Annotated in this window: 57 protein-coding genes and 1 other RNA gene (1 of these 58 running past the window's edge); 55 read left to right on the top strand and 3 right to left on the bottom strand. The window is 47.9% G+C overall.

Annotation, left to right across the window (positions count from 1 at the left end; all coding sequences use genetic code 11):
• The 4 genes in view from aroA to CHK_RS05340 are tightly spaced (each overlapping or abutting the next) and all read left to right on the top strand, a layout consistent with a single transcriptional unit that may run on beyond the window.
• On the top strand, positions 1–704 hold the 3' portion of the coding sequence (gene aroA, locus CHK_RS05355; RefSeq protein ID WP_046443005.1) for a 3-phosphoshikimate 1-carboxyvinyltransferase. It extends 541 nt beyond the left edge of the window; only the last 704 of its 1,245 coding nucleotides appear in the window; the start codon falls outside the window, past its left edge; its stop codon occupies positions 702–704.
• Entirely contained in the window at positions 701–1,783 is a 1,083-nt protein-coding gene (gene aroC / locus CHK_RS05350; protein ID WP_046443004.1) for a chorismate synthase, read from the top strand. Before aroA ends, aroC begins: the two co-directional genes overlap by 4 nt.
• On the top strand, positions 1,776–2,894 hold the full coding sequence (gene pheA / locus CHK_RS05345) for a prephenate dehydratase (protein ID WP_046443003.1): 1,119 nt from the start codon (positions 1,776–1,778) through the stop codon (positions 2,892–2,894). The genes aroC and pheA overlap by 8 nt, the downstream gene beginning before the upstream one ends.
• Positions 2,884–3,396, top strand: coding sequence for a shikimate kinase (locus CHK_RS05340; protein ID WP_046443002.1), 513 nt, complete (start codon positions 2,884–2,886; stop codon positions 3,394–3,396). Before pheA ends, CHK_RS05340 begins: the two co-directional genes overlap by 11 nt.
• Here the strand turns inward: CHK_RS05340 and aroE are convergent.
• Complete coding sequence (gene aroE / locus CHK_RS05335) at positions 3,382–4,197, bottom strand: shikimate dehydrogenase (RefSeq protein ID WP_046443001.1); 816 nt, start codon at positions 4,195–4,197, stop codon at positions 3,382–3,384. The two genes, CHK_RS05340 and aroE, sit on opposite strands and share 15 nt — an antisense overlap.
• A 232-nt stretch (positions 4,198–4,429) precedes the next feature.
• On the opposite strand from aroE, the gene aroQ reads away from it, so the two are divergent.
• The 9 genes from aroQ (at position 4,430) to CHK_RS05290 (ending at position 11,327) form a co-directional block, all read left to right on the top strand.
• A complete protein-coding gene (gene aroQ, locus CHK_RS05330) occupies positions 4,430–4,873 on the top strand; it encodes a type II 3-dehydroquinate dehydratase (RefSeq protein ID WP_046443000.1) in 444 nt (147 codons plus the stop codon).
• A 190-nt stretch (positions 4,874–5,063) separates the two neighbouring features.
• Positions 5,064–6,026, top strand: a complete 963-nt coding sequence (locus tag CHK_RS05325) for a transglutaminase-like domain-containing protein (protein WP_046442999.1) — start codon at positions 5,064–5,066, stop codon at positions 6,024–6,026.
• Positions 6,027–6,042: 16 nt separating this feature from the next.
• A complete protein-coding gene (locus tag CHK_RS05320) occupies positions 6,043–7,086 on the top strand; it encodes a type II secretion system F family protein (RefSeq protein ID WP_046442998.1) in 1,044 nt (347 codons plus the stop codon).
• A gap of 13 nt (positions 7,087–7,099) precedes the next feature.
• Positions 7,100–7,432 carry a hypothetical protein gene (locus CHK_RS05315; protein ID WP_046442997.1) on the top strand — a complete coding sequence of 111 codons (333 nt, stop codon included), beginning with the start codon at positions 7,100–7,102 and terminating at the stop codon, positions 7,430–7,432.
• Between the two features lie 17 nt (positions 7,433–7,449).
• The gene (locus CHK_RS05310; RefSeq protein WP_052740368.1) at positions 7,450–7,941 is read left to right on the top strand and encodes a DUF4860 domain-containing protein; all 492 of its coding nucleotides are present in this window, start codon (positions 7,450–7,452) and stop codon (positions 7,939–7,941) included.
• An 11-nt stretch (positions 7,942–7,952) separates the two neighbouring features.
• Positions 7,953–8,375 carry a hypothetical protein gene (locus CHK_RS15610; protein ID WP_160295598.1) on the top strand — a complete coding sequence of 141 codons (423 nt, stop codon included), beginning with the start codon at positions 7,953–7,955 and terminating at the stop codon, positions 8,373–8,375.
• A 148-nt stretch (positions 8,376–8,523) separates the two neighbouring features.
• Positions 8,524–8,994 carry a hypothetical protein gene (locus tag CHK_RS15605; RefSeq protein WP_052740363.1) on the top strand — a complete coding sequence of 157 codons (471 nt, stop codon included), beginning with the start codon at positions 8,524–8,526 and terminating at the stop codon, positions 8,992–8,994.
• Between the two features lie 15 nt (positions 8,995–9,009).
• A complete protein-coding gene (locus CHK_RS05295) occupies positions 9,010–10,068 on the top strand; it encodes a type IV pilus twitching motility protein PilT (protein ID WP_046442996.1) in 1,059 nt (352 codons plus the stop codon).
• Between the two features lie 47 nt (positions 10,069–10,115).
• Positions 10,116–11,327 carry an AfsR/SARP family transcriptional regulator gene (locus CHK_RS05290; protein ID WP_160295597.1) on the top strand — a complete coding sequence of 404 codons (1,212 nt, stop codon included), beginning with the start codon at positions 10,116–10,118 and terminating at the stop codon, positions 11,325–11,327.
• Positions 11,328–11,447: 120 nt separating this feature from the next.
• Here CHK_RS05290 and groL read toward each other — a convergent pair whose 3' ends face one another.
• A complete protein-coding gene (gene groL / locus CHK_RS05285) occupies positions 11,448–13,079 on the bottom strand; it encodes a chaperonin GroEL (RefSeq protein WP_046442994.1) in 1,632 nt (543 codons plus the stop codon).
• A gap of 17 nt (positions 13,080–13,096) precedes the next feature.
• Positions 13,097–13,381, bottom strand: coding sequence for a co-chaperone GroES (groES, locus tag CHK_RS05280; protein WP_046442993.1), 285 nt, complete (start codon positions 13,379–13,381; stop codon positions 13,097–13,099).
• A gap of 314 nt (positions 13,382–13,695) precedes the next feature.
• Between groES and CHK_RS05275 the strand changes: the two genes are divergently transcribed.
• From CHK_RS05275 to tnpA, 42 genes are all read left to right on the top strand, one after another.
• Complete coding sequence (locus CHK_RS05275; protein WP_046442992.1) at positions 13,696–14,142, top strand: deoxycytidylate deaminase; 447 nt, start codon at positions 13,696–13,698, stop codon at positions 14,140–14,142.
• Positions 14,143–14,167: 25 nt separating this feature from the next.
• Positions 14,168–14,521 (top strand): DRTGG domain-containing protein, encoded by a 354-nt coding sequence (locus tag CHK_RS05270; RefSeq protein ID WP_046442991.1) that lies wholly within the window; start codon positions 14,168–14,170, stop codon positions 14,519–14,521.
• 4 nt (positions 14,522–14,525) lie between these two features.
• Entirely contained in the window at positions 14,526–14,945 is a 420-nt protein-coding gene (locus CHK_RS05265; protein ID WP_046442990.1) for an ATP-binding protein, read from the top strand.
• A gap of 23 nt (positions 14,946–14,968) precedes the next feature.
• Complete coding sequence (locus CHK_RS05260) at positions 14,969–16,294, top strand: [Fe-Fe] hydrogenase large subunit C-terminal domain-containing protein (protein WP_046442989.1); 1,326 nt, start codon at positions 14,969–14,971, stop codon at positions 16,292–16,294.
• Entirely contained in the window at positions 16,294–16,632 is a 339-nt protein-coding gene (locus CHK_RS05255; protein WP_046442988.1) for a hypothetical protein, read from the top strand. Before CHK_RS05260 ends, CHK_RS05255 begins: the two co-directional genes overlap by 1 nt.
• Positions 16,589–17,326: a PHP domain-containing protein gene (locus CHK_RS05250; protein ID WP_082103414.1), complete on the top strand. Its 738-nt coding sequence runs from the start codon at positions 16,589–16,591 to the stop codon at positions 17,324–17,326. The genes CHK_RS05255 and CHK_RS05250 overlap by 44 nt, the downstream gene beginning before the upstream one ends.
• Before the next feature lie 109 nt (positions 17,327–17,435).
• Positions 17,436–17,921 (top strand): NADH-quinone oxidoreductase subunit NuoE, encoded by a 486-nt coding sequence (gene nuoE / locus CHK_RS05245; RefSeq protein WP_046442986.1) that lies wholly within the window; start codon positions 17,436–17,438, stop codon positions 17,919–17,921.
• Between the two features lie 13 nt (positions 17,922–17,934).
• On the top strand, positions 17,935–18,486 hold the full coding sequence (locus CHK_RS05240) for an ATP-binding protein (protein WP_046442985.1): 552 nt from the start codon (positions 17,935–17,937) through the stop codon (positions 18,484–18,486).
• Positions 18,487–18,620: 134 nt separating this feature from the next.
• Entirely contained in the window at positions 18,621–18,998 is a 378-nt protein-coding gene (locus tag CHK_RS05235) for a (2Fe-2S) ferredoxin domain-containing protein (RefSeq protein ID WP_046443133.1), read from the top strand.
• A gap of 30 nt (positions 18,999–19,028) precedes the next feature.
• Positions 19,029–20,819, top strand: coding sequence for an NADH-quinone oxidoreductase subunit NuoF (gene nuoF, locus CHK_RS05230; protein WP_046442984.1), 1,791 nt, complete (start codon positions 19,029–19,031; stop codon positions 20,817–20,819).
• Between the two features lie 18 nt (positions 20,820–20,837).
• Positions 20,838–22,580, top strand: coding sequence for an NADH-dependent [FeFe] hydrogenase, group A6 (locus CHK_RS05225; protein ID WP_046442983.1), 1,743 nt, complete (start codon positions 20,838–20,840; stop codon positions 22,578–22,580).
• A 175-nt stretch (positions 22,581–22,755) separates the two neighbouring features.
• Entirely contained in the window at positions 22,756–24,528 is a 1,773-nt protein-coding gene (gene dnaG, locus CHK_RS15600; RefSeq protein ID WP_052740360.1) for a DNA primase, read from the top strand.
• A 23-nt stretch (positions 24,529–24,551) separates the two neighbouring features.
• Entirely contained in the window at positions 24,552–25,736 is a 1,185-nt protein-coding gene (gene rpoD, locus CHK_RS05215; RefSeq protein WP_330379189.1) for an RNA polymerase sigma factor RpoD, read from the top strand.
• Between the two features lie 64 nt (positions 25,737–25,800).
• The gene (locus CHK_RS05210; protein ID WP_082103413.1) at positions 25,801–26,484 is read left to right on the top strand and encodes a tRNA (adenine(22)-N(1))-methyltransferase; all 684 of its coding nucleotides are present in this window, start codon (positions 25,801–25,803) and stop codon (positions 26,482–26,484) included.
• Positions 26,475–27,587: a Nif3-like dinuclear metal center hexameric protein gene (locus CHK_RS05205; RefSeq protein WP_052740357.1), complete on the top strand. Its 1,113-nt coding sequence runs from the start codon at positions 26,475–26,477 to the stop codon at positions 27,585–27,587. The genes CHK_RS05210 and CHK_RS05205 overlap by 10 nt, the downstream gene beginning before the upstream one ends.
• Positions 27,588–27,599: 12 nt before the next feature.
• Complete coding sequence (locus CHK_RS05200; RefSeq protein WP_046442982.1) at positions 27,600–28,328, top strand: zinc ribbon domain-containing protein; 729 nt, start codon at positions 27,600–27,602, stop codon at positions 28,326–28,328.
• A 12-nt stretch (positions 28,329–28,340) separates the two neighbouring features.
• Positions 28,341–28,674: RNase P RNA component class A (gene rnpB, locus CHK_RS15630), an RNA gene on the top strand.
• Positions 28,675–28,748: 74 nt separating this feature from the next.
• Positions 28,749–30,512, top strand: a complete 1,764-nt coding sequence (locus tag CHK_RS05195; RefSeq protein ID WP_052740355.1) for a YgiQ family radical SAM protein — start codon at positions 28,749–28,751, stop codon at positions 30,510–30,512.
• A 106-nt stretch (positions 30,513–30,618) separates the two neighbouring features.
• Positions 30,619–32,091: a trigger factor gene (gene tig, locus CHK_RS05190; RefSeq protein ID WP_046442981.1), complete on the top strand. Its 1,473-nt coding sequence runs from the start codon at positions 30,619–30,621 to the stop codon at positions 32,089–32,091.
• A 55-nt stretch (positions 32,092–32,146) separates the two neighbouring features.
• Positions 32,147–32,731, top strand: coding sequence for an ATP-dependent Clp endopeptidase proteolytic subunit ClpP (clpP, locus tag CHK_RS05185; protein WP_046442980.1), 585 nt, complete (start codon positions 32,147–32,149; stop codon positions 32,729–32,731).
• Positions 32,732–32,753: 22 nt separating this feature from the next.
• Positions 32,754–34,031, top strand: coding sequence for an ATP-dependent Clp protease ATP-binding subunit ClpX (gene clpX, locus CHK_RS05180; RefSeq protein WP_046442979.1), 1,278 nt, complete (start codon positions 32,754–32,756; stop codon positions 34,029–34,031).
• A gap of 113 nt (positions 34,032–34,144) precedes the next feature.
• Positions 34,145–36,118, top strand: coding sequence for a DNA gyrase/topoisomerase IV subunit B (locus tag CHK_RS05175; RefSeq protein ID WP_046442978.1), 1,974 nt, complete (start codon positions 34,145–34,147; stop codon positions 36,116–36,118).
• The gene (gyrA, locus tag CHK_RS05170) at positions 36,099–38,540 is read left to right on the top strand and encodes a DNA gyrase subunit A (RefSeq protein WP_160295596.1); all 2,442 of its coding nucleotides are present in this window, start codon (positions 36,099–36,101) and stop codon (positions 38,538–38,540) included. Before CHK_RS05175 ends, gyrA begins: the two co-directional genes overlap by 20 nt.
• Before the next feature lie 134 nt (positions 38,541–38,674).
• Positions 38,675–38,962, top strand: coding sequence for a YerC/YecD family TrpR-related protein (locus tag CHK_RS05165; RefSeq protein ID WP_242844867.1), 288 nt, complete (start codon positions 38,675–38,677; stop codon positions 38,960–38,962).
• A gap of 2 nt (positions 38,963–38,964) precedes the next feature.
• Positions 38,965–41,142, top strand: a complete 2,178-nt coding sequence (locus tag CHK_RS05160; RefSeq protein ID WP_160295595.1) for an ATP-dependent helicase — start codon at positions 38,965–38,967, stop codon at positions 41,140–41,142.
• 12 nt (positions 41,143–41,154) lie between these two features.
• A complete protein-coding gene (gene ligA, locus CHK_RS05155; protein ID WP_046442975.1) occupies positions 41,155–43,119 on the top strand; it encodes an NAD-dependent DNA ligase LigA in 1,965 nt (654 codons plus the stop codon).
• Between the two features lie 25 nt (positions 43,120–43,144).
• Positions 43,145–43,537, top strand: coding sequence for a C-GCAxxG-C-C family (seleno)protein (locus CHK_RS05150; protein WP_046442974.1), 393 nt, complete (start codon positions 43,145–43,147; stop codon positions 43,535–43,537).
• 114 nt (positions 43,538–43,651) lie between these two features.
• Positions 43,652–43,939 carry an Asp-tRNA(Asn)/Glu-tRNA(Gln) amidotransferase subunit GatC gene (gene gatC, locus CHK_RS05145; protein WP_046442973.1) on the top strand — a complete coding sequence of 96 codons (288 nt, stop codon included), beginning with the start codon at positions 43,652–43,654 and terminating at the stop codon, positions 43,937–43,939.
• 8 nt (positions 43,940–43,947) lie between these two features.
• Complete coding sequence (gene gatA, locus CHK_RS05140; protein ID WP_046442972.1) at positions 43,948–45,402, top strand: Asp-tRNA(Asn)/Glu-tRNA(Gln) amidotransferase subunit GatA; 1,455 nt, start codon at positions 43,948–43,950, stop codon at positions 45,400–45,402.
• 13 nt (positions 45,403–45,415) lie between these two features.
• Entirely contained in the window at positions 45,416–46,843 is a 1,428-nt protein-coding gene (gene gatB / locus CHK_RS05135) for an Asp-tRNA(Asn)/Glu-tRNA(Gln) amidotransferase subunit GatB (protein WP_046442971.1), read from the top strand.
• Positions 46,840–47,838, top strand: a complete 999-nt coding sequence (locus tag CHK_RS05130) for an AIR synthase family protein (RefSeq protein WP_046442970.1) — start codon at positions 46,840–46,842, stop codon at positions 47,836–47,838. The genes gatB and CHK_RS05130 overlap by 4 nt, the downstream gene beginning before the upstream one ends.
• A gap of 67 nt (positions 47,839–47,905) precedes the next feature.
• Positions 47,906–48,772, top strand: coding sequence for a YicC/YloC family endoribonuclease (locus tag CHK_RS05125; RefSeq protein ID WP_160295594.1), 867 nt, complete (start codon positions 47,906–47,908; stop codon positions 48,770–48,772).
• 13 nt (positions 48,773–48,785) lie between these two features.
• Positions 48,786–49,049: an extracellular matrix/biofilm regulator RemA gene (gene remA / locus CHK_RS05120; RefSeq protein WP_046442968.1), complete on the top strand. Its 264-nt coding sequence runs from the start codon at positions 48,786–48,788 to the stop codon at positions 49,047–49,049.
• Positions 49,050–49,062: 13 nt separating this feature from the next.
• A complete protein-coding gene (gene gmk, locus CHK_RS05115) occupies positions 49,063–49,623 on the top strand; it encodes a guanylate kinase (RefSeq protein WP_046442967.1) in 561 nt (186 codons plus the stop codon).
• Between the two features lie 27 nt (positions 49,624–49,650).
• Positions 49,651–49,857 carry a DNA-directed RNA polymerase subunit omega gene (gene rpoZ, locus CHK_RS16335; RefSeq protein WP_046442966.1) on the top strand — a complete coding sequence of 69 codons (207 nt, stop codon included), beginning with the start codon at positions 49,651–49,653 and terminating at the stop codon, positions 49,855–49,857.
• A 2-nt stretch (positions 49,858–49,859) separates the two neighbouring features.
• Positions 49,860–51,050, top strand: coding sequence for a bifunctional phosphopantothenoylcysteine decarboxylase/phosphopantothenate--cysteine ligase CoaBC (gene coaBC, locus CHK_RS05105; protein ID WP_046442965.1), 1,191 nt, complete (start codon positions 49,860–49,862; stop codon positions 51,048–51,050).
• A 69-nt stretch (positions 51,051–51,119) separates the two neighbouring features.
• On the top strand, positions 51,120–53,327 hold the full coding sequence (gene priA, locus CHK_RS05100) for a replication restart helicase PriA (RefSeq protein WP_046442964.1): 2,208 nt from the start codon (positions 51,120–51,122) through the stop codon (positions 53,325–53,327).
• Between the two features lie 11 nt (positions 53,328–53,338).
• The gene (gene def, locus CHK_RS05095; protein ID WP_046442963.1) at positions 53,339–53,824 is read left to right on the top strand and encodes a peptide deformylase; all 486 of its coding nucleotides are present in this window, start codon (positions 53,339–53,341) and stop codon (positions 53,822–53,824) included.
• Positions 53,808–54,767 (top strand): methionyl-tRNA formyltransferase, encoded by a 960-nt coding sequence (gene fmt, locus CHK_RS05090; RefSeq protein ID WP_235811553.1) that lies wholly within the window; start codon positions 53,808–53,810, stop codon positions 54,765–54,767. The genes def and fmt overlap by 17 nt, the downstream gene beginning before the upstream one ends.
• Before the next feature lie 6 nt (positions 54,768–54,773).
• Entirely contained in the window at positions 54,774–56,072 is a 1,299-nt protein-coding gene (gene rsmB, locus CHK_RS05085) for a 16S rRNA (cytosine(967)-C(5))-methyltransferase RsmB (RefSeq protein ID WP_046442961.1), read from the top strand.
• Positions 56,069–57,106 carry a dual-specificity RNA methyltransferase RlmN gene (gene rlmN / locus CHK_RS05080; protein ID WP_046442960.1) on the top strand — a complete coding sequence of 346 codons (1,038 nt, stop codon included), beginning with the start codon at positions 56,069–56,071 and terminating at the stop codon, positions 57,104–57,106. The genes rsmB and rlmN overlap by 4 nt, the downstream gene beginning before the upstream one ends.
• Before the next feature lie 220 nt (positions 57,107–57,326).
• Positions 57,327–57,671: IS200/IS605 family transposase (gene tnpA / locus CHK_RS05075; RefSeq protein WP_046442959.1), on the top strand; the 345-nt coding region annotated here is incomplete at its 3' end.

Below are 57,671 nucleotides of genomic sequence, written 5' to 3'. Positions count from 1 at the left end.
CGGAAATTGAATCGAAGCCTTATATCGAGCTGACGCGCGAAGTGCAGGAGCTGTTTGGCGTACACAGCGCGTGGCGTGGGAATATTATCGATGTTTTCGGACGGCAGGGATATTCGCCGCGCATTATGGAAATTGAAGGGGATTATTCACACGCCGCCTTTTTTGCCGCTGCCGCGGCGTTATCGGGAGAGGTGGAGCTGAAAGGGCTTCGTCAGGATTCAAGACAGGGTGATAAAGAGATACTTGGCGTGCTGAAATGTATGGGCGCGGAGGTTGAATATGGCGAAGATTCTATTGTGGTGAAAAAAGCGGAATTGAAACCGATTGAAGTGGATGTTGGGCAAATTCCGGACCTTGTTCCGGTTTTGGCGGTTTTGGGCTGCGCCGTTAAGGGAAAGATGAGGATTTATAATGCAGGGAGGCTGCGGCTGAAGGAAAGCGACAGGCTCAACGCCATGGCAAGCGAGCTTGAGAAGCTGGGCGCTGACATCATAGAATATGAGGACAGCCTTGTGATCAACGGGAAAGGGATGCTGCACGGAGGCGAAGTGGACAGCCACGGTGATCACAGGATTGCAATGGCTCTTGCGGTGGCCTCCTGTATCGCGCGCGAGGATATCATTATCCATAACCATGGAGTGGTTGCAAAATCCGCGCCGCTGTTTTATGAGGAATTTTCCAGCTTGGGAGGAACGGTAAATTGAGCGCTACCTTTGGTAAAAATTTGAAGATGACGATTTTCGGTGAATCGCATTCCGCGGGAATTGGAGTGGTGATCGACGGTATTCCGGCGGGAATGCAGATCGATGAACAAGGAATTGAAAGCGCAATGAAACGGCGTGCGCCAAATGCGTCTGCCGCGTCTACCAAGCGCAGGGAGCCGGACAAGGCAGAATTTTTGAGCGGCTATTTTAACGGCAGGGCGACAGGAACGCCGCTTTGCGCTTTAATCCGTAATCAGGATACGCGTTCGCAGGATTATGAACGGACAGCGCAGTTATTGAGGCCGGGCCATGCGGATTATACCGGCATCATAAAATACCGCAGTGCGAACGACTACCGCGGCGGCGGCCACTTTTCCGGCCGGCTGACGGCGCCGCTTGTCTTTGCGGGCAGTATTGCGCGGCAGCTGCTCGATCAGCAGGGGATCGAGATTGGCGCGCACATCAGCAGTATTGCCGGTATTGATGACAGCGTATGCAGTGAATATGACAAAGAAGCGCTTCTGCAGGCAGAGCAAAAGGGACTTGCCGTTATTAATGGCGAAGCCATGAGGAAAATGCAGGTACGCATCGCGCAGGCGCAAAAGGAAGGCGATTCTGTGGGAGGCGTGATTGAATGCGCCATATACGGTCTCCCGGCAGGGCTTGGAGAGCCGTTCTTTGACAGTGTGGAAAGCAGGCTCGCACACATGATGTTTTCAATTCCTGCGGTCAAGGGGATTGAGTTTGGGGCAGGGTTTTCGATCACAGAGATGAAGGGCAGCGAAGCCAACGATTCGCCGGTGATCGAGAATGGGAAGATAACCTTTGAAAAGAATAACAACGGCGGGATCAACGGCGGGATCACGAATGGGATGCCTGTGGTTTTTCGTGTTGCAATCAAGCCAACTGCTTCAATTTTCAAAGAACAACGAACTGTAAATATCAAAACGATGCAAGAGGAAACGCTGCAAATTCACGGAAGGCATGACTCCTGTATTGTGCCCCGCGCGGTTGAGGTTGTGAAAAGTGCGGCAGCGTTCGTAATGGCGGATTTATGGCTGGAGGAGCATCATGGCTGAATTGGATGATCTGCGCAGGCAGATAGACGAAGTGGATGAGGAAATCGTAAGGGCGTTTGAAAAACGCATCAAAATTGCAGAAGAGGTTGCACGCTGTAAAATTGAAAAGGGGCTTCCGGTGCTCGACAGGTCCAGGGAGGCGGCTTTGCTGAAAAGCAGGGAGCAAATGCTAAGCGACCGGCAGCTAAAGCGCGACATTGACCGTGTGTACGAGCTCTTGATGAGTATCAGCAGGGCTCACCAACAGAAACTGATGAAAGCGGAAAAAAAGCCAGCGGGTGCGGCGCAGGCCGTCAAGGTTGCTTATGCGGGCGTTCAGGGGGCATACGCCGATATGGCGCGTTACGAATACTTCGGTGAAAGCAGCAAAGGGGCATTGAGCTTTGACACATTTGAAGGGGTTTTTGACGCGGTACAGACGGGTGACGCTCAGTATGGTATAGTCCCCATTGAAAATTCCTATGCGGGAAGCGTAGAGGAGGTTTATGACCTCTTAAACCAGTACGATGTTTATATTGTTGGAGAACAGCTGATCCATATCGAGCATGAGCTGCTCGGGATACCGGGAGCAGATATTGGGCAGATTGAGGAAGTGTATTCGCACGACCAGGGACTTTTGCAATGCGCCGGTTTTTTAGACGGCTATCCGCAATGGAAGCAAATTCCCTATTATAATACTGCAATCAGCGCAAAATTTGTCGCGGAGAGCGGCGATGTGCGAAAAGCTGCGATTGCAAGCGAATATGCCGCGGAAGTTTATGGGTTGGAGATTTTAAGGCGGGCGATCAACTCAAGCGGAGAAAACACCACCAGGTTTATTGTGATTTCAGATGAATATGCAAAAAACAACAAGGCGAATAAAGCGAGCCTGAGCTTTGTGCTCGAACATAAACCCGGCGCGCTTGCCCATGTGCTGGACGTATTTGCAAAGCAGTCGCTCAACATGGTCAAAATAGAATCGCGGCCGTTGCGGCATAGAAATTTTGAATATCGGTTTTATGTTGACTTTGCCGGGGAAGGACTTGCGGACCTTATTGAACCGGCGGTGCAGGAAATTAAGGCCTATTGCTCACAGATGAAGCTTCTGGGCATCTACGAAAATGGATATTGAGATGGAGAAAATTTACCTGACGGGAATGATGGGCTGTGGGAAATCCGCGATTGGCCGGAAGCTTGCATCAAAATTGGAAAGAAAATTTGTTGATCTGGATGCGCTGATTGAGCAGCGTGAGGGAAAACGGATTACTGATATTTTTGAAGAAGGCGGCGAAGCACTTTTCCGTAGGATCGAAACGGAGGTATTGACCGAAGTTTCGAGGCGGAAGGAAGCTCTGGTTGTTTCGTGCGGAGGCGGGATTGTCCTGAAGGACGAGAACGTGGACATTATGAGAAGAACGGGGCGAGTTGTCCTGATCCGGCGCAGCGTGGAAAATATTATTGGGACTTTGGATACGAAAAAACGTCCGCTGCTGAAAAATGATGCAGAGAACGTTGAGAAGATATATGGGCAGCGCAAAGAACGCTATGAAGTGACAAGCCATGTGCAGATCAGCAACAATGCAGGCATGGAAGAAGCTGTGGAAAAAATCATAAGAGCGCTAGAGACGATTTAGTACGGTCTGGTAATCTTTTTCTGTCGGCAGGATACCGAACCATTTTTCAAACGCAAAGAACGCCTGCCAAATGAGCATTCCAAGGCCGTTCATTGTTTTAAGCCCGCGTGCGTCCGCATGGGACAGAAGTTCCGTAAGCGGGGGAGAATAAATAAGGTCGCATACGCAGGCATTCTCCGGAAGCAGGCTGATAAAATTGAAATTGGGAAAATTTTCTGTTGTGCCGGACATTCCAAGCGGCGTGGTGTTAATCAGCAAAGTGCAGCGGTCCATATAATGTTCGATATTAGAAAAGGAATCAAAGCCGGCGTGACACTCCATCGCTATTTTTTTTGCCTTTTCGATTGTCCGGTTTAGAAGAACGATGCTTTCAGCTCCTTTTTTCACCGCATCATCACACAATAGCTTCGTAACCGCACCCGCGCCGATCATGACGATATCCGCGCCCTTGTAATCTGCGCCGATTTGCTGCAGCGAAGCGTGAAAACCCTGCGCGTCTGTTGAATAACCATATAGCTTGTCATCTTTTACGACAACGGTATTTACCCCGTCCGTCGCCTCGGGAGAAAGAAAGGACAGATGCGGAATAATTTCCTGTTTAAGCGGCATTGTGATATTAAAGCCATTGATATTTTCCTGCGAAAGGGATTGCAGGAATGAAGAAAGTGTCGTGGGTGTGACCTGGCGTTTGTCATATAAACAATCCAGGCCATAAATTTCATAAAGGGTATTATGAATCGCCGGGGACAGGCTGTGGCTGATAGGCGATCCGATGACGCAATATTTTTTCCGCGTAACCATATGTAAAACTCCTTTTGTCTATGATACAATAATGCCGTAAGGATTCCAGAACTTAGTATATCATATCTTACAGCATGGTAACAAATCACGGTGTGCGTATAAAAATGTATGCTGTATAAGGGAAGTTGATATGGGGACGGGAGAGCGCCCTTGGGGGGATGGCGGTTTCGTGCAAATGCTTTTTCGTAACGCTTTGAGAAACTGCAATTAAGAATATAATGGAGAAACTGATATGAAAAAAATACTGGTAATGAACGGCCCGAACCTGAATATGCTGGGAATCAGGGAAAAGGGCGTATATGGGACAAAAACGCTGGGAGATATCAATGCTTTTATTACAGAGAAGGCAAAAGACTGGGATGTAGAGTTGGAATTTTACCAATCCAACCACGAAGGAGCAATGATAGACAAGCTGCACGAAGCATTTGGGAAAAAAGACGGAATTATCCTGAACGCGGGAGCGTATACGCATTACAGCTACGCGTTGCGCGACGCAATTTCTTCGATCAGTATTCCATGTGTGGAGGTACATCTGTCTGATATTCATGCGCGGGAGGAATTCAGGCATGTTTCTGTGATCAAAGAAGTCTGCATCGCGCAGATTTGCGGCCGTGGCGAGCAGGGATATGTTGATGCGCTCGCGTTGTTGATGGAGGATAAATTTGAGGATCAATAGAGTGAAAAGTGTTTGGAGGAAACAAATCCGGTTTTGCTTGCGCAAGCCGGTTTTTTTGTCGTTAAACCTGACTGGTCGGGTTTAATGAATCCGCGCTATGAAAGGAAATTTATTTGAATACATAGCTTTACAAGTATGATTAAGAAGGATATACTAGGATGATATACATAATAAGAGGCAGAAACGATACATGAGAGAAGGCAGGTCTCCAATCAGAATAACGGCATTGACGATTTGTTTCGTTCTGTTTTTTTGTGTTTTTTTAAACGGATGTGGAAACGGCAGCACTTCGGATACGCAAGTTAATAGCGTAAGCAGTGCGGGAAGGTCGGAGCCGGCGGTTTTGGTGCCTGAATCCCCGGGAACATCTGTAATTGGAAACGAAATGGCGACAATCGATATTTCAAATGTTTCTGAAGGTTATGTCCATGTGCAATACCTGGGCGATATCAGCAAGGTGAAATTGCAGATATCACATGACGGAGGAGATCCGTACACCTATAATCTGGAACAGGGGGTAAAGGATGTTTTCCCGCTGAACCAGGGTGACGGTACTTATAAGTTGACTGTTTACGAGCACAAAGAGGGCGGAGGAGACGATGAATACAGCCAGGCGTTCAGCGGTCAGGTGGAAGTGACGCTGCGCGATGAATTCTTGCCGTTTTTGTATCCGAACCAATATATAGAGTTCACGCCGGAAAGCGCTGCGGTAAAGATGGGCGCTGAATTGGCTGCAACTGCAAATGATGATCTTGAGGCAGTAGCAAATATTTACAACTATGTGATCCAGAATATTACCTATGATTATGACAAAGCAAAGCAGATCGAGGACGGAACCATTTCAAGCGGATATCTTCCCAATGTGGATGAAACGCTTCAGGAAAAAACGGGAATATGCTTTGATTATGCTGCGCTGATGACTGCCATGCTCCGTACGCAGGGAATCCCGACACGGCTTGTGATCGGCTATGCAGGGGAGCTTTATCATGCGTGGATCAGCGTTTATATCAAGGACGTGGGATGGATTGACAATATCATCTATTTTGACGGAAAAGAATGGTCGCGGATGGATCCTACGCTTGCGGCCGCGGGCGACAGCGCCAAGGAATTTGTAGGGGATGGCAGCAACTATCACGATCTTTACATTTATTGATCTGGGGGAAAATAGAATGGCAAAAAAACAGAAAAGGCTTTCAGACAGTGAAATCGCCGGATTTTGCGAGCAGCTTGCATACATTATAAAGGCGGGAATATCTTTGCAGGAAGGCCTTATGCTGATGAGCGAGGACGCAAAAAATGATGCGGAAGCAAAAATAACGCAAGGCCTGCTGGAGTCTGTGGAAAGTGGCAGCTCGCTTGCGTATGCGCTGGGGCTTTCAGAAGAATTTCCAAAATATATGGTTAATATGGTGGAGATTGGTGAAAACTCGGGCCGCCTTGAAGAGGTGCTTGAATCCCTCTGCACCTACTATGAGAGGAACGAAGCGGTTTCAAGAAACATCAGGAGTTCGGTCACATATCCGGTTGTCATGATTGCGATTATGGTTGCTGTAATCCTTGTCATTATTATTGAAGTGCTTCCTGTATTCCAGGAGGTATTCCTGCAGTTGGGGAGCGAGGTATCTCCCTTTGTGCAGGGGATCATGAATTTTGGAGCAGGGGTGCAGGAATATGCCTGGCTTATTATAGGGATTATTGCGGCGATCATTATTATTGCCCTGATCCTGCGGAATACAGCTGCGGGCAGGCGCGGCCTTTCTGCCATTTCCGAGCGCCTCTTCAGGAGAATGTCCGCAACAATTTCTTCCGGCAGGTTTGCCTCCGCAATGGCGCTGATGCTCAGCAGTGGTATGGATGTGGACGAATCGCTTACAATGGCCGCAGAACTTATGGAAAGTGATACAGCGCGTAAAAAGATACAGCAGATCAAAGAAAAAATGAATAACGGGATCGGCTTTGCGGAGGCGATTGTTGAGACCGGAATGTTTGGCGGCCTTTATGGAAAGATGATCACCGTGGGATTTAAAACAGGAACTCTTGATGGCGTGATGAAGAAAGTTGCACAGCACTATGAGGAAGAAATCGACAGGAAACTTTCCGGCATCATAGCGGCGCTTGAACCTACGCTGGTAGCAATCCTTTCTGTGATTGTGGGAATGATCCTGCTTTCCGTTATGCTGCCGCTTATGGGCGTTATGTCTGCAATCGGCTAAGGAGTAACGTTTTATGAACAAAGCGTTTGTGAAAAAAAAGAAACAGTTGCCCCATGTTGTCAAAGTTCTGATACCAGTTGCTTTTTTTATAGCGATTGTGCTTTTTGTAGTACTTGGCGTACAGAATGTATCGGCATCGGCACAGTCCGAGAGACTGAAAACGATGGAACAGGCTGTAAGGCGCGCAGCCGTACAGTGTTACGCGATTGAAGGCAGGTATCCAAGGGATATTGCTTATTTGGCTGATAATTACGGACTGATTCTGGACAAGGAAAAATATGTATATCACTACCAGGTGTTTGGTACAAACCTGATGCCTGATATTTCTGTCTTTGAAGCAAAATAAATTGCCTGGAGAAATGTATGGAACAAAAGAAACAGCATATCGTTGATATCGTATTTGTATTATGCTTGTTTTGTGTATTTGCTATATTGTCGCTTTTTATCGTGGTTATGGGCGCCAGCGTTTACAAAGGCATATCAAAGGATATGACTGCGAATTATAACGCCAGGAGCTCGCTTACCTACCTGACGGAAAAGATACGGCAAAATGACTCGGCAAGCAGCGTGGAAATTGGCACGCTGAGTGGGGAGACTGCTCTTATATTGACAGAGAATGCGCAGGGCAGGGAATATGAGACGTGGATTTATGTCGCGGATGGAGCGCTTTATGAAGTTGCGGTCACAGCGGGGACGCAGGTCTCCCTGGGAGACGGGCAGATGATCACTGAGCTTGCGGAGTTTGAGCTGGAGCGTCTGGATGATCGTTTATTGAAAATCAGGGCGATTGATTTGGATGGTAATACGTTTGAGACGATGCTGCACACCAAGAGCGCTGTAATAGGGATGAAATAAACATGGGTAATATGCGGACATCGAAAACAAAGCTGTTTTTACTGGAAATGGTCATCATTTTACTGTTCTTTGCATTTGCAGGCGCCGTTTGCATGAATTTATTTGTGAAGGCAAAGCTTTTGAGCCAGCAAAGCACTGATTTAACCCAGGCTACACTGCAGGCACAGGCTGCCGCGGAAACAATCAAGAGCACCGGGAAGGATGCGGACGAGCTTTTTGCTATGATCGGAGCCATACCATCACAGGATGGGCTTTGTGTTTACTACGATCAGGAATGGAATGAAGTTTCGGTTGAGCAGGATGCGACGTATGAAATGAAGATTGTATTTCTTGAGGAAAACAGGGAGTTAACTTCAAATATTACCGTTGAAAAGGAGGACGACATAATCTACAGCCTTACAACGACGCAATTTGACGGGGGTTTCAACAAGTAATTAAATGTGCCGCATAGCGCAGATAGAATCATGTAAGTTGTACGGGGGGGATTTGCCGGAAAGGGCAGGAGGATCGCCTGTTGGTTAGCAGTCCTGACAAATGCTGCTTGCGTAATATTTGAAAAACTGCAATAAAGGGAAACTGATTATGGATAAAAAGCAGGGCCAAAATACATTAAATACTGGAATTGGAGTCGGAGGGACCTCTATATTGGCAATTTTTGTGGTGTTGTGCCTGGTGACGCTTGCATCCCTTTCCCTTGTTTCCGCACAGGCCGATTATGGCCTCGCAAAGAAAACGGCTGAAGCAGCGCAGGAATATTACGCTGCAGACGCACAGGCGGAGCGGCAGCTTGCTGTATTGACGTCGGCGGTTGAAGCGGGCGGAGATATTGACGCAGTTGCTGGAAACGGTATTGAAATAAAAGAGATCAAAGACAAAAGCGCAATTTTGAGTTATACTATACAGATAAATCAACACAAGAATTTATACGTGGAAATTGAGCTCGGTTTGGACGCAGTAGGGAAGCTGAATGGTGAATGGGCGCGTCGTTGCTGGGAAACGCAACTCGTGGAAAGCGACGATGATGGAACGGAAACACTCAATTTACTACAGTAAATGGAGGGCTTCAGGATGGATGCAGAAGAAATTTTAAGAATCGCGGCAGAAAGGCAGGCTTCCGATATTTTTATTGTGGCAGGCTTACCGTTGTCGTTGAAAATCAGCAATCAGATACACAGGCACGGCGATGAAAAGCTGATGCCGGAGGATACAGAACGTATCATCCGTGAAATCTATCAGCTTGGCCAGCGCAATCAGGAAAAGATGCTGACAGAAGGTGACGACGATTTTTCGTTTTCCATGACAGGGATTTCGCGTTACCGCGTCAGCGTATACCGCCAGCGCAGTTCAATCGCTGCTGTGGTACGTGTGATCGCATTTAGCCTGCCGGACGCCAGACAGCTTGGGATACCGGATACGGTTCTGGATCTTGGAAGAAAGCCAAAAGGACTTGTGCTTGTGACAGGGCCGGCCGGAAGCGGGAAATCAACAACGCTGGCGTGCATTATTGACGTGATTAATGAAAACCGCAATAGCCATGTTGTGACTCTGGAGGATCCGATTGAATACCTGCATCGCCACAAAAAGAGTATCATAAGCCAAAGAGAGATTTCCACGGATACAAAAAGCTATTCGGTGGCATTGCGCGCCGCGCTAAGGCAGGCGCCGGATGTCATCCTTCTTGGGGAGATGCGCGACTATGAGACAATCAGTATCGCAATGACTGCGGCAGAGACAGGGCATCTTGTAATATCGACACTTCATACGATGGGAGCCGTAAATACGATTGACAGGATCATTGACGCGTTCCCGCCGAACCAGCAGGGGCAGATTCGCGTACAGCTTTCGATGGTGCTGCAGGCTGTTGTGTCCCAGCAACTTGTGACAAATGTAGAAGGAAACGTTAGTCCGGTTTTCGAAATTATGCTTTGTAATGCGGCAATCAGGAATATGATCCGCGAATCGAAAACACATCAGATCGATACGGCTATTTTTTCATCAGCGGCCGAAGGAATGGTGGGCATGGATACAAGCCTGCAAAAAATGTATGAAAAGGGAATGATTACCGAAGAGGAAGCTCTGATGCACAGTGTTTCACCTGATTTGTTGCGCAGGAAGTTGCATAGGTAAAGGAAAGGACAAACGCATCATTGGAAGGAAAAACGTTATATATTGAAATGTTCGGCGGATTTCAGGTGTTTTTGGATGCCGAGCCAATTATTACAAAGGAAAGCAGAAACAGCAAGGTATTGCAGCTTATGCAGTACTTGGTGTGTAATCATGGGCGCATGGTTTCGCAGGACGAGCTGATTGGCGTTATAATTGGCAACGAAGAATGTGAGAACCCTGTAGGAACCCTTAAAAATCTCGTATACAGATTGCGTAAGCTATTGGAATCTTCCGGAGTATCCGGAGAACTCATCCAGTATAAAAAAGGAGCGTACGGATTTTGCAATACCATATCCTGCATAATTGACGAAGAGGAGTTTACGGCGCTTGTTAAACGGATACGTTCCGGAGAAGGCACAGAGGAAGAGACGTTTGAACTTTGCCTGAACGCTGTAGACTTATATAAAGGCGCCTTTTTGCCAAAGACATCAGGTGAACCCTGGGTGATGGGGCATTCCGTACAATTTCAGGAAATGTACAGCGAGTGTTTCCGGACGGCGTATGAAATTGCCGAAAAAACAGGAAAGCAGGATAATCTCGTTTCGCGGTTGCAAAAGGCGGCGTCTTTGTATCCGTATGAAGAAGATTTATCGCTGATGTATATCTATTGCCTTTACGAAACCAAACGTGTTAAAGAAGCAATGGAGGTTTACGAATCAACGATTACAATGCTTTTTAACGATCTTGGAATAGGACCGTCTGAGCGGATGCAAAAACTTTATCAGAAAATGACAGGGGGAATGCAGGAGGTAGCGATTTCGGTTGCGGATGTACGCAGCAAAATAGGAGAGAACGAATATGAGAAGGGTGCATATTTTTGCAATTTAGAGGTCTTTTCAAATATTTACCGGTTTGTTGTGCGTCACATGGAACGCAGCGGGCAATCGGTGTTTTTGATGCTGTGCACCATTACTGAACTGGATGGGGCGCCGCCGGAAAGCGGCGATAGAACGCAAAAGATCATAGAACATTTCCATGATTCTGTGAAAGCGTCGCTCAGAAGAGGGGATGCGTATACAAGGTACAGCCCTTCCCAGTTCCTTTTGATGTTGATGGAAATAAAACTGGAAAATTGTGACGTTGTTTCTGAACGGCTGCGGCGTAATTTTTATAAGCATCCGAAAATGAACCAGATGCGGCTTGCATGCAAAAGCATTTCGGCAGCTGATATGGATTTTATGATGAGCAATCATATTCCTGGAGAGGAACTCAAATGGTAGCAGGATATTGTATGCGATAAGGCATGGCCGGCAGAAAAATAGAAATGCAGTCGGGTAACATAAAACCCCCGGTACTTTGTACCGGGGGTTTGTTTTGCTGTTTTCTGATCACGTGGGAGATCAGTACATTCCGGGCATTCCACCAGGAGCAGCCGGCATAGCGGGAGCTTCCGGAGCAGGAAGATCCGTTACGACGCTTTCCGTTGTGAGCAGCATAGCCGCAACGGAGCATGCGTTCTGGATTGCGCTGCGCGTAACCTTTGTCGGATCGATGATGCCTTCCTTGATCATATCCACATATTCGTTTTTAGCAGCATCGTAGCCAAATGTTTTGGAGTTGTCCGCAAGGATTTTTTCCACGATGATGCTGCCTTCAAGACCTGCGTTTGCAGCGATCTGCCTTACTGGCTCTTCCAGTGCGCGCAGAACAATTTTTGCGCCTGTCTTTTCATCGCCGGAAAGCTTTTCGATCAGTGCCTTAATATCCTCGGAAGCTTTGAGGGGAGCGGTACCGCCGCCAGGAACAATACCTTCCTCAACAGCAGCGCGCGTTGCTGCGAGTGCGTCCTCGATCCGCAGCTTTGCTTCCTTCATTTCCGTTTCAGTTGCTGCGCCTACGCGGATAACGGCAACGCCGCCAGCCAGCTTGGCAAGTCTTTCCTGAAGTTTTTCCTTATCATAATCGGAAGTCGTTTCTTCGATCTGTGCTTTGATCGATTTGATCCTAGCCTGAATGTCTTCCTTTTTGCCCATGCCTTCCACGATGACAGTGTTTTCTTTATCGACCTTAACCTGTTTTGCATGGCCGAGCATATCCATCGTAGCATCCTTGAGCTCGATGCCAACTTCCTCTGAAATTACGGTACCGCCTGTAAGGACGGCGATATCCTGCAACATTGCTTTTCTTCTGTCGCCAAAGCCCGGAGCCTTAACCGCAACGCAGTTGAACGTCCCGCGCAGTTTGTTGACAACCAGTGTCGCAAGCGCTTCGCCTTCAACATCCTCAGCGATGATAAGAAGCTTTTTACCCTGCTGAACGATCTGCTCAAGAATGGGGAGAAGGTCCTGGATATTGGTGATCTTTTTATCAGTAATCAAAATGAGCGCATCGTCGAGCACCGCTTCCATTTTGTCGGTATCCGTTACCATGTATGCCGAAGCATAACCACGGTCAAACTGCATACCTTCTACAACGTCGAGCTCGGTCTGCATCGTTTTGGATTCTTCCACTGTGATAACGCCGTCGTTTCCAACCTTTTCCATTGCCGTGGAGATAAGCTGGCCGACACGGTCGTCTGCGGCTGAAATGCTCGCAACCTGGGAGATTGCCTTGCTGTCCGCAATCGGTTTGGACATGCCCTTCAATGCTTCAACGGCAACTTCGGAAGCGTTGAGGATACCTCTTTTTACGCCCATCGGGTTTGCGCCAGCAGCTACGTTCTTAAGCCCTTCGCGAATGATTGCCTGAGCAAGCAGGGTAGCGGTTGTCGTACCGTCGCCCGCCACGTCGTTCGTCTTCGTAGCAACTTCCTTAACGAGCTGTGCGCCCATGTTTTCGAAGGGATCTTCAAGCTCGATCTCTTTTGCGATTGTTACACCGTCGTTGGTGATAAGCGGGGAACCGAATTTTTTATCGAGAACAACATTTCTGCCCTTCGGTCCAAGCGTTACTTTTACGGTATCTGCCAACTGATTCACGCCACTCTCAAGTGCGCGGCGTGCTTCTTCGCCAAATTTCAACTGTTTTGCCATAATTATTTGCCTCCTTCTTATTTCACAACTGCCAGAATGTCAGACTGGCGAACGATAATGAACTCGTCTCCATCCAGCTTTACTTCTGTGCCTGCATACTTGGAATAAAGAACCCTGTCGCCCTTCTTTACTTCCATTTTAACTTCTTTTCCGTCCACTGTGCCGCCGGGGCCAACTTCTACAACCTCAGCAACCTGGGGTTTTTCCTGAGCTGAACCGGGCAGGACAATGCCGCTCTTTGTCGTTTCTTCCGCTTCTACTGATTTGATGACAACCCTGTCACCCAAAGGCTTAATAGTCATATTCAATAACCTCCTGTAAAATAATTTACTTTCTTAAATGTGTTAGCACTCGATTTGAGTGAGTGCTAATATTTCTAAAACCTATGATATATATAATCGATTAATAAATCAAATAACAAGAATCTGGAAAAATACCAAAATTTTAATTTTAAAAGAAGATACAGCCGTTTATCTCCCGAATGCTCTTATTAAATTCGAATTTTATATATATTTTGTCTCGACTTACCGTTTAAAACATTGTAAAATATAGATACTATATTATTGAAGCATTTCTGAGATACACGAATCGATTTTTAAATACAAAGGGGAAGCATATGGATAAATGGGACAAAAGGTTCATGGACCTTGCGGAAGAGATTTCTCATTGGACAAGCTGTTATAAGCCTAACAGGAGTATTGGCGCTATTATCGTGAAAAACAAACGTATTGTGACGACGGGCTATAACGGTGCTCCTGCCGGAATGGACAGCTGCAAGGAACGGGGAGAGTGTATGCGGGTAAACCTCGGCATCTCATCCGGGGAGAGACAGGAGCTTTGTTATGCAATCCACGCGGAGCAAAACGCGATCATACAGGCTGCAAAGCTTGGCGTGGCGATTGACGGAGCGACGATGTACTGTACGCACCAGCCGTGTGCGATCTGCGCGAAGATGATCGTAAACGCGGGAATTATCCGTGTGGTATACAAGCATCCGTATCCTGACGATTTTGCGAAAAAGATTTTCGATTCCGTTGAAATCCAGATTGAACAATATAAATAGTACAGAACAAGGGGAGTAAATTTTTATGAAGGTAAGTGAAATTGCAAAACTGCTCGAAGCCGAATATCTTTGCGGAGAGGAGCAGAGGGATATGGAGATACTTTGCGCGTGCGGCGCGGACATGATGAGCGACGTACTTGCTTTTACAAAGCACGATGCGATCCTGATGACGGGGCTTGTGAACAATCATGTGATCCGTACAGCCGAGATGATGGATATTCCCTGCGTGTTGTTTGTGCGCGGAAAGCGTCCGGCGCAGGATATCATCGATATGGCAAACGAACGCGATATGATATTGCTTGCAACCGATAAACCGATGTTTACCACATGCGGGATGCTTTATCAAGAAGGAATCAAAGGCGGCATGCGGGAGGCGTAAGGATATGGTCTACACCTGTGAATACGAAATAAAAAAAGATGACTTTGTGGCTGCGGGGGAGGCTTCCTCGCAGATCAAAAATAAATTGAAGCAGATTGGCGTGGACGCCGCGTTGATCAGGAAGATTGCAATCGCTTCTTATGAAGCGGAAATTAACATGATTATTCATAGTCTTGGCGGGCAGATGAAGCTGGACATCGAGGACGACGGACGCATTACGATTGTATGCGCGGATGTCGGCCCGGGAATTCCGGATATCGGCCTTGCAATGCAGGAAGGGTATTCCACAGCCTCCGATACGGTGCGCGAAATGGGTTTTGGCGCAGGCATGGGGCTTCCGAATATCAACAAAAACAGCGACAATATGCAGATCGAATCCAGTCCGGCAGGGACGACGGTTACGATGAGATTTGAGATGTCATAACAAAAATTAGGATTGATAGAACAATGGAAAAATACTTTCATTCAGTGCGCCTTGAAAAGGAAAAATGTTCAGGCTGCACAAACTGTATCAAAAGATGTCCAACCGAGGCGATCAGGGTTCAAAAAGGAAAAGCGAAAATTCTGAAGGAGCGGTGCATCGATTGTGGGGAGTGCATTCGCGTGTGTCCTTATCATGCCAAAAAAGCGGTAACAGATCCGCTTTCCAGCATTAGCGATTTCAAATACAAAATTGCGCTTCCTGCGCCGGCGCTTTATGCACAGTTCAAGATGCTGGGGCATGAAGACAAGGTGGACAGGGTTCTTTCTGGCCTGAAGGCGATGGGGTTTGACGATGTTTTCGAAGTGGCAAAAGGCGCGGAAATATGCTCGAAAGCCATTGCGGAGGAGCTGAAAAAGTCGCACATAAAGCCGCTTATTTCCTCTGCGTGCCCTGCGGTGGTACGGCTGATACAGGTGCGTTTTCCAGAGCTTTTGGATAATGTAGTCAAGGTGGATGCGCCGGTAGAGGTGGCTGCAAAGGTTGCAAAGATGGAGTTTGCAAAGAAAAACAATGTCGACATTTCCGAAATCGGCGCATATTTTATTACGCCGTGCCCGGCGAAGATGACGAGTATCAAAGCGCCGCTTGCGAAAGAGAAGAGCGATGTGGATGGCGCGATTTCTATATTGGAGGTATACGGACTGCTGACCGGGCAGCTTAAGGCTGCGGAGGCAAAGCGGTTTTCCGGGGTAAAGGCATCGGCAAAAGGAATCGGCTGGGCAAACAGCGGAGGAGAAATCTACGCGATCGGCGAAAAGAATGCGCTTGCGGTGGATGGGATTGGAAACGTGGCGCGCGCCCTCGAAGATATTGAAAACGATAAGCTAAAGGATCTTGACTATTTTGAAGGACTTGCGTGCGTGGGAGGATGCGTGGGCGGCCCGCTTGTATTTGAAAGCTCATTTGTGGCGCAATCGCGCGTGCAGAAAATTTGCGACGAGGTAGGACTGGACGAGACCATCGAACAGGATGCGGAAACCTATATGAAGGATGGAGTCGCCTCGATCAAAAAGGAAATAGAACCGGTGGACGTCATGAAGCTTGACGACGACCGTATGGAGGCGCTTAAAAAAATACAACGCATCGAGGAATTGATGGAAAAGCTGCCAGGGATGGATTGCGGGAGCTGCGGCGCGCCAAGCTGCCGTGCGCTTGCAGAGGATATCGTCAGGGGGCATGCAACGGAAATGGACTGTGTGTTTATGCTCAAAGAAAAGGTCAAATTTCTTGCGGAGGAAATGGTTGATCTCGCAAGTAAAGATAATAAAGAGGATGAGGAGGACAGATAATGAGGGCAGCGGAAATAGCTGAAAAAATGGAATTAAAGCTTTTAACGGACGGCCTTGCTGAAGAAGCGGAGGTTACCGACGGCTGCGTGTGCGACCTGCTTAGCTGGGTGATGGCGCGCGGGGAAGCGGGAATGGCGTGGATTACGGTGCAGACGCACCTGAACGTAGTCGCGGTTGCCTGCCTGCATGACTTTGCGTGCGTGATCGTTCCTGAGAATATCGACGTGCCGCAGACGACGCTCGATAAGGCAAAGGAAGAGGGCGTACTGATTTATTCGTCGCCAAAAACAGCGTATGCTCTGTGCTGTGATTTATGCAGGCTTGGCATCGGAAGCTGATATGCGCCTGTACTACGACCTGCATATCCATTCGGCGCTTTCACCTTGCGCGGATGACGATATGACGCCCAACAACATTGTGAATATGGCGAAGCTGAAAGGGCTGGACCTCATAACGGTAAGCGATCATAATTGTGCAAAAAATGTCAGGGCCGCAGCCAAAGTAGCGGAAGACGAGGGGGTACTCCTGCTGCCTGGAATTGAGATGACCACGGCGGAGGAAGTACATCTGCTTGTTTTTTTTGCTGATGCGTTGCAGGCGGAGGACTTTGGAGACCTATTATACGACGCGTTGCCGGATATCAAAAATAAACCTGACTTTTTTGGGAACCAGCTCGTAATGGACGAAAACGACGAGGTGAAGGGCACACTTGAAAAGCTCCTCATTTCGGCGTTGCCGTACGATATAGATGAAAGCTGTGCCCTGGCAAGGGAGCACGGAGGATATGTTGTGCCGGCGCATATCAATAAAGGAGCAAATTCCATGCTGGCGAATCTAGGTTTTTTTCCGCCGCAGATACACTTCAAGACAATCGAGGTAGTACGCGGGCTGGCAATCGAAAACGATGTATCGCGATTTGAGCAGATACATTCTTCTGACGCGCATAATTTGTGGCAGATTTCAGAGAAATCCGAGCAGCTTGAAACGCCGGACAGAGAGCTCAAAACAATACTGAAAAAATTGTGTGAGTAATTTCACAAAAAGTCGTGCAAATCCAATTATTATATGGTAAAATAATATTGTTAACAAAATCCCAAACAATAAAAACAAAATGGTAGATTTTTTAAGGAGGCACTTTTCCATGGGAAACACCGCAGAAGTACAAGCAAAATTCGACGAATTAAAAGGGGTAATTTATGAAATGAAGCAGAAGCCGGGTCCCCTTATGCCGGTGATGCAGAAGGCTCAGGAGATCTTTGGATCGCTTCCGTTTGAAGTGCAAAAATTTATAGCGGAAGAAATGAACATCCCGATGACGGACGTATATGGGGTTGCGACGTTTTATTCCCAGTTTGCACTGGAACCCAAAGGCAAGCACGTAATCGGTGTTTGTATGGGAACGGCCTGTTACGTAAAGAAAGCGGAAGGGATTCTCAACCAGCTTGAAGAGGAATTGCAGGCTGAGCCGGGGACGACGACGCCGGACGGACTTTTTACACTGGAAGCTACGCGCTGCCTTGGCTGCTGCGGGCTGGCTCCGGTTATCATGATTGACGACCAGGTATATGGAAGACTGAAACCAGAGGATATCTCAGGGATTCTTGGTCTCTATAAGAATAAACAATAACAACGGCACGCTTATGAAAGAGATTTCTTTGCATATTATGGACATTGTCCAGAATTCGATTACGGCGAACGCGAAGCTTATCGAGATATCACTCGTAATCGACAGAAAAAAAGATGTGATTTCCATTACGATTAAAGATAATGGGAAGGGAATGAGCAAAGAAATGCTTGCGAATGTAACGAGTCCTTTTGTAACAACGCGTACAACACGCCGTGTAGGACTTGGAATATCGCTTTTTAAAGCAGGCGCGGAAGGCTCCGGAGGGAGTTTTACGATTACATCGGAAGAAGGCGCAGGAACAGAGCTAACAGCATCGTATGTGCTCGATAATATCGACAGGCCGCCGATTGGGGATTTTGCAGGAACAGCCAAAACGCTTATTATCTGTAATCCTGATATCGATTTTGCAGTCGCCGTCGAAATTGACGGAAGACGCGAGGTATTGGATACGCGTGAGATACGCCAGGTGCTTGGCGAAGATGTTCCGCTTGATTTGCCGGATATATCCGGATGGATCGGCGAAAGCCTCACAGAGATTTTTCCGCAGGAGTACGTTGATTTTTAGAAATTGAATTTTTGCCGGCTTTGGGCCGCAAAATACAAACAAATAATTTCGGCCGACCGCTTGCCGGAAAAGCGGAAATAAACATTGCTGCATTAGCCGGCAACATAATGTTTAGAAGCATGGGGAGTAAAAAAATGAAGTCACTGCAAGAGTTGGAAGCAATCAGAAACAAGATGCAAGGGAAGATTGACATTCGTAAAAATGATGCGGAAAAACGCGTTGTTGTTGGAATGGCCACGTGTGGAATCGCTGCGGGTGCACGTCCGGTATTGCAGGCATTTGTGGACGAAGTGGCAACGAGAAATATGAACGACGTTGTCGTCTCCCAGACAGGCTGCATCGGCGTTTGCCGTTTAGAACCGATTGCCGAGGTATTTATACCGGGCCAGGAAAAAGTCACATACGTTAAAATGGATGCGGAAAAGGCCAAAAGAGTCGTTGCAGAGCATCTGGTGAATGGAAACATTGTGACAGAGTATACAATCGGTTACTATGAGAAGAACAACGCTTAATTTGTACATTTTTATGGAGGTTTAGGATAGATGGATTTTTATCGTGCACACGTATTGGTATGCGGAGGTACAGGCTGTACATCCTCCGGATCAGGGGAGATCATTTCAAAGTTTGAAAGTGAACTCGCGGAAAAGGGACTGGATAAGGAAGTAAAGGTTGTCAGGACCGGATGCTTTGGCCTTTGCGAGGCGGGCCCTATCGTCATCGTATATCCGGAAGGGGCTTTTTACAGCAGAGTCAAGGTGGACGACGTTGCTGAGATCGTGGAAGAACACCTTCTCAAAGGACGTATCGTAGAGCGTTTGCTGCATAAGGAAGATAACGTAGAAGACGTTGCGACGACGCTTGACGACATCGAGTTTTATAAAAAACAGAATCGTGTAGCCCTTCGAAATTGCGGTGTGATCGATCCGGAAGTGATCGACGAGTACATCGCTTTTGACGGTTATAAGGCTCTTGGAACCTGCCTGACTGAAAAAACACCTGAGGATGTAATCGACATCATCAAAAAGTCAGGACTCAGGGGCCGTGGCGGCGGCGGATTTCCGACAGGAATGAAATGGCAGTTTGGCCACGATGCAAAGGGAGACCAGAAATATGTAATCTGTAACGCGGACGAAGGAGATCCGGGTGCGTTTATGGACCGCTCCGTACTGGAGGGAGATCCGCACAGCGTGATCGAAGCAATGGCAATCGCAGGTTATGCCATTGGAGCGAACATGGGTTACGTTTATGTTCGTGCGGAATATCCGATCGCAGTTAAAAGATTGCAGATCGCGATTGACCAGGCCAAGGAATACGGATTGCTTGGCAAAGGAATTTTTGGAACAGATTTTGAATTTGATATTGAGATTCGTCTCGGTGCGGGCGCATTCGTATGCGGCGAGGAGACTGCATTGATGGAATCGATCGAAGGCCGCCGCGGAGAGCCAAGGCCAAAGCCGCCGTTCCCGGCAAACAAAGGATTGTTTGGAAAGCCGACAATTATCAACAACGTTGAAACGTTGGCGAATATCCCGCAGATCATCCTGAAGGGCGCTGATTGGTTCGGTTCTATGGGAACAGAGAAATCCAAGGGTACAAAGGTATTTGCGCTCGGCGGAAAAATTAACAATACAGGTCTTGTGGAAATTCCGATGGGGACGACGCTTCGTGAAGTAATTTATGAAATCGGCGGCGGTATTCCGGACGGAAAGAAATTCAAGGCGGCACAGACGGGCGGACCTTCGGGCGGATGTATCCCGGCTGAGCATCTTGATTTGAAGATCGATTATGATACGCTTACCTCAATCGGTTCTATGATGGGCTCAGGCGGCCTGATCGTAATGGATGAAGACAACTGTATGGTTGACGTAGCGAAATTTTTCCTTGACTTTACGGTTGACGAATCCTGCGGGAAATGCCCGCCCTGCCGTATCGGCACCAAGCGTATGCTCGAGATACTTGAGCGCATCACGGATGGCAACGGTAAGCCCGGAGATATCGAGAAGCTGATCGAGCTTGGAGAGAGCATTAAGGTTGGAGCGCTTTGCGGACTTGGTAAAACGGCGCCGAACCCGGTTCTTTCTACGATCAAGTATTTCAGGGACGAATACGAAGCGCATATTTACGATAAACGCTGCCCGGCTGGACATTGTCAGCAGTTGCTCGTTTACGAGATCATCCCGTCCAAGTGTATTGGATGCGGAATGTGTAAACGTGTATGCCCGGCGGACGCAATTACCGGAGAAGTGAAAAAACCACATCATATCGATCCGGATAAGTGCATCAAATGTGGCGCTTGCGTTGAAAAATGCAAATTTGACGCAATTAAGAGATAAGAAGGAGGATTATGTGATATGGTATCAATTACAATAGATGGCGTTAAAGTAGACGTGCCGGATAATTCCACGGTACTTGACGCTGCAAGAAAAGCAAATATTGACATTCCCACGCTCTGCTATTTAAGAGGCGTAAACGCCATTGGCGCGTGCAGGATTTGTCTTGTGGAAGTGAAAAACAATGCTGCGCTGCAGGCTGCGTGCGTGCTGCCGGTAACAGACGGTATGGAAGTATTCACGAAGTCTGAAAAGGTCTTGAAAGCAAGGAAGGTCAGCCTTGACCTGCTGCTTTCCAATCACGACAGGGAATGCCTGACGTGCGTGAGGAACAAAAATTGCGAGCTCCAGACTCTGGCAGACGAGTTTAACATTCGTGAAATCAAATACCAGGGCGAAAGAATCGAGCATGAGGCTGACGATGAATCCGTATCCGTTGTTCGTAACCAGAACAAGTGCGTGATCTGCAAACGCTGCGTTGCGGCGTGCGCAAAGCAGCAGGGAGTCGGTGTGATCGGCGCGACAAACCGCGGATTCAAAACGACGATCGAGCCTGTGTTCGGCAAATCGCTTGTGGACGTACCCTGTATTAACTGCGGACAGTGTATTGTTTCCTGCCCGGTTGGCGCGCTTTCTGAAAAGAGTGAGATAGACAATGTTTGGGATGCGTTGCACAACCCCAATATGCACGTTGTAGTGCAGCCGGCCCCGGCCGTTCGTGTCGCTCTGGGCGAGGAATTTGGCATGCCGATGGGTACGCGCGTTACGGGCAAGCTTGCAGCGGCACTGCGTAAGCTTGGCTTCGATAAAGTATTTGACACTGATTTTGGCGCTGACCTTACCATTATGGAAGAGGGCTACGAGTTTATTAACAGGGTTCAAAACGGCGGAAAACTCCCGATGATCACATCCTGCTCGCCAGGCTGGATCAAATTCGCAGAGTATTTCTTTCCGGATATGCTGGATAACCTTTCCACGTGCAAATCGCCTCACCAGATGCTGGGTGCGATCATCAAATCCTATTATGCACAGGAAAATGGAATTGATCCGGCGAAAATTTTTACAGTTTCGGTTATGCCGTGTACCGCTAAAAAATACGAGAAAGACCGTGCGGGCGAAGCCGGAACGGATTATCAGGATGTAGACGCGGTACTTACCACAAGGGAAATAGCGCAGATGATCAAGGAAGCGGGAATCGACTTTGTGAACCTTCCGGATGAAGACTTTGACGAGGTGCTTGGCACATCGACCGGAGCAGGCGTTATCTTCGGAGCAACGGGCGGCGTAATGGAAGCGGCGCTTAGGACGGTTGCAGAGGTGCTCACCGGAAAAGAACTGGAAAACATCGATTTCTGTGACGTTCGCGGTATTACGGGAATCAAGGAAGCGGAAATCATGGTTGGCGATATGCCGGTCAAGGTTGCTGTCGTAAGCGGAACAGGGAATGCGAAAAAGCTTCTGGAAGCGGTTCGCGCAGGCGAGAAGGAATACCATTTCATCGAGATTATGGCCTGCCCGGGCGGTTGCGTAAACGGCGGCGGACAGCCGATTGTTTCGGCAAGAGTCAAGAATGTGCTTGATCCGAGAGTGGTTCGCGCCCAGGGCCTTTATGACGAGGACTGTGATAAGCCATTACGGAAATCCCATGAAAATCCGGATATCCAGAAGCTCTATAACGAGTTCCTTGGCGAACCAAACAGCCATAAGGCGCATGAATTACTTCATACGTTCTATGAGGCGAAACCGAAGTATAAACAATCATAAATCCAATCGGAGAAAAACGGCTGCTTTGGTAGCAGCCGTTTTTTTAATCCCGATTTAAAGGATTTAACGTTTTCTGTGTGTAATATATTATTATAATATATACAGGGAAGTTTCAGGAAGTAATATCCGTTATCCCGGTATGGGACATGGATTACCGGACTTGAAAGGATAGAGAATGCCGTTTTTTTCTGAAGAGTGGATACAGGAGTTGCTTGCAAAAGTAAATCTTGTCGACTTGATAGGCGAATATGTGACACTGCAAAATAAATCAGGGCGTTTTTGGGCTTGCTGCCCGTTTCACAATGAAAAGACGCCCAGTTTTTCCGTTAACCCGGAAAAGGGGTTTTACCACTGCTTTGGCTGCGGCAAGGGGGGCAATGCGATCCAGTTTGTAATGGAACAGGAGAAAATGACCTTTCCAGAGGCATGCCAGTACCTTGCAGAAAAGGTGAAACTTCCGGTTCCGGAAAATACGGACAGGACCGGGTATGAGAAACGCAAGCAGCAGCGCGAAAAAATATTTGAAATGAATAAAATTGCCGCTCAGTTTTTTCATGCGAACCTGTATTCCCAGAAGGGCAAGGCTGCTTTGGATTATCTGCATGGCAGGGGGATTGGTGATCGTGTGGTCAAGACGTTTGGAATGGGATTTGCACCCCCTGGTTGGGACCATTTGCTGAAACTTTTGAGTGAAAAGGGCTATACCAAGCAGGATATGCAGGCGGCAGGACTGATTAAGCTGAATGATGGGAAAAGTTATGATATGTTCAGGAACCGCGTAATGATTCCGATCATTAATACATTTTCCAATATCATTGGCTTCGGTGGCCGCGTGATGGACGATGGAATGCCAAAGTATCTCAATTCACCGGAAACAGCGGCCTTCAACAAAAGCCGGAATTTATATAACCTGAATTTGATCCGCAAACAGAAAAATTTGTCACACTTGATTCTGGTTGAAGGATATATGGATGTGATTGCTTTGTCCACATATGGAATACCTGAATGTGTCGCCACGCTTGGAACCGCTCTTACCCAGGACCAGGCAAGGCTTATAAAGCGTTATACCGACCATGTATATGTTTCCTATGACGGAGATGAGGCGGGAAAAAAAGCGACGTTGCGTGCTCTTGGCATCCTCGCGCAGGAAGGGATCGAAACGCGTGTGGTCAGTATTCCCGGAGGACAGGATCCGGACGAGTACTTGAAAGAACATGGCAAAGCGGGATATATTGGGCTGATGAAGGCATCGCTTCCCATGATGGATTACAAGTTCAGTGTGGTGGCGAAAAAATATGACCTGAACGACAGCTACCAAAAAGAGAAGTTTGCGCAGGAGTGCATCTCTATGCTGAAGGGTGTGGACAGCGCCATCATAAAAGAAAAATATATGAAAAAGCTGTCAGAGATGACCGGGTTTTCAATAAATTCGATTGCCCAGGATGCAGGGGGGACAGACCAGAAGGAAATAAAGTGGACTCCGCCGAAGGTGGAAAAGAAAAATACGGATGTAGAGGAAAAGGCTGAAAATTGCCTGATACGGTTATTGTGTACAAATCCGCAGTCGGTTTTAAAGCTGGAGAACCGGATTTCAGAAAAGGATTTCAAAAACGAGACGAATCAAAAAATTTTTTCCTATACTTTACAGTGCGTAAAAAAAGGGTTTTCTCCTACCAGTGCCGAAATATTATTAGCACTGCAAAAGGAGGATGAACTGAAACACGCTACGGAATTATTGAGCGAAGACGGTTCCAATGGTGTTCAGAAAAATTTTGACGACTTTTTTGAGGACTGCGTAAAGCAGATCGAATTGAGCCGTTTGGAAGGACAAAGAAAGCTATTGCTGGTGAAATGCGAGGCGCAGGCTGATCCTGAGAAAAGAAGGGAGTTGCTTGAGCAGGTAGGGACGCTGGCAAAAAAAATACATAGGCTGAAAACAAGTTTTTAAAATTTTATAGTAGGTGAAATTGATTGACTGAGAAAAAAACAACAGAACAAAACATGGAAGAAACGGCGGCTGAAATGGACGTCAAGCAAAGCGCTGGTAAGGAAACGAAACCTGCCGATAAAAAGGAGCAGTCCAAGCTTACGGATGAGCGCATTGCGAAAATCGTGGAGATCGGAAAGACAAAAGGTGTATTGAAGTATGCTGAGATATCGGAATATGTGGACGATACGCATGCGGTTCCCGATCAGATCGATAAACTTTACGAAGCACTTGAAGAGCACAGCATCGATGTGATCGACGACGAGATCGAAAAAGAAGTGCCCAAAGCGGAAGAAGATACTGAAACGGCTGATTTTGAAATATCCATGCCGGAAAACATCAATATCGACGATCCGGTAAGGATGTACCTCAAAGAGATCGGCAAAGTGCCGCTGCTTTCCGCTTCAGAGGAAGTGGAGCTTGCAAAGCGTATGGGAGAAGGCGATCAGGAGGCGAAACGCAAGCTTGCCGAGGCAAACCTGCGGCTTGTCGTCAGCATCGCCAAGCGCTATGTAGGCCGTGGTATGCTCTTTCTGGATTTGATTCAGGAAGGAAACCTTGGGCTGATTAAGGCTGTTGAAAAATTCGACTATCAAAAGGGATATAAGTTCAGCACATATGCTACATGGTGGATTCGGCAGGCGATTACGCGCGCTATCGCAGATCAGGCGCGCACGATCCGTATTCCCGTGCACATGGTGGAAACGATTAACAAGCTGATCCGTATTTCACGTCAGCTGTTACAGCAGTACGGGAGGGATCCGTTGCCGGAAGAGCTTGCGAAGGAAATGGATATTCCGGAAGAAAAGGTGCGGGAGATACTGAAAATAGCTCAGGAGCCTGTTTCCCTTGAAACGCCGATTGGCGAGGAGGAGGACAGTCATCTTGGAGATTTTATTCCGGACGATGATGCGCCGGCTCCGGCGGAAGCAGCTGCATTCACGCTCCTAAAGGAGCAGTTGATGGATGTGCTTGATACGCTTACGCCGAGGGAAGAAAAAGTGCTCAAGCTGCGTTTTGGACTGGAAGATGGACGGGCAAGGACGCTTGAAGAGGTAGGCAAGGAATTTCAGGTGACAAGGGAGAGGATTCGGCAGATTGAAGCAAAGGCTTTGCGGAAACTGCGGCATCCGAGCAGAAGCAAAAAATTAAGGGATTTCCTGGAATAGGGATATAAAGGCGGCGTTAAGCCGCCTTGTTTATACGCGGCAGAAAACAGGACAGAAGAATTTTATGGAATTATCACTCAGGATGCGTGCAATCGCAACATTTGCAAAAGAAGCGGATATTGTGGCGGATATAGGATGTGACCACGGATTTGTAACGGCAGCGCTGATCGAGGATTATGGCGCGAAGCAAGTCATTGCGTGCGACATCAGTGAAAAATCGCTGCAAAAGGCGAAAAAGCTTGTTTGCGAACATAATTTAGTGCAATCTGTTGACTTTTATGTTGCAGATGGACTGAGCGCGCTGACAGATAAGTCCCCGGATTGTGTGATTATTGCAGGAATGGGAGGCCTTTTGATCCGGGACATTCTGGAAAGAGATATCAAAACGGCAAAAAGAGCGCAGAAGCTGGTGTTGGCGCCTCAGGGCAATGAATACGAGCTGCGTACGTTTTTGTATGAGAACGACTTTATGATATATGATGAAGCGATTGTATATGATGAAGGCAAATATTATCAGGTGATTGTTGCCAGAGAAGGCAGGGGGATTTGCCCGGAAGAGATTTACCTGCGGTACGGATACTATCCGGCAAAGCGCAAGGAGCAGTTGCAAAAGGAATTTTTGCAGCGTAAGCTGCTGGAGACGGAAATGATTATGGAAAAAGCGCATCGGGGGAAAAATACGGATTCATACATCAAAGAAAAGCAAGAACTGCACAGAAAGATACAGGAGGTACTGCAATGTCTGTAACGCTGGAACAGGTGGGCGCGTTGATTGAGAAAATGGCGCCGCAGAAGTTTGCTGAGGATTGGGACAATACGGGTTTCAACCTGAATCTTCATAACCGGGACATAACAGGAATCTATATTTGCCTTGACGTAACACAGGAAGCAATCAGGGATGCGGCGGATAAAAAATGCAATTTGATTATCTCTCATCATCCGTTGCTGTTTCGTGCGGTGAAACGTCTGGACAATGCAGAATATGAAGGAAAATGTATACAGCTTTTGATGCGGGAAGGAATTTCCCTGTATTGCGCGCATACGAGTATTGACCGTGCGCCAAAGGGGATTAATTCATGGCTGGCGGATATTTTTAATCTTGGGAACAGGCGTTATCTCAGCGACGAGATAAGGGAACCGTATTATGAGGTGGCAGTCCATGTCCCGCAGGAGCAGGCGGCGCAGGTGCGTGACGCGATGACAGCGGCGGGTGCGGGAAGACTGGGCGATTACAGTGATTGCACCTATAGTATTGAAGGAAATGGCACATTCCGTCCTGATGCAAATGCACATCCTTTCATTGGCACTGCCAATCAAATGGAAACGGTGAAGGAAATCAGGATATCCTCGATCTGTAAGAAGAGCAGGCTCGTGGGAGTAATCGCCGCAATCAGGTCTGCGCATCCTTATGAGGAACCCGCGATCAGCGTGCTAACGACGGAAGAGCCCGTTGGGATAGAGGCCGGACTTGGCGTGGTCGGAGATTTGCCGGCGAAGATGACCGCAAAAAAAGCGCTTGATATTTTGAAAAAGGCGCTTCATACAGATAGCGTAAGGGTTGCCGGCGATCTTGAATCTGAGGTGGGCCGGATCGCCGTATGCGGCGGCGCGGCCGGAGAATTTGCAGACGCAGCGAAGAAAAAAGGTGCGCAAATGTATATCACAGGCGAGATTAAGCATAATTTCTATGCGGCCCGTAATGGTATCATATTGGTGGAAGCGGGACATTTTGATACGGAAAAATGCTTTTGCGAGGGATACGCACAAGGTTTACAAAATCTGTTAAATGATGTAAACTATAACATAGCGATTTATGTGGAAAATTTACGGAGACCATACGTAAATTATTGAGGAGGATTGTCGTTGAATAATTTAGATGCTTTATGGGATTATCAGGCAGCGGAAAATGAGTTGGAGACATATGAGCGTTCGCTCAAAAATACAGAGACGCGGAAAAAACTGGTGCATCAGCAGCAGATTTTCCAGAGTAACCAGCAGAAGCTGAAACAACTCGAGCAGGAATCGATTTTGCTGCAAAATAAAATGAATGAAATCGCCAGTCAGATGGACGTGGTACAAAAGCAGATGACGGAAAAGCGGGAAGAAATTTCCGAGGTGTCCGGATACGACCTTGAGGATATGTTTCTTGACGATGTGCGGGAAATGATCAAGGAGTGCGAGAACAATAAAAATTCGATTGAGGTGGATAAGCGCAAACTTGTGGATATCATGCACCGCATTGAAAAATCGGAGACAGAAATCAGGGAAACGCTTGTTAAAATGAGCAATGCAAAAAAGCAGTTTGATCATTTAAAGGAGCAGCATGCCAAGGAGATCGACGCAGGGAAAGGCGATCTGGATAAGCTTCGCGCCAATGTAACAAAAGCGGCGGCAGGAATTGATCCGAAGCTGATGGAGCGTTACAAGTCCATTAAGCAGCACAGGCCGAACCCCATGGCAAAGTTGGTGGGAGACCGCTGCGAGGGATGTAAGATGCAGCTGCCTTCCGGGGTGCTGCAGAACCTGAAAATTGACGGCAATGTTGTGGAATGCGAAAATTGCGGCAGAATCCTGTATGTGAAGGATGAATAAAAGAAAAATGATTGAGCAGACCGGATGGTTGCGCGCGTAAGCGTGAGGAAAGTCCGGGCTCCGCAGGGCAGAGCGCCGGGTAACACCCGGTGGAGGCGACTCCAAGGAAAGTGCAACAGAAATATACCGCATCTTTTTAGATGTAAGGGTGGAACGGCGAGGTAAGAGCTCACCGGCGTTATGGCGACTTAACGCGCAATGTAAACCCCGCTTGGTGCAAGATTGGTATAGGGACATTTAATGGCGGCCCGTCACGTCCTTTGTAATCGCATGAGCCGTGCGGTAACGTACGGCCTAGATAGATGACCATCAAAACAGAACCCGGCTTACAGGTCTGTCTCAATATAAAAAAATTAACGCGATGTTTACCCAGGCAAAAACAGCAAAAGCTGTTTTTTTGCTATTTACAGAAAGGCATTTATGGATGGATTTTTACCTGTTTCCAAGGCAGATATGGAAAAGCAGGGAATCGAACAGCTCGACTTTATTATGGTAACGGGGGACGCATATGTGGACCATCCGTCGTTTGCGCATGCCATCATTTCGCGCTATCTTGTGGCACATGGTTATTCGGTTGGCATAATTGCGCAGCCGGGGTGGAAAACTGCGGATGATTTCAAGCGCCTCGGAAGGCCGCGGCTTGGATTCCTGATCAGCGCGGGCAATATGGACAGCATGGTGAACCTCTATTCTGTGACAAAGCATCGCAGGGCCAGGGATCTTTATTCGCCGGGTGGGAAGACGGGAAAGAGGCCTGCACGCGCAACGATCGTCTATACCGGGAGAATCCGCGAAGCGTATGGGGACATTGCAGTGGTAATCGGTGGGATTGAGGCAAGCCTCAGGCGTTTTGCCCATTACGACTACTGGGATAATGACGTGAAAGAATCGATCCTAACGGAGAGCGGCGCGGATATCCTTGTGTATGGCATGGGAGAACGCGCGATCACAGGGATTGCAGAAGCGCTTGACGGCGGTCTTGCCGCAAGGGATATTACATATATCGAAGGCACGGTTTACCGTGCGAAAAATCTGGAACGCGTCTACGAATATCAGGAGATACCGTCCTATGGCGAGGTGAAACGGGATAAACCCACCTATGCCAAAGCGTTTATGACACAAATGCACGATAAAAAAAACGTACTTGTGCAGGCGCAGAAGAATGGATATGTGATACAAAACCTGCCTGCGGAAACGCTCTCACAAAGCGAGCTTGACTTTGTGTATGGACTGCCTTTTATGCGCGCGGCGCATCCCATGTACCAGCAACCGGTTCCTGCGCTTGAGGAAGTAAAATACAGCATTACCGCAACGCGCGGCTGTATCGGCGCGTGCGCTTTCTGCGCGCTTTATTACCACCAGGGTAAGGATGTTGTATGGCGCAGCCAGAAGAGCGTTTTGGGGGAAGCAAAGGAATTTCTGCACGACGGGGCGTTTAAAGGGTATATCCATGATGTTGGAGGCCCTACCGCAAACTTTTACGGCGTGAAATGCACGAATCCTAAAGGCAGGTGTACTGCGCGCAGATGCCTTACGCCTGAAAAGTGCAGGTTCCTGAAAGAAGACCATACCGGATATTTGAAGCTGCTGCGCAAGCTGAGAGAGCTTGACGGCGTCAAGAAGGTATTTATTCGCTCCGGAATACGGTACGATTACGCGCTGCTTGACAAAAGCGGTGAATTTGTAAGGGAACTGGCGGCGCATCACGTGAGCGGGCAGCTTAAGCTTGCGCCGGAGCATGTAAGCCCGGACGTATTAAAATTGATGGGAAAGCCGGACATCGAGAAGTACAGGCGGTTTTGCCAGAAATTTGACGCGGCGTCGGGAAAAGCCGGAAAGAAACAATATGTGTTGCCGTATTTTATGTCGTCCCATCCTGGCAGCACGCTCGCGGATGCTGTAAGACTTGCCGAATATATCAGGGATTCGGGTTTTATGCCGGAGCAGGCACAGGATTTTTATCCCACGCCGGGGACGCTTGCGACCTGTATGTTTTATACTGGGATCAACCCGGAGACGGGAAAGAAAATATATGTCCCAAAGAGCAGGGAGGAAAAGGAAATGCAGCGGGCGCTCATCCATTACAAAAACCCGAAAAACAGGGCTGTTGTGAAGAAGGCGCTTCGAAAGGCAGAGCGTGATGACCTCATTGGAAACGGCAAAAAGAAGCTGGTGCGGGAATAAATATTATATGTTAATTCGTATTGCGTACGGGTTATAAATATAGTATACTATTCTCTGTATTGTTCTATGAATTTTATAGTTTTGAAGCAATCTAGGAGGATTAGTAATGGCTGCTAAATTAGAAAAGCTGGAAGGCAACAAAGCGAAACTGGAGATAGCGGTTTCGCCGGAAAAATTTGAAGAAGGAATCAGCAAAGCGTATCAGAAGTTAAAGGGGAAATTCAATGTCCCGGGATTCCGTAAGGGCAAGGTACCAAGAAAGATCGTGGAGAATTATTATGGCCCGCAGGTGTTCTACGAAGACGCGCTGGATGAAATTATTCCCAATGCTTTTTTAGAGGCGGCAAAAGAGCACGAACTCGAAGTTGTTTCAAGACCTGAATATGATGTTTTAAGTATTGACGCAAAAGACGGCGTTGTATTTACAGCGCAGGTGGTATTAAAACCGGAAGTGAAGCTTGGCAAATATGAAGGTATTAAAATCACCAAGCCTGTTGAAAAGATTACGGCAAAGGATGTTGACGCAGAGGTCGAGAAAACGCGCGAACAGAATGCAAGATGGGTTGATGTGGATCGTGAATCCAAAAATGGCGATACGGTTGTGATCGATTTTGTCGGAAGCATCGACGGCGTGAAGTTTGAAGGCGGCGCTGCAGAAAACCAGTCCCTTGTGCTTGGCGACGGACGCTTTATTCCGGGCTTTGAAGAGAAGATCGTCGGAATGAAGGCAGGGGAAGAAAAGGATATTGACGTTAAATTCCCGGAGGATTATACGCCTGAGTTTGCAGGGAAAGACGCTGTGTTTGCGATCACTCTCAAGACAGTCAAAGAAAAAGAGCTGCCTGAGATTGATGATGATTTCGCGCAGGATGTATCGGAGTTTGATACGCTTGCAGAATATAAAAAAGACATCAAAAAGAAGCTGCAGGATCGTGCTGACCTGCGGGCGAAAGCGGAAATGGAAAACCAGCTGTTGAGCGCTGTCGCAAAGGAAATTGAGGCAGATATTCCGGATGAGATGGTGAATAACCAGATCGATTACCAGATTCAGCAGATGTCCTATCAGCTGATGTATCAGGGGATGAAGCTTGAGGATTACCTTGGTTATATGGGTAAAACTCTTGATGATTTGAGAAACGATTATAAAGAGAGTGCTGCAGAGCAGGTTCGTATGCGCCTGGCGGTAGAGGCGCTTTTGAAGGAGCTCAAGATAGATCCGACAGAAGAGGATCTGGCGAAAAAGTATCAAGAGCTCGCCAAAGAAGCGAACAAAACCGTGCAGGAATATAAAGACAGCATGAGCACCGAGGAAATTGATTACTTCAAGGAACGCGTTGCGATGGAAGCGCTGTTTGATTATCTGGTGTCCAAGGCGGAGATCGAAGAGGTTGACGCTAAGGAAGCCGCGAAAAAGGCAGAAGCGGAGAAGAAAGCCGCTGCGAAAGCGCCTGCAAAGAAGCAGACCACAAAGAGCGAGTCTGCAAAAAAGGAATCTGCGAAAAAAGATTCCGAGAAGAAGGCAGCCAAGCCTGCGGCAAAGAAACCTGCCGCGAAAAAGGAAGCTGCTAAGGAAAAGTAAAGTAGTTTCTATGCGCCGTGCCGATAAGGCAAGGGCGTATTAAGGAGGTTAATTTATGAGTTTAGTACCGATTGTGGTAGAACAAACAAACAGGGGAGAGCGTTCTTATGATATCTTCTCCAGACTGTTAAAGGACAGGATCATCTTCTTATCGGGTGAGATAGACGACGTTGTGGCCAACCTGGTCGTGGCGCAGCTGATCTTCCTTGAGGCTGAGGATCCGGATAAGGATATTTACTTATATATCAACAGCCCGGGCGGTTCGATTACGGCCGGAATGGCGATTTTTGATACGATGCAATATATTAAGTGCGATGTCAGCACGATTTGTATCGGTATGGCGGCTTCCATGGGAGCGTTCCTGATGGCGGCTGGTCAGAAGGGGAAGAGAAAGGCGCTTCCCAACAGTGAAATTATGATCCATCAGCCGCTGGGCGGCGCGCAGGGACAGGCGACAGATATTGCAATCCATGCGCAGAGGATCATTGACATCAAAGATAAGATGAACAGGATTTTGAGTGAAAGAACAGGACAGACGCTGAAAAAGGTTCAGAAGGATGTGGAACGCGATTACTTTATGACAGCGGACGAAGCGCTTAGCTATGGTATTATCGACGAGATCATCCCAGCCAAGCAGTAAGCGTTAGAGGTGAAATTAGAATATGTATAATGAGTTTAATGATGGTGAAAACCAGATCAAGTGCACATTTTGTGGTAAAACGCAGGATGAGGTACGTCGTCTGGTTGCCGGCCCGGGCGTATATATTTGTGATGAATGCGTAGAGCTCTGCCGGGAGATCATCGATGAAGAATTCAAGGAAGCTGCAAAGTTTGACTTGAAGGAAATTCCAAAGCCTTCAGAAATCGTTAAAACGCTTGACGATTATGTGATCGGACAGGATAAGGCAAAAAAATACCTCGCAGTTGCGGTGTACAATCATTATAAGAGGATCAATGCAGAGTCCGCTGAGGACGACACAGAGATTCAGAAGAGCAATATCCTGATGCTTGGACCTACCGGAAGCGGAAAAACGCTGCTTGCGCAGACGCTTGCACGGGTGCTGAACGTTCCTTTTGCAATCGCAGATGCAACGTCGCTTACCGAAGCCGGATATGTCGGCGAGGATGTTGAAAATATCCTGCTGAAACTGATTCAGGCGGCTGACTTTGATATTGAGCGTGCCCAGAAGGGGATCATCTATATCGACGAGATCGATAAAATTGCGCGCAAGACGGATAATCCGTCGATTACGCGCGATGTATCGGGAGAGGGAGTGCAGCAGGCGCTTCTCAAAATCCTGGAAGGAACGGTTGCAAGCGTGCCCCCACAGGGCGGCAGGAAGCATCCGCATCAGGATTTCCTGCAGATCGATACGACAAATATCCTGTTCATCTGTGGCGGCGCGTTTGACGGACTCGATTCGATTGTCGAGAGCCGTACAGGGCAAAAATCAATGGGCTTTGGAGCGGATGTAAAGAGCAAGCAGGAAAAGGATGTAAGTGCGCTGCTGGCGCAGATTCAGCCGGAGGATTTGCTGAAATTCGGTCTGATCCCGGAATTTGTGGGAAGGCTGCCGGTGGTTGTGAATCTGCAGATGCTCGACGAGCAGGCGTTGGTGGAAATACTCAAAAAGCCTAAGAATGCGCTTACAAAGCAGTTCAGAAAGCTGTTTGAGATCGACGGCGTAGAGCTTGAGTTTGAAGACGATGCGCTTAAGGCTGTTGCGAAGCTTGCGATTGAACAAAAAACGGGAGCAAGGGGCCTTAGGAGCATTATTGAATCCTCTATGATGGATATTATGTATGATATTCCGTCGCGTGACGATGTGCTGAAGTGCGTCATCACAAAGGAAACGATCGATTCCAAAAAGCCGATGCTTGTAATGGGTGAAAACACCGTAAAAGCCAAGCTGAATAAAAAGGAAGAAACCGCTTCTTAAGGAAAAGGACAAAAGGACGGGGAGTAAAATCACCGTCCTTTTTTGATTGCCATATTTAGTGGTGTGTTATATAATAATACAGTATGTATACATAATATTGTGGAGGAAACATAATGTCAAAGACATATACGGCAGGCGATATACAGGTGCTGGAAGGACTTGACGCGGTCAGGCGGCGCCCGGGAATGTATATCGGCACAACAAGTTCAAAGGGATTGCATCATCTGTTATGGGAGATTGTGGACAATGGAATCGACGAAGCGGCAAACGGTTTTGCGGATAAGCTTACGGTGACGATTCATCCGGATAATTCCATATCGGTGGAGGACAACGGAAGGGGAATCCCAACGGGGCTTCATCCGGAGCTGAAGGTATCCGGTGTCGAGGTTGTTTTCACACAATTACACGCAGGCGGAAAATTTAACAATGAAAACTATGCTTATTCCGGTGGGTTGCATGGCGTAGGCGCGTCGGTGGTGAACGCTCTTTCGAGATGGCTTACGGTGGAGGTTTATCAAAACGGAAAGGTTTTTTACCAGAAATATGTATCTGAAACGGATGCAAAGGGCAAAATGCAGGTTGGGAAGCCTGTTGGGGCGCTGAAGGAGATTGGCGAGACAAAGAAAAAAGGTTCGAAGATCACCTTCCTTGCGGACGATTCGATTTTTGATAATATTGATTTCCAATACGACGTAATCAGAAGAAGGCTCAGGGAGCTTGCATTCCTGACCAAAGGGCTGCATATTACGCTCATCGACGAACGCCAGCTTGCGGGCGGCAGGCCGAAAAAGGAAACATTTGAATATACGGGGGGAATCGTTGATTTTGTCCTGTACCTGAATAAGGATAAGACGCCGCTCCATGCGGCTCCGATTTTGCTTGAAGGACAGAGAAATGGAATTATTGTGAGTATTGCGATGCAATATAATTCAAGCTATACGGAGAGTATTTTCTCTTATGTCAATAATATTCCGACCACCGAGGGCGGAATGCACGAAACTGGCTTTAAGACCGCGATCACAAAGGTAATGAACGATTATGCGCGCAGCAATAACCTGCTGAAAGAAAAGGAAGCCAATCTTACAGGCGACGACTTCCGCGAAGGGCTTTGCGCGGTTGTGAATATTAAGATGAAGAACGTACAGTTTGAAGGGCAGACGAAGACAAAGCTTGGCAATGCGGAAGCGCGCGTAGCGGTGGAAGCGGTTGTAACGGAAAAACTTTCCGCTTTTATGTCTGACCTCAACAATACCCAGATATGTACCAAGATACTGGAAAAGGCAATCGGCGCGGCGCGGGTGCGCGACGCGGCGCGTAAAGCGAAGAAAATGGAGCGGGCAAAGAACAAGCTTGAGAATTCGCCGCTTGTCGGCAAGCTTTCCGCCTGTACGGGGCGTAAAGCTGAGCTCAACGAACTATTTATCGTTGAGGGCGACAGTGCCGGAGGAAGCGCGAAGCAGGGACGCGACAGGCGGTTCCAGGCTATTCTGCCGTTGCGGGGTAAGCCGCTCAACGTGGAGAAAAAACGAATTGACCAGGTGCTTGCCAACGAAGAGTTTCGTTCGATTATTACGGCGCTTGGCGCTGGCTTTGACGATAGCTTTCAGCTCGAAAATATTAAGTATAACAAGGTAATTATCCTTGCGGACGCGGACCAGGACGGCGGGCATATCCGTACCATTTTGATTACCTTTTTCTATCGGTATTTCAAGGACCTGATTACGGACGGGCATCTTTACATTGGCCGTCCGCCGCTCTTTAAAATTGCCAAGGGAAACAAGACGTTATATGCCTACAATGACGAGCAGCTGGAAAAAGCAAAAAGCGAGATCGGACGGGGTTATACGGTGCAGCGATATAAGGGATTGGGAGAAATGAATCCGGAGCAGCTTTGGGAAACGACCATGAACCCGGAAAAACGTTCGTTGATCCGCGTGACAATCGAGGACCTCGCGGATGTGGAGCAAATAGTATCTACGCTGATGGGCGATAATGTGGAACCGCGCAAGCAGTATATCGCGGAACACGCAAATTTCAACAAACAGGATAATTTTGAGGTGGTGCAGCATGAAAACGAAGCAAATTGATTTTAACGAAGAGATCATAGATGCGGCGCTGGGCGAGGTTATGCACACCTCTTTTATGACGTATGCCGAATATGTAACGCTTGAACGGGCCCTGCCACGCGTGGAGGACGGGCTTAAGCCGGTGCAGCGCCGTATTTTGTATACGATGTACGACCTTGGCATCCTTCCGGACAAGCCATTTAAGAAATCGGCAAGGATTGTCGGGGAAGCGCTTGGCAAATACCATCCGCATGGCGATACCAGCGTTTACGACGCAATGGTACGCCTCGCACAGCCGTATGCAATGCGAATGCCGCTTGTGGATGGACACGGCAATTTTGGCTCTATGGACGGCGACAGCGCGGCTGCAATGCGTTACACAGAGGCGAGGCTTTCGCCGCTGGCGCTTGAAATGCTGCGGGATTTGAATAAGGATACGGTATCGTTCCGTCCAAACTTTGACGATACGGAACGTGAACCGGACATGCTTCCGTCACGTTACCCAAATCTGCTTGTGAATGGATCTTCCGGGATCGCTGTAGGTCTTGCAACAAACGTGCCGCCGCACAACCTTGGCGAGGTGATCGGCGGCGTTACAGAGCGCATCGAACATCCGGATTGCTCTTTGGAGGATGTGATGAAGCACATCAAAGCTCCGGACTTCCCGACGGGCGGATATCTGCTCGAGGGCGACGGGCTGAAGCAGGCCTACGAAACAGGCAAGGGCAAGATTTATATTCGTGCGAAGGCACATATAGAGAAAACGACCTCCGGAAAAAACCTGATCGTAGTGACGGAAATTCCTTACGAAGTTAAGAAATCAGCAATGCTCGAAAAGATTCTGTCGGTCAGCGAAAATAAAAAAGAAATTTTCGCGGGGATCGCGGATATTCGCGATGAATCTGACAGGGAAGGCGTACGCGCCGTAATCGAGGTTCGTAAGGGGCATGATCCGGAAAAAATATTAAATCTTCTTTATAAATATACGGATCTGCAGACAACATTTGGCATCAATATGATGGTGATTGCAGACGGAGCGCCCAAGCAGCTCGGGCTTTTGAAGATTATTGACTATTACATCAAGCACCAGAAAAATGTAATTACGCGTAGAACCCAATTCGACCTTGAGCGGGCGGAGAAACGTGAACATATTCTGCTTGGGCTTATTATTGCCGTCAAAAATATTGACCGCGTGATCAAGATCATCCGTGCTTCAAAAAATACAGAGGAAGCTAAGCGCAGCCTGATGAAGGAATTCAACCTGACCGGCGTTCAGGCGCAGGCGATACTCGATATGCGTCTTGCACGGCTGACCAATCTCGAAGTAGAACTGCTGGAAAATGAATATAAGGAAGTCGTTGCGTTGATCAAATACCTGCGCTCCATCCTTGGATCGGAAACGAAGCTGCTTGAGGTTATTAAAGAAGAACTGACGGCTATCAAAGATAAATATGCAGACAAGCGCCGTACCCAGCTGATGAAGGAAGAGCATGCGCAGATTGAAGTGGACGAGAGCGAATTTGTTGTCGTCGAGGAATGCACAATACTCATGACGCGTGCCGGAAATCTGAAACGAATGTCACAAAAGGCGTTGCAGAAAGGGATGGAAGCTGAAGAACTCGAAGAAAAGCTGCAGCCTGTATTCCTTGTGCCCACCGATACGGCAAGTAAGATTTACGTCTTTACCAATAAAGGCAATATGCTTATGCTCCCTGTTTCATCTATCCCGGAGGCACGGATGAAGGAAGCAGGAAAATCCCTGAATGCTCTTGTGAGCGGACTTGACCAGGGAGAAGAGATATTAAATATTATAACCAAAAACGATTTTGCAAAGGGACTGATGTATTTTGCAACGCGGGGAGGCCTTGTCAAAGCGACGCAGATGGAAGAGTTCGACGTCAAAAAATCCAAAATCATGGCGTGCGGCTTAAAGGACGGCGACGAATTGATTTATGCAAAGCCTTCGGAGGCAGAGCAGGATAATATGCTTTTCATCACTTCGGACGGCATGTCGATCAACATCCGCAAGAGCGAGGTTTCTGTTATGGGAAGAAGCGGCAAGGGAGTTGGCGCAATCAAGCTTGGAAAGCATTCGCGTGTCGTTTTTGCGGAACAGATTCAGAACGGTCAGGATGGAAACGTTTTGTTGATGACGGAAAAGGGCTATGCTAAGCTCACGCCAATCGCTGACTTTGACGAACAGGGAAGGAATGGAAAGGGATTGAAATCCTATCAGCTTACGGAGGCGACTGGAAAAGATGTTGTGGGCGCGCTGCTTATAGAGAAAATCTGCATGGTAACAAGCGTCCAGAAATCAGGCGAATTGCATAAAATCAAAACGGATGACGTTCCTGTGGATGCCAGAAACACAAAGGGAGAACAGGTGGTACTGGCGCTTATGGGAAATGACGTCGTGAAGCTTTATAAAAATATTTTTGAATAATAATTGATTTTGCTTTTTCAGCTACTTGAGAAAGAGTTGTAGTTTTTTTTCGCGTAGTAATGTGTTAAAATGTAGGTGTATGACAATACCTGCATTTTTGCATTGAGAGGTGTTTTAAATTGTTCGAATCGAAATTGAAATCCAAAGAACTTGACGCGCTGTTTGAGGCGATCCTTTCGCTTAAAAACGAAGAGGAATGTTACCTGTTTTTTGAGGACCTGTGCACGGTTGCGGAGTTGTCTGCGATTGGGCAGCGCTATAAGGTTGCACAAATGCTGGCAGATAAAACGACCTGCCATGCCATTGCAGATAAAACAGGAGCCTCTACCGCCACAATCTCGCGTGTAAACAAGTGCCTTAATTATGGTACAGGCGGATACCAGATGGTGCTCAAACGAAATAAAAAACAGCAGGGAGAATGACGTTGCACGGATTAAATGAAAGACAGCAGAAAGCGGTGGAGACGATCACGGGAGCCGTACTTGTTCTTGCGGGCGCGGGAAGCGGTAAAACACGCGTTCTTACAGAGCGTGTGGCCTACCTGATCAACGAAAAAAGAGTTGCGCCGTGGCAAATACTCGCAATTACATTTACCAACAAAGCGGCGCAGGAAATGCGCGAACGTATTTCAGGCGTTGTGGACGTGGATATGCGGGATATGTGGATCAGCACCTTTCACGCAATGTGTGTGCGGATGCTGCGGCGGTATGCGCAGAAAATAGGGTATACCAGAAATTTCCTGATTTATGACACGGACGATACGCTGCGCCTGATGAAAAAAATACTGGAAAAGAAGGGGCTTAAGGAGAATAAGTCATATTCGGACCGATATATGAAAAACCTCATCAGCAAGTATAAAAACGACAGTACGACGCTTGATTTCGATCAGTATGCGGAAGAAAAAAATCCTTTTGTCGCAGAGCACGCAGAGGCGATCTTTGAAGAATATACGCAGGAATTGCACCGGCAGAATGCCATGGATTTCGACGACCTGCTCCTCAATACCCTGCGGCTTTTGGAGACGGACGAGGAAGCGCGCGATTATTACCAGAGGAAATTCAGGTATATCCTGGTGGACGAATACCAGGACACCAATATGGTTCAGTATAAGCTGATCAAAATACTCTCCGAAGGATATGGAAATATCTTTGTGGTGGGTGACGACGATCAGTCCATTTATGCGTTCCGTGGGGCGAACATCAGGAATATCCTTGAATTTGAAAAGGATTTTCCGGGGGCGACTGTGATCCGGCTGGAGCAGAATTACAGGTCGGATAAAAAAATTCTGAACGTTGCGAACTGTGTGATCAAAAACAATGAAGGGCGTAAAGGCAAGACGCTGTGGAGCGATATCGATAAGGGAGATAAACCAGTCCTTTATACAGCGAACAGCGAGTTTGAGGAAGCTGAAACCATAGCAAGGGAAATACAGCGGCTTTCAGATGAGGGAATGCGCTATTCCGATATGGCGATTTTGTACCGCATCCATACGCTTTCGAGGATTCTCGAGGAAAAGCTGCGCCTTTATGCGATTCCTTACAGGATTTACGGGGGGATCAGCTTTTACGAACGCAAAGAAATCAAGGACATGGTGGCTTACCTCAATATTATTGCCAATCCTGCGGCAGACCTGCAGTTGTTGCGTATCATCAATACGCCCAAGCGCGCGATCGGCGGGGCAAAAATCACGATGCTGACAGAAGCGGCGGCTTATAACGATATCCCAATCCTTGATGTGATGCAAAACGCAAATGTTTTGCTTACGGATAAAGCGCTTATAAAGAAGGCGAACGAATTTGCCGCGCTTTATGAAAAAATGACCGAAGGCAGGGAAGAAAAGGCAGTACATGAGATATTGGAGCAGGTCTATGAGGTTTCGGGATATAAAGCGATGCTGGAGGCAGAGCAGACACCGGAGGCGGAAGCTCGTATGGAGAACGTTGCGGAGCTGATTAACTCCGCATATACCTATGATGCTGACGAGGATGCTTCCCTGGAGGGCTTTTTACAGAATATTGCGCTTATTACGGACCTTGACAGCATGGACGACCAGGGCGGTGTGACGCTGATGACCATGCACGCGGCAAAGGGGTTGGAGTTTGACGCAGTGTTTGTGGCAGGGATGGATGAGAATATCTTTCCAAGCCAAAGGGCGATTGACGAGGATAATGTGGAGGAAGAACGCAGGCTCTGTTATGTGGCGGTGACGCGTGCAAAGGAAAGGCTGTACCTGCTGCATTCAAATGTCAGGACGCTTTATGGACGGATGCAGCCGTCCGTACAGTCACGTTTTTTGGATGAGATTGACGAAGATATGCTCAACCGCATCGGCAAAAAGCAAAAACCGGTGATTGCGGCGCAGCAGACGCAGTCAAAGCCAACTTTCTTTTCAGGAGACGGTTTCAATCTGGAAAAGAGCAAGCCGCAGAAGGTGAGCGGGGATTATCAGATTGGAACTGTGGTTGAGCACAAGACATTCGGACGTGGCAAGGTAAAGACAATCATGGGAGAAGGCGATTCGCGCGTCGCGGTCGTCGACTTTTATGAGGTTGGCGAAAAGAAGATGTTTTTGGCATTTGCTTCGTTGAAAATTTTGAAATAGGCAGGATGCGCGATGGAACGCATGAGAGAACTCATCGACAAACTGAATGACTACGCCTACCGGTATTATGTACTGGACGATCCGGCTGTGGCGGATGTGGAGTATGACCGCCTGTATGACGAGCTTGTTATGCTTGAAAAGGAAACGGGCGTAACAGAAAGCGATTCTCCCACGCAGCGCGTGGGCGGTAAGCTGCTGGAGGGCTTTCGTAAGCACGTGCATCTCGCGCCCTTGTGGAGTCTGGATAAGGCACAAAGCGTTCAGGACGTTATACTGTGGCAGGAACGAACCAACAAACAGATCGAGCAACTTGGCCTGCCAAAGGCAAGCTATTCGCTGGAATATAAGTTTGATGGACTGACGATCAACCTTACCTATGAGGATGGATTCCTTGCGGGTGCGGCGACGCGTGGAAATGGAATAGTGGGGGAAGATGTGACTGCACAGGTCAAAACGATACAGTCTATCCCACTTAAAATTGATTTTAAGGGCAAAATGGAGGTTCAGGGGGAGGCGATCATGCGCCTCTCTGTTTTGGAGGAATATAACAAAACCGCAGAGGAACCGTTAAAGAACGCGCGTAATGCGGCTGCGGGGGCTATTCGTAACCTCGATCCGGCGCAAACTGCGAAACGGCATCTGGATGCGTTTATCTACAATGTCGGCTATATCGAAGGAAAGGAATTTCAGAACCACAGTGAAATGCTCGATTTCCTGCGGGAAAACAAATTCAACGTAAGCACATACGAAAAGATTTTTTCTGACGTTGCGGACATCAAAAAAGCAGTGGACGATGTTGAGGAAACACGTGGAGGGCTTGATTTTCTGATCGACGGGATGGTAATCAAGCTGACGGATTTCAGAACGCGCGAGGCGCTTGGATATACGCAGAAATTTCCGCGGTGGGCGATTGCCTACAAATTTGCCGCAGAAGAAATGACCACAAAGATACTTGATGTAACATGGGATGTAGGACGGACGGGAAAGCTGACGCCGCTTGCGCATCTTGAACCTGTGGAGCTTTCGGGCGCTACGATCAGGAGGGCGACACTCAACAATTATGAGGATATCCTTCGCAAGAGGGCAGCTGTGGGGGCGAAGGTATTCATCCGCCGTTCAAACGACGTGATTCCTGAAATCCTTGGCGCAACGCCTGTGCAGGACGGCGGGCTGGTTCCAATCGAAAAGCCGGAGTTTTGCCCGGCCTGCGGTACGAGGCTTGAAGAAATCGGCCCGAATCTTTATTGCCCAAACTCCCTGAACTGCAAGCCGCAGCTTACGTCGCGTATGGTGCATTTTGTTTCGCGTGATGCGATGGATATTGAAAACCTGAGCGAAAAAACGATAGGGCTTTTATTTGAAAAAATGGACATTAAGGATATTGCGGCGATTTACTCTGTAACAAGAGAACAGCTTTTGGAGCAGGAGGGATTTAAGGACAAGCGTGCAGATAACATTATTTCCGCGATTGAGGCGAGCAAACATCCGCCGCTTGCAAACTTTATTTATGCGCTTGGAATTTCAAACGTTGGGAAAAAGACGGCAAAGGACCTCGCGAGGACGTTCCATACCTACGAAGGTATTAAGAATGCGACGTACGACGAATTGATCGCCATAAACGATATAGGTGACGTTGTGGCAAACGACCTGATTGACTTTTTTGCAAACGAAAATTATATGCGCGTAGTGCAGGAATTATTCGACGCGGGAGTCGTTCCGCAGGAGGATGAGGGAATCAGGCAGGGAGGCCTGTTTGAAGGCAAAACGTTTGTCCTTACCGGAACGCTTACGCAGTTTACGCGCAAGCAGGCGCAGGAATTGATTGAAAGCCTGGGGGGAAAAACGAGTTCATCGGTCAGTAAAAAAACAGATTATGTCGTGGCGGGCGAGAGTGCGGGAAGCAAGCTTGAAAAGGCGCAGGCGCTTGGCGTTACGGTTGTCAGTGAGGATGAATTCAGCCGGATGGCACAGGCATAACGGTATCATAAATGGAGGAACGGGTATGTTAAAGGAAAAAGCAAAGGAATACTACAATGACAAGGATTACAACTGTGCTGAGGCAATCATTCGCGCGGCAAACGACGTGTATGACCTTGGTATCAATGAAGCCGGTTTGAAATCCTATGGATGCTTTGGAGCGGGAATGCAGTGCGGGAGCGTTTGCGGTGCTGTTAGCGGGGCTATGGGCGCAATCAGCGCAAAGGAAGTAAAAACGATTGCACATGAAAGCGAAACGCTTGGCCCGAAATGCAGGGAAATGATGAAGGGATTTGAGGAACGTTTTGGGCACACTTTATGTAAAGAGGTACGCAAGAATCAATTTTCCAAAGAAACGCGGTGCTGGAAAGCTGTGGAGGGTGCGGCTGAAATACTGGAGCCGATCATGGAAAAATAATGGCAAAGGGAAGGGCGTTGACCATTCCTTTTTTACTTGCAATATTGTTCACGGCAAAACAGATTTATGATATAATATATGATTATATGAATTTGGGAAAAGGATGGAAAGAATATGCGCGTCACAATAGAAGAAGTAGAAAAAATCGCATCGCTTTCGATGCTCAGCCTTACAGATGAAAAAAAACAAATGCTGCAAAAAAACCTGGATGAAATCCTCGCGCACGCTGAAAAGCTCAATGAGCTGGATACGGAAGGCGTGGAACCGACGAGCTATATTTTAAAACAGCAAAACGTCGTACGCGAAGACATACCCGGGAAAGTTTGGGAGCGGGATGATATGCTCAAAAATGCACCGGAACGGGAAGACGGATGCTTTGTCGTGCCAAAGGTAGTGGACTAGGAGGGGCTATGGAACTCAGGGAACTGAACATAAAGCAGGCTGCGGAGCTGCTTGACAAAAAGGAAATATCGTCTGCAGAGCTGACGCAGGCCTGTATCGACAGGATTGAGGCGGTGGAGCCGCAGATAAATGCACTCGTGACAGTGTGCGCGGAGCAAGCGCTGGAAACAGCGAAACGTGTGGATGAAAAACGCGCAAGGGGAGAAAAACTTGGCAGGCTTGCGGGGATTCCAACCATAATTAAGGATAATATGTGCACAAAGGGGGTGCTATCGACGGCATCCTCCAAGATGCTTTATAATTATAAGCCGGTATATGACGCAACTGTAATTGAAAAACTGAAGGCCGAAGACTATGTAATGCTTGCAAAGGCAAATATGGATGAATTTGCAATGGGCTCTTCTACAGAAACTTCTTATTACGGTGTGACAAAGAATCCGTGGGATACGACACGCGTGCCGGGCGGCTCTTCGGGCGGCAGTGCGGCTTGCGTTGCGGCGGATGAAGCGATATTCGCGCTTGGATCAGATACGGGCGGCTCGGTCCGGCAGCCTGCGGCATTTTGCGGTGTGGTTGGACTAAAGCCCACCTATGGGACTGTATCGCGGTTTGGGCTGATGGCGTTTGCCTCATCTCTCGACCAGATCGGGCCATTGACCAAAAATGTTGAGGATTCCGCCTTTGTGATGGATATCATTGCGGGCAACGATAAAAAGGACTCCACCTCTGCAATTATGGAATATCCGCATTATGGCGAAGGTATGAAGCAGGACGTTAAAGGCCTGAGAGTAGGTATTCCAAAAGAATATTTACAGCAGGAGATTGATCCTGAGGTGAAGCAATCCTACCTTGATGCGATCAAACTTTTTGAGGATATGGGTGCGGTTGTTGAGGAAACATCGCTTCCTACCTTTGATTATGCGCTTTCCGCATACTATGTCATTGCTTCTGCGGAGGTCGCGTCGAATCTTTCGCGTTTTGACGGGATACGCTATGGGTACCGCACAGAGCAATACGACGATTTGAAACAGATGTATAAAAACACACGTTCCGAGGGGTTTGGAGACGAGACAAAGCGCCGGATTATGCTGGGCAATTATGTTTTGAGCTCGGGTTATTACGATGCTTATTACCTGAAAGCGCTCAAGGTAAAAACATTGATCAAAAACGATTTTGAACGTCTGTTCGAAAAATACGACGTTCTGATTTCGCCAACCGCACCCTCGCCGGCGTTTCAGGTAGGCGCGAAATCCAATCCGCTTGAAATGTATCTGAACGATTTGTTTACGGTGCCGGTGAATATTGCGGGCGTAACAGCTATTTCGCTGCCGTCAGGCGTTACAAAGGAAGGTTTGCCCGTTTCGGTGCAGATCATTGCGAAGGCGTTTGACGAAAACACGATGTTCCGTGCAGCCTATCATTTTGAGCAGGCAGTGAAATTTGACCGGAAACCGACATTATGATGGAGAGAATGCAATGAAATACGAAACAGTGATTGGGCTTGAAGTTCATGTTGAGATGGCGACGGAAACAAAAATTTTCTGCGCCTGCAAAAATAAATTCGGCTCGGAACCGAATACGAACGTTTGTCCGGTATGCCTTTCCATGCCGGGAACGCTGCCGGTTTTGAACATGCAGGCGGTGGAATACGGCGTACGCGCCGGGTTATCCTTAAATTGTGAGATACCAAATTATTCCAAGCTTGACAGGAAGGGATATTTTTATCCGGACCTTGCAAAGGCATACCAGATTTCCCAGTTCGATTTTCCGCTTTGTTCGCGCGGGGAGGTTGAGCTGGATGTGGATGGGGAAAAGCATACGATAGGTATTACGCGCATCCATATCGAGGAGGATGCGGGAAAGCTTGTGCACCAGGGAACGGAAAGCCTTGTGGACTATAACCGCGGCGGCGTGCCGCTGATGGAGATCGTCACGGAACCGGATTTTCGGAATGCGGCGCAGGTAAAGGCATTCCTTGATACGGTAAAGGCAAATATGGAATATATTGGCGTATCGGACTGCAAGATGGAAGAAGGATCGATGCGCTGCGACGTAAATATTTCAGTAAGGCCGGAGGGCGAAACGACGTTCGGCACGCGTACTGAACTGAAAAACATCAACAGTATATCGGCGGCGCAGCGTGCAATCGAATATGAGGCGAAGCGCCATATTGAGGTAATCGAGGACGGTGGAAGCATTGTGCAGGAAACACGCCGCTGGGACGACGCAAAAGGAAAGACGTTTTCAATGCGTGATAAAGAGGAAGCGCATGACTACAGGTATTTCCCGGATCCTGACCTCGTGCCGGTCTATTTGACGGATGAGCATATTGCGGAAATCAAAGCTTCGCTGCCTGAGCTTCCGGCTGCAAAGCGTGAGCGCTATGTATCGGAGTTTGGCTTGCCGGAATACGACGCGGGGATTCTTACGATGTCCAAGTATACCGCAAAGCTGTTCGAGGAAAGCGTAGCGCTCTATAACGAGCCCAAGGCAATCAGCAATTATATTATGGTAGATCTTGCGCGGCTTATGAAGGAAAATAACATTGAGCCGGAGAACATCCCGGTTTCGCCGCAGGATTTTACCGATCTGTTAAAGCTTGTGGCGGATGGTGTGATCAATTCCAGCGTGGGAAAACAGGTGTTTGAGGAAATGTTCAAGACGGGTAAAAAACCCGCGCAAATTGTGGAAGCTAATGGACTCAAACAGATTGATAACGCGGATGAAATCCTTACGATGGTTCAGCAGATTATAAAAGACAATCCAAAGCCGGTTGCAGATTACAAAGGCGGTAATGCAAAGGCAATGACTTTTTTTGTCGGCCAGGTAATGAAAGCCACAAAAGGAAAAGCAAATCCAAAAACGGTAAACGAACTTGTAAAGGCGGAGCTTGACAAGGCATGAAACAGGGAAAGCTGACAAACGCAAAGCTGCAGGAGCTTGTTATCAATAAAATTACGCCAAAAAATTCTGAAACCGTCGTAGGCGCGGGTGTGGGAGAAGATTGTTGCGCTGTGCGCGTAGGCAGCGACCTTTGCGTGGTTTCTACGGATCCGATCACCGCGGGCGGCGAGCAGACGGGCACGCTTGCAATCCACATCAACGCAAACGATATTGCAGCGGCGGGCGCAGTTCCAATCGCTGCGCTGACGACTCTACTGATTCCGCCGTGTGCGGCGGAAGAGCAGATCAAAAAGATTATGGCGCAGCTTACGGAAACAGCGGGAAGCCTTGGAATCGATATCATTGGCGGTCATACGGAGGTTACGGACAGCGTTTCACGTCTGGTGGTTTCTGTTGCGATAATCGGAAAGCCGGTGATTCCCGGTAAAATGTTTAAAACTGCTGACATGAAGGTGGGGGACGACCTCATTATGACAAAATATGCCGGGCTGGAAGGTACGGCGATCATCGCGAGCGAATACAGGGAAGAGCTTCGGGGAATGCTCACAGGGGAAGATGAAGACGAACTGAAAATGATAAAAGAATCGCTGAGCGTTGTACGGGACGGTACCTTTGCGGCAGGGATCGACGGCGTAAGCGCGATGCACGACATTACCGAGGGCGGCGTGCTTGGGGCGGTATGCGAGATGAGCGAAGCCTCAGGGACAGGCGCGTCGATCGATTTTTCAAAGGTGCCGGTGCTATCCGTCACAAAGAAAATCTGTGAAAAATACGGTCTGGATATTTATGGACTTATTTCAAGCGGTAGTATGATGATATCCGCGAAAGACGGACAACGCGTGGCGGAGCGTCTTATAAAGAACGGGATTATGGCTACGGTGATTGGAAAAGTGACAGAGCGGGGCGTATACGATATCTCTTCCGGCGGGAAAAAACCGCTTACGCCTTATCAGGCGGACGAACTGTACAAAGTCCTGGAAAGAGATGCTTTATAACGCTGATATTGTATGATATAATAATATGCAATGATTTTGAAAACGAGGTATGCGCGCATTGAAAAGCATGACTGGCTTTGGTAAAAGCGAGATCGCGATAGACGGCAGGAAACTGCGGGTGGAAATCAAAACGGTAAATCACCGCTTTTTGGATATCAGTATCCGTGAGCCGCGGTTTATGATGTTTTTAGAGGATGAAGTCCGTAAATATTTAAAGAAGCACCTGTCGCGCGGCAGGGTGGATGTGTTTATCTATTATTCTTCGGAGCGGATCGACGCGAAAAAGGTCATTGTGGATATGCCTCTTGTTACAGCATATTTGCAGGCGGCGCGGGAGATTACCGAAGGCACCGGTATCGAAAACGATGTAACGGTTTCGCAGCTGATGCGGCTGCCGGATGCGGTTACCTATGAGGACGAAAATTCAGACGAGCAGGCTTTGAAAACCCTGTTGTATACCAACCTCGACGCGGCACTTGCAGAGCTTACCGCCTCCAGGGAAAAGGAGGGGGCACAGCTTAAGGGGGATATCATAGCACGGCTTGATACGATTCTGGCCTATGCAAGGGAAATCGAGTCAAAAGAAGACGTTGTCGTCACGGAGTATAAAGCCAAGCTGAAAGAGCGGTTACAGGAAATACTCGACGGAGCAGACGTTGACGAGCAAAGGCTTGCGCAGGAGGTGGCGTTTTACGCCGACCGTTGTAATATTACAGAAGAGCTTGTGCGTATCAAAAGCCATGTAAAACAGTTCAAAGCGGCGGCGGAGGAAAATACGTCGCAGGGCAGGAATATGGATTTCATTGTGCAGGAGCTCAACAGGGAATTTAACACGATTGGTTCCAAAACGCAGGATAATGAAATATTAAAACGGGTGATCGCCGGCAAAGGCGAGATTGAGAAAATAAGGGAACAAATACAAAATATCGAGTGAGGAGAAAGATCATATGGCTATCAAGCTTATCAATATAGGATTTGGCAACATTGCTTCGGCAAGCAGACTGGTCGCGATTGTGAGTCCGGAGTCGGCGCCGATCAAAAGGATCATCTCGGAAGCACGCGCAAAGGGCAGGCTCATTGACGCTACTTATGGAAGGCGTACGCGCGCAGTCGTGATCATGGACAGCGATCATGTGATCTTATCGGCAGTTCAGCCGGAGACAGTCGCCAACAGGATCATTACGAAAGACAACGACGATTCTGACGATTGAGGACAGGCGAAGAATGAGTGAGCAAAAAACAGGGAAATTGATTATTATTTCCGGCCCTTCCGGTGCGGGAAAAGGAACGATTGTGGAGCAGCTTTTGAAGGATGGTTCCTACGAGCTTTCGATTTCGTGCACCACCAGGAAACCGCGCGGGCAGGAGCGCGAAGGCGTAAATTATTTTTTTAAAACGCCTGAGCAATTCCGTAAAATGATCGATGAGAACGCATTTCTGGAATATGCGGACGTATTTGGATGCTGCTATGGCACGCCAAAGGAATATGTGCTCAACAAATTGAGCCAGGGCAAAAACGTTATTCTGGAAATCGACGTGCAGGGAGCGGTGCAGGTGAAGGAAAATTATCCGCAGGCAATGATGATATTTATTCTTCCGCCGTCGGAGGAAATATTGCTGGAACGCCTTCGTGGACGGGGGACGGAAACGGAAGAGCAGATCGCAAAACGGTTTGGAAAGGCAAAGACTGAAATGGCTTATGCAGACCGTTATGGATATAAAGTGGTAAACGATGATTTAATGACCGCTGTGGAGGAAATCCGCAGCATCATACAGAATAGTTAAGGAAGAGAAAAACGGAGGTTTTATTTTATGATACATTTGGAGTTGAACGACTTGCTTTCCAAGGTGGACTGCAGATACACGCTGGTAGTGGAAACGGCAAAACGTGCACGTCAGTTGATTGACGGGGCGCAGCCTCTTACGGAGCCGGCAGATAAGAATCCGGTATCGCAGGCTGTTGACGAAGTGTTGAAGGATAAGGTAACTTACATCAGGGTAACAGACGGAATCAAATAGAAATGTTAGAAGGAAAGAACGTCCTTTTGGGCGTGACAGGCGGAATTGCAGCCTACAAGAGCGCAAATCTTACAAGTATGCTGAAAAAAGCGGGAGCGGAAGTGGATGTTGTTATGACAGAGGCTGCCGCCCGTTTTGTTACGCCGCTTACTTTTGAAACGCTCAGTAAAAATGCGGTGACGACAGATTTATTCTCGCGGGAAAAACCGTGGGAAGTGGAGCATATTGCGCTTGCAAAGAAAGCGGAGCTTGCCATTGTTGCGCCTGCTTCGGCAAACACGATTGCAAAGCTTGCGTGCGGCATTGCGGATAATATGCTGACGACGACACTGCTTGCATGCAAGTGCCCGGTTTTTGTCGCACCGGCGATGAACACGGCAATGTATGAGAATATTGCAACGCAGGTGAATTTGCAGATACTGCGTGACAGGGGATTTTTTATTATCGCACCAGAGGCGGGAGAGCTTGCCTGTGGGGACACAGGACAGGGACGAATGCGCGAACCGCAGGAAATTCTTGCCGCGGTTGAAGAAGTATTAAAAAAAAAGAGTGAGCTTGCCGGAAAAAAGGTATTGATCACCGCGGGGCCGACACGTGAAGCGATTGATCCGGTACGGTATTTGACGAATCGTTCTTCCGGAAAGATGGGCTATGCGCTTGCGGAAAGCGCGATGCGGCATGGGGCGGAAGTACATCTTGTTTCCGGTCCGGTTGCAATACCCGCGCCGCGGGATGTGTCCGTATACCCGGTACAGAGTGCAGCGCAAATGTATGAGCAGGTGATGGAGCTGCGGCAAAAAGCGGATATTATCATCATGTGCGCTGCCGTTGCGGATTATGCGCCTGTAAAATGTGCGGAGCATAAGATGAAAAAGCAGGACAGCCTTACGATTGAGCTGGAGAAAACAAAGGACATCCTGTCCGAGCTTGGAAAGAATAAGAGCGCTTATCTTGCGGGCTTTGCAGCGGAAACGCAGAATCTGGAAGGATACGCAAAGGACAAACTCTCCCGCAAGAATCTCGATATGATTATTGCAAACGATGTATCCGGCTTGGATGCAGGGTTTGACAGCGAGTACAATGCCGTCTCGATTTATAAGCGAAGCGGAGGAGCGACACATTTTGAGCGCGACAGCAAACGTAATTTGGCGGATAAAATTATAATGGAGATTATCAGTGATAACCGGCAGTAGGGAGTTTCAGTTATAAACACGAGACGAAAGAGCGTACCTGGTACGCTTTTTTAGGACGCGGAGGTTTTATTGTACGCAAACGTGATTGTCGATATCTCACACACACAAGTGGACAAGGTGTTTGAATATCGGATACCGGAACAAATGAATATCATGCCGGGAATGCGGGTAGCCGTGCCGTTTGGAAAAATGGGAGAGACGGAGGGCGTCGTAATTGGCCTTACGGAAACTGCGGAATATCCGCCGGAAAAGATTAAGCATGTATTACGCCCGCTTGACGATTTTTGCGCGCTGACGCAGGAGCAGATTACCCTTGCGGAATTTATCAAAGAAAAGTATAACGTAACCCTTGCGAGTGCGTTGCGTTTTATGCTGCCCGCACAGGTGAGAGGCGGCAGGATCGCGGCAAAAATGCAGAACCAGGTGAAGCTTGAGCTTGGAGGAAACGCTTTATCAGAGGCTGAGGGAGCGCTTAAAAAAAAGGACGGCGCCGTGAAGTTCCCACGGCAGCTTGAGGTAATTGAACACCTGAAAAAATATGGAGATACGCCTCTTTCAAACCTGAATGCGTCGGCTGTAAAGTCCCTCGAAAAAAAGGGCGTGGTCAAAGTAGTTGGCGTTGAGGTTTCGCGCCGGCCGTTTGAAAAGCAGGTGGAGCGTACGCCTGATTTTGAGCTGACGGAAAAGCAAAAACAGGTGCTGGATGAAATACTGGAAAATGAGAATAAGCGTTTTTTGTTGCACGGGGTAACGGGCAGCGGAAAAACAGAAATCTATATTCGGGTAATAAGGGATTGCCTTGCAAAAGGAAAAACAGCGATCTTGCTGGTGCCGGAAATATCGCTTACACCGCAGACCTATCAGTTTTTGAAGCGCCGGTTCGATGAGGAAATTGCGGTGTTTCATTCCGGGCTTTCGGCAGGAGAACGTTTCGATGAATGGATGAAGGTTAAGCGGGGACAGGCCAGAATCGTGCTTGGAGCGCGTTCCGCTGTATTTGCACCGCTCGAAGATATCGGTGCAATCATCATTGACGAGGAGCACGAAACCAGCTATAAAGCAGATAATTATCCCAAATATACCGCGCATGAAATTGCACGGAAGCGTTGCGAGCTCCAGGACGCAATCCTGATTTTGGGCAGCGCTACTCCACAGGTAGATACCTATTACAGGGCGCAGCAGGGGGAATATAAAATTTTAAAGATGCCCAACAGGCTCTTTGATTTGCAGCTCCCGGCTGTTGAGATCGTGGATATGTGCGATGAGCTGAAGCAGGGAAACCGTACGGCAATCAGCGGCCGGCTTTACGATGAACTCGAACGTACGCTGCAGGTTGGAAAGCAGGCCATGTTGTTTTTAAACCGCAGGGGGTATTCCACATTTGTGATGTGCCGTTCCTGCGGATATGTGGTGAAATGCGATAGCTGCGATGTCACAATGACTTATCATAAGTCACAGGATATTTTGAAATGTCATTATTGCGGCAGGACAAAAACGCCGGAGACGACTTGCCCGGAGTGCGGCAAGCCGCATCTGAAGTATTTTGGTACCGGGACGCAGCAAATTGAAGAGCAGGTAAAGCAGCTTTTCCCGCAGGCGCGTATATTGCGTATGGACCTTGACACAATGGCGACAAAGGACGCGCATCTGCGTTTGTTTGAGAAGTTTGCGGCGCACGAGGCGGATATCCTGCTTGGTACGCAGATGATTACAAAGGGTTTTGACTTTAAGGATGTGACGCTTTCGGCAGTACTCGCTGCGGATACGATGCTCAATATCCCGGACTTCCGCAGCGCGGAACGTACCTTTTGCCACATCACGCAGATTGCAGGGCGTGCGGGGCGAAAGGAACCGGGGACTGTGATTTTACAAACCTATAATCCCATGCACTATGCGATCCAATACGCCAAATATCATGATTACGAGGGCTTTTACCGGGAAGAAATCGCAATGAGGGAAATGGCCAAGCTGCCGCCTTTCTCCATCTACCTGCAAATACAGTTTTCAGGGGAGAAGGAAACGCTTGTAATCAGTGCGGTGAAAGATTTTATCCATCAATTAAAAACTGTGTTATTGCCGCATAAAAATGATATAATAAGTATCAGGGCGTCGGAATCGGCGATCAAACGCATCAAGAATATGGAACGTTACCAGATATTGATCCATTTGAAAAACGACGACAAAAAGATGATTGACGAAATTTTTAAGACGTTTAATCGTATGAAATATGAAGGTGTATTGACCGGAATCGATATCAATCCGGCAAACATGGCGTAACGGAGGCAGCTATGGCAACAAGAACAATTTTACTAAACGATAATCCGAGATTGAGAAAACATTCGCGCGAGGTGACTGCGATCAATAAGCGCATCCTCGATTTGCTGGATGATATGGCGCAAACGATGTATGAAGCGCGGGGCGTTGGGCTTGCGGCTCCACAGGTAGGCGTTTTGCGGCGCGTGGTGGTAATCGATGTGGGCGAGGGGCTGATAGAACTGATTAACCCGGTAATTGTGCATACGGAAGGCCAACAACGTGAAGAGGAAGGCTGTCTTTCCCTGCCGGATGACGCAGGCTATGTGATTCGGCCTGCAAAGGTGACGGTCAGGGCGCTTGACCGCAATGGAGAAGAACGCGAATATGTGGGGGAAGAGCTTCTTGCGCGCGCCTTCGCGCATGAGATCGATCATCTCGACGGCATATTGTTTACTGACAAAATGGTTGAACGCGTGGAAGTGAATGAGGATAACAGGGAAGATGAACCGGAACTCTAGGATTGTTTTTATGGGGACGCCGGATTTTGCCGTTCCCGCTTTAAAGATGCTGGTTGAGCAGCAATATAATGTCGTAGGCGTATTTACGCAGCCGGACAGGAAAGCCGGACGCGGGCATAAGATGACGCCTCCTCCTGTAAAGGTGCTGGCACAGGAGCAGGGCATTCCGGTATACCAGTTTGAGAAGGTGCGCGTGCCGGAAGGCGTACAGGCAATCAGGGATTTAAACCCAGACCTTCTGGTAACGGCGGCGTTCGGACATATTCTGACCGAAGAGATTCTTGCGATACCGCAATATGGTTGTATTAATGTGCATGCTTCGCTGCTTCCAAAGCTGCGTGGAGCTGCGCCGATCCAGTGGGCGATCATCAATGGGGAAAAAGAAACGGGCGTTACCACAATGTATACGGTGCTTGCGCTTGACGCAGGCGATATTCTGGAGCAGCAGGGTATTTCGATCCTAAACGACATGACTGCGGGAGAGCTCTACAGGGAGCTGAGCGCGCTTGGGGCGGAGGTGCTCGAACGCACGCTGCAAAAGCTTGAAGCAGGCACGCTCGTGCGTATGCCGCAAAGGGAAGAAGATGCAACATATTTTCCAATGTTTAAAAAAGGCTTTGGAGAAATTGATTTTGAAATGACCTGTGAGAAAATTTATGACTTTGTGCGCGGAACGAACCCTGCGCCGGGCGCTTACATGATGTATGGGGAAGAAAAGATCAAGGTTTTTCGTGTCAGTATACAAAATGGGGAGACAGGAAAGCCCTGTGGCAGCGTACTTTTTGCAAATGATAAGCAGGGGCTTGGCATCAGCGCAAAGGACGGAATAATTGTGATCGAGGAAATGCAGCGGCAGGGGGCGCGCCGTATGGCGGCAAAAGACAGCCTGCGCGGAAAAAAGGTTGAAGAAGGTTACATTTTTACCAACAAACATGGAGAATAGATTATTTTGAATGCAAGGCAGGCGGCACTGGAAATCGTATCCAATGTGCTGAAAAATAAAAGCTATCTGAATCTTGAAAGCAAGCGCGTATTATCTGCAAACTGGAGTGCGGAGGATAAGCGCTTTATTACTGCGCTTGCAAATACGACGATAGAAAATCTATTTCGCATCGATTACGTGCTAAAGCAATTTATTACGGCAAAACGCGTGCATGCGGTGATTATGAACATATTACGGATCGGGGCCTGCCAGCTGTTGTTTTTCGAATCGGTGCCGGCATCCGCCGCTGTGAACGAAAGCGTCAAGCTCGTTGAAAAGGTTGGGAAACGCCAACTGAAAGGGTTTGTTAACGCGACGCTGAGAAATCTTTCCAAAAACCTTGGGAAGATCAGTTACCCGGACAGGGAAACAGATCTCGCAGAATTTTTGCATATTTTTTACAGCTATCCCAAATGGCTGTGCGAAAAGTACCTTGCCGAATATGGCGAGCAGCAAACCGAACAGATGCTGAGTTTTTCGAACGACCATTCCCTGACCTGTGTACGGAAAAACCTGCTCAGGGATATGCGGTTGCCGGAGAACTTTTCGGCAGGGAAATATTTAGAGGATGCCTTTTATATCAAAAATGCGTCTTCGATTGAAAAAATGCCGCTTTTTACCGGCGGGGGGATCGCTGTTCAGGGAGAAGCTTCTATGCTGTGCGTGCACGCCGCAGGGATTGGAAAACAGGACCGTGTCCTCGATGCGTGTGCTGCGCCGGGTGGAAAAAGCGCATATGCGTCACAATTTGCATCTGGTGGGCAAATCGTATCGATGGAGCTTTATCCACACAGGGCAAAGCTGATTGAAGAGACCTTTGAACGATTGGGCGTAGCAAATGCGCAGATACTGGTGCAGGATGCAAGTAAGGATATTTGCGACTATCATGACGGCTTTGACGTAGTGATGGTGGATGCGCCGTGCTCTGCATTGGGGCTTTTATACCGTAAGCCGGATATTAAGATTCTGAAACAGAAAGAGGACATACCGCCGCTTGTGAAGACACAGAGAGCTATCCTTGAGGCTTGCGCTTCTTACGTAAAAAAGGGGGGAACGCTTCTTTATTCCACATGCACGATTGACCGCGCGGAGAACGAGGATAATATGGAATGGTTTTTGAAAGGGCACCCGGAGTTTGTGATGAATGAACCTGGCAAGTATCTTCCGGAAAAGCTTTCGAAAAGGCTGCACGGTGGGATGCTGCAGCTTTTCCCGCATATAGACGGAATCGACGGATTTTTTATTGCGAGGCTCAAAAGAATATGAACGGTTTACTGGATTACAATATTGATGAATTAAAAGACCTGCTTGCCGGTATGGGTGAAAAGCCGTTCCGGGCCGGGCAGATTATGAAGTGGCTTTCGATGGGAAAACCGTTTGAAGAAATGACGGACCTCTCAAAGGAATTGCGGAGAAAATTAAGGGAAGGGTATTCGGAAGGATACGCAAGGACAGTAACGGTCGCGCAGTCTGTGGACGGTACAAAAAAGTACCTGTTTGAATTTGAAGACGGCAGCACCGTGGAGAGCGTATTCATGCAAAAAAATTATGGTAATACAATTTGCGTTTCTACGCAGGTTGGATGCCGTATGGGCTGTGAGTTTTGCGCTTCCTGCGCCGAGGGGCTGAAACGAAATCTTTCGGCGGGCGAAATACTTGCGCAGGTAACAGCGGTGAATGCAGACCAGGGTGAAGGAAGAAACATCACGAATATCGTACTGATGGGGATGGGCGAGCCTTTTGATAATTATGATCAGGTTGTGAAGTTTCTGCGGCTTGTAAACAGCGAAGCGGGACTGCATATTGGGATGCGTAATATTTCGCTTTCTACCTGTGGGCTTACGGAGCGCATACGGCAGTTTGCGGGGGAGAATTTACCCGTGACACTCTCGATTTCGCTGCATGCCGCATCGGACGGAAAACGTGTTAAAATTATGCCTTCCGCAAAGCAGTATAAAATTGCAGATATTTTGGATGCGGCGAACGGATATTTTCTGGCAACCGGACGGCGCATTATTATCGAGTATGCTGTGATCGATGGTTTTAACGATGGCAGGGAAGATGTACTGCTTTTAAAAGAAGCGCTGCAGGGGATGAATTGCCATATCAACCTGATACCGCTGAATCAAAACGACGGGCTTGCCCTGAAAGCGCCGGAAAAACGCAGGGTATACGCTTTTTGCGATATGCTTGCAGAAGAAGGACTGTCTGCAACGGTCAGGAAATCCATGGGAAGCGATATTGCAGGAGCCTGCGGTCAGCTGCGGCAACAGCATTTGGATGGCGGAAACATAAAGTGAACCGGTCCCTGATATAGAAATATTTTCCCTGATTTTCACAAAATAACCGACAATTTTGTATAAAACAAACAGAAAGGACTGCGAAATAAAAAATCGCAGTCCTTTTTAGTATGTCTTTAGCCAGTTGAGGGAGCGAAGCGAACGAAACAAAAACCCACCCGTTAAACGGGTGGAAAAAGAAAGCTTACAGCGCAAAAAACTCCTTTCGAGTAGAATGTAGATGTTCAGGCTACATGAAAACGAGAAAGGAGTTTTTCGAATAGATAAAAGTTTAGCGCATAGTAAGTGGATATGTAAGTATCATATCATATTTACACCAAAGTATCGAAGAAAAATTATCTATAACAAGGTGAGAAAAGATTTGCAGGAATGTATCAGAAAGTTATGTAAATACAAAGGAGTAGAAATTATCGAAGGAAGTTTGATGCCGGATCATGTGCATCTGTTGTTGAGTATACCACCAAAATATAGTGTAGCGAGCTTTATAGGATACCTAAAAGGAAAAAGTGCAATGATGCTGTTTGACAGGCACGCAAATCTAAAATATAAATTTGGGAACAGGCAC

The sequence above is a fragment of the Christensenella hongkongensis genome (genome assembly GCF_000981035.1).
GTDB lineage: Bacteria > Bacillota > Clostridia > Christensenellales > Christensenellaceae > Christensenella > Christensenella hongkongensis.
Note: the sequence above shows the minus strand (reverse complement) of the source record. Positions and strands in the feature narration are given on the sequence as shown.

Coding starts and splice junctions, on each gene's coding strand:
- fmt (WP_235811553.1), top strand. CDS start 53,808: ATGAACCGGAACTCTAGGATTGTTTTTATGGGGACGCCGGATTTTGCC.
- CHK_RS05320 (WP_046442998.1), top strand. CDS start 6,043: ATGGCAAAAAAACAGAAAAGGCTTTCAGACAGTGAAATCGCCGGATTT.
- pheA (WP_046443003.1), top strand. CDS start 1,776: ATGGCTGAATTGGATGATCTGCGCAGGCAGATAGACGAAGTGGATGAG.
- CHK_RS05270 (WP_046442991.1), top strand. CDS start 14,168: ATGAAGGTAAGTGAAATTGCAAAACTGCTCGAAGCCGAATATCTTTGC.
- nuoE (WP_046442986.1), top strand. CDS start 17,436: ATGGGAAACACCGCAGAAGTACAAGCAAAATTCGACGAATTAAAAGGG.
- CHK_RS05265 (WP_046442990.1), top strand. CDS start 14,526: ATGGTCTACACCTGTGAATACGAAATAAAAAAAGATGACTTTGTGGCT.
- CHK_RS05210 (WP_082103413.1), top strand. CDS start 25,801: ATGGAATTATCACTCAGGATGCGTGCAATCGCAACATTTGCAAAAGAA.
- CHK_RS05315 (WP_046442997.1), top strand. CDS start 7,100: ATGAACAAAGCGTTTGTGAAAAAAAAGAAACAGTTGCCCCATGTTGTC.
- CHK_RS05340 (WP_046443002.1), top strand. CDS start 2,884: ATGGATATTGAGATGGAGAAAATTTACCTGACGGGAATGATGGGCTGT.
- CHK_RS05295 (WP_046442996.1), top strand. CDS start 9,010: ATGGATGCAGAAGAAATTTTAAGAATCGCGGCAGAAAGGCAGGCTTCC.
- CHK_RS05290 (WP_160295597.1), top strand. CDS start 10,116: ATGTTCGGCGGATTTCAGGTGTTTTTGGATGCCGAGCCAATTATTACA.
- CHK_RS05195 (WP_052740355.1), top strand. CDS start 28,749: ATGGATGGATTTTTACCTGTTTCCAAGGCAGATATGGAAAAGCAGGGA.
- groL (WP_046442994.1), bottom strand. CDS start 13,079: ATGGCAAAACAGTTGAAATTTGGCGAAGAAGCACGCCGCGCACTTGAG.
- CHK_RS05310 (WP_052740368.1), top strand. CDS start 7,450: ATGGAACAAAAGAAACAGCATATCGTTGATATCGTATTTGTATTATGC.
- gyrA (WP_160295596.1), top strand. CDS start 36,099: ATGAAAACGAAGCAAATTGATTTTAACGAAGAGATCATAGATGCGGCG.
- CHK_RS05205 (WP_052740357.1), top strand. CDS start 26,475: ATGTCTGTAACGCTGGAACAGGTGGGCGCGTTGATTGAGAAAATGGCG.
- def (WP_046442963.1), top strand. CDS start 53,339: ATGGCAACAAGAACAATTTTACTAAACGATAATCCGAGATTGAGAAAA.
- aroE (WP_046443001.1), bottom strand. CDS start 4,197: ATGGTTACGCGGAAAAAATATTGCGTCATCGGATCGCCTATCAGCCAC.
- CHK_RS05260 (WP_046442989.1), top strand. CDS start 14,969: ATGGAAAAATACTTTCATTCAGTGCGCCTTGAAAAGGAAAAATGTTCA.
- rpoZ (WP_046442966.1), top strand. CDS start 49,651: ATGATACATTTGGAGTTGAACGACTTGCTTTCCAAGGTGGACTGCAGA.
- CHK_RS05225 (WP_046442983.1), top strand. CDS start 20,838: ATGGTATCAATTACAATAGATGGCGTTAAAGTAGACGTGCCGGATAAT.
- gatC (WP_046442973.1), top strand. CDS start 43,652: ATGCGCGTCACAATAGAAGAAGTAGAAAAAATCGCATCGCTTTCGATG.
- CHK_RS05235 (WP_046443133.1), top strand. CDS start 18,621: ATGAAGTCACTGCAAGAGTTGGAAGCAATCAGAAACAAGATGCAAGGG.
- CHK_RS05240 (WP_046442985.1), top strand. CDS start 17,935: ATGAAAGAGATTTCTTTGCATATTATGGACATTGTCCAGAATTCGATT.
- CHK_RS05250 (WP_082103414.1), top strand. CDS start 16,589: ATGCTCTGTGCTGTGATTTATGCAGGCTTGGCATCGGAAGCTGATATG.
- dnaG (WP_052740360.1), top strand. CDS start 22,756: ATGCCGTTTTTTTCTGAAGAGTGGATACAGGAGTTGCTTGCAAAAGTA.
- CHK_RS15610 (WP_160295598.1), top strand. CDS start 7,953: ATGCGGACATCGAAAACAAAGCTGTTTTTACTGGAAATGGTCATCATT.
- CHK_RS05130 (WP_046442970.1), top strand. CDS start 46,840: ATGAAACAGGGAAAGCTGACAAACGCAAAGCTGCAGGAGCTTGTTATC.
- gatA (WP_046442972.1), top strand. CDS start 43,948: ATGGAACTCAGGGAACTGAACATAAAGCAGGCTGCGGAGCTGCTTGAC.
- ligA (WP_046442975.1), top strand. CDS start 41,155: ATGGAACGCATGAGAGAACTCATCGACAAACTGAATGACTACGCCTAC.
- aroQ (WP_046443000.1), top strand. CDS start 4,430: ATGAAAAAAATACTGGTAATGAACGGCCCGAACCTGAATATGCTGGGA.
- remA (WP_046442968.1), top strand. CDS start 48,786: ATGGCTATCAAGCTTATCAATATAGGATTTGGCAACATTGCTTCGGCA.
- CHK_RS05255 (WP_046442988.1), top strand. CDS start 16,294: ATGAGGGCAGCGGAAATAGCTGAAAAAATGGAATTAAAGCTTTTAACG.
- nuoF (WP_046442984.1), top strand. CDS start 19,029: ATGGATTTTTATCGTGCACACGTATTGGTATGCGGAGGTACAGGCTGT.
- CHK_RS05175 (WP_046442978.1), top strand. CDS start 34,145: ATGTCAAAGACATATACGGCAGGCGATATACAGGTGCTGGAAGGACTT.
- CHK_RS05150 (WP_046442974.1), top strand. CDS start 43,145: ATGTTAAAGGAAAAAGCAAAGGAATACTACAATGACAAGGATTACAAC.
- CHK_RS05125 (WP_160295594.1), top strand. CDS start 47,906: ATGACTGGCTTTGGTAAAAGCGAGATCGCGATAGACGGCAGGAAACTG.
- clpX (WP_046442979.1), top strand. CDS start 32,754: ATGTATAATGAGTTTAATGATGGTGAAAACCAGATCAAGTGCACATTT.
- CHK_RS15605 (WP_052740363.1), top strand. CDS start 8,524: ATGGATAAAAAGCAGGGCCAAAATACATTAAATACTGGAATTGGAGTC.
- groES (WP_046442993.1), bottom strand. CDS start 13,381: ATGACTATTAAGCCTTTGGGTGACAGGGTTGTCATCAAATCAGTAGAA.
- tig (WP_046442981.1), top strand. CDS start 30,619: ATGGCTGCTAAATTAGAAAAGCTGGAAGGCAACAAAGCGAAACTGGAG.
- gmk (WP_046442967.1), top strand. CDS start 49,063: ATGAGTGAGCAAAAAACAGGGAAATTGATTATTATTTCCGGCCCTTCC.
- coaBC (WP_046442965.1), top strand. CDS start 49,860: ATGTTAGAAGGAAAGAACGTCCTTTTGGGCGTGACAGGCGGAATTGCA.
- rlmN (WP_046442960.1), top strand. CDS start 56,069: ATGAACGGTTTACTGGATTACAATATTGATGAATTAAAAGACCTGCTT.
- clpP (WP_046442980.1), top strand. CDS start 32,147: ATGAGTTTAGTACCGATTGTGGTAGAACAAACAAACAGGGGAGAGCGT.
- gatB (WP_046442971.1), top strand. CDS start 45,416: ATGAAATACGAAACAGTGATTGGGCTTGAAGTTCATGTTGAGATGGCG.
- CHK_RS05325 (WP_046442999.1), top strand. CDS start 5,064: ATGAGAGAAGGCAGGTCTCCAATCAGAATAACGGCATTGACGATTTGT.
- CHK_RS05275 (WP_046442992.1), top strand. CDS start 13,696: ATGGATAAATGGGACAAAAGGTTCATGGACCTTGCGGAAGAGATTTCT.